50 protein-coding genes (2 of these 50 cut by a window edge) are annotated in these 57,671 nt (G+C 71.8%); 31 read left to right on the top strand and 19 right to left on the bottom strand.

The features are described 5' to 3' along the window. The 12 genes from FED44_RS29830 to FED44_RS29775 all read left to right on the top strand — a co-directional run. Positions 1 to 633 carry the 3' portion of an oxidoreductase gene (locus tag FED44_RS29830; protein WP_138462774.1) on the top strand. Its footprint begins 321 nt before the window's first position, so the window shows 633 of its 954 coding nt (coding positions 322-954); its start codon lies beyond the left edge, outside the window; it ends in the stop codon at positions 631 to 633. A gap of 85 nt (positions 634 to 718) precedes the next feature. Next, positions 719 to 1,462, top strand: a complete 744-nt coding sequence (locus FED44_RS29825; RefSeq protein ID WP_138462773.1) for a group II truncated hemoglobin — start codon at positions 719 to 721, stop codon at positions 1,460 to 1,462. A gap of 363 nt (positions 1,463 to 1,825) precedes the next feature. Continuing rightward, a complete protein-coding gene (locus FED44_RS36120; RefSeq protein WP_167521631.1) occupies positions 1,826 to 2,566 on the top strand; it encodes a hypothetical protein in 741 nt (246 codons plus the stop codon). 372 nt (positions 2,567 to 2,938) lie between these two features. Next, on the top strand, positions 2,939 to 3,946 hold the full coding sequence (locus FED44_RS29815) for a conjugal transfer protein (RefSeq protein WP_117410299.1): 1,008 nt from the start codon (positions 2,939 to 2,941) through the stop codon (positions 3,944 to 3,946). A gap of 65 nt (positions 3,947 to 4,011) precedes the next feature. After that, positions 4,012 to 4,284, top strand: a complete 273-nt coding sequence (locus tag FED44_RS29810) for a hypothetical protein (RefSeq protein ID WP_244302382.1) — start codon at positions 4,012 to 4,014, stop codon at positions 4,282 to 4,284. Between the two features lie 22 nt (positions 4,285 to 4,306). Next, complete coding sequence (locus tag FED44_RS29805; protein ID WP_138462772.1) at positions 4,307 to 7,396, top strand: conjugal transfer protein; 3,090 nt, start codon at positions 4,307 to 4,309, stop codon at positions 7,394 to 7,396. 85 nt (positions 7,397 to 7,481) lie between these two features. Beyond that, positions 7,482 to 9,959 (top strand): ATP-binding protein, encoded by a 2,478-nt coding sequence (locus FED44_RS29800; protein ID WP_117410229.1) that lies wholly within the window; start codon positions 7,482 to 7,484, stop codon positions 9,957 to 9,959. Next, the gene (locus FED44_RS29795) at positions 9,956 to 12,478 is read left to right on the top strand and encodes a type IV secretion system protein (RefSeq protein ID WP_244302376.1); all 2,523 of its coding nucleotides are present in this window, start codon (positions 9,956 to 9,958) and stop codon (positions 12,476 to 12,478) included. The genes FED44_RS29800 and FED44_RS29795 overlap by 4 nt, the downstream gene beginning before the upstream one ends. A 19-nt stretch (positions 12,479 to 12,497) precedes the next feature. Beyond that, the gene (locus FED44_RS29790) at positions 12,498 to 13,148 is read left to right on the top strand and encodes a hypothetical protein (RefSeq protein ID WP_138462771.1); all 651 of its coding nucleotides are present in this window, start codon (positions 12,498 to 12,500) and stop codon (positions 13,146 to 13,148) included. Then, positions 13,145 to 14,299: a C40 family peptidase gene (locus FED44_RS29785; protein ID WP_244302375.1), complete on the top strand. Its 1,155-nt coding sequence runs from the start codon at positions 13,145 to 13,147 to the stop codon at positions 14,297 to 14,299. The genes FED44_RS29790 and FED44_RS29785 overlap by 4 nt, the downstream gene beginning before the upstream one ends. After that, the gene (locus tag FED44_RS29780; RefSeq protein ID WP_111701324.1) at positions 14,296 to 14,685 is read left to right on the top strand and encodes a (deoxy)nucleoside triphosphate pyrophosphohydrolase; all 390 of its coding nucleotides are present in this window, start codon (positions 14,296 to 14,298) and stop codon (positions 14,683 to 14,685) included. Before FED44_RS29785 ends, FED44_RS29780 begins: the two co-directional genes overlap by 4 nt. Positions 14,686 to 14,777: 92 nt before the next feature. After that, positions 14,778 to 15,776: a hypothetical protein gene (locus FED44_RS29775; RefSeq protein ID WP_138462770.1), complete on the top strand. Its 999-nt coding sequence runs from the start codon at positions 14,778 to 14,780 to the stop codon at positions 15,774 to 15,776. A gap of 81 nt (positions 15,777 to 15,857) precedes the next feature. Here the strand turns inward: FED44_RS29775 and FED44_RS29770 are convergent, their stop codons facing one another. The 7 genes from FED44_RS29770 to FED44_RS29740 form a co-directional block, all read right to left on the bottom strand. Next, entirely contained in the window at positions 15,858 to 16,610 is a 753-nt protein-coding gene (locus FED44_RS29770; RefSeq protein WP_111701326.1) for a succinate dehydrogenase/fumarate reductase iron-sulfur subunit, read from the bottom strand. Further along, positions 16,610 to 18,502, bottom strand: coding sequence for a fumarate reductase/succinate dehydrogenase flavoprotein subunit (locus FED44_RS29765; RefSeq protein WP_111701327.1), 1,893 nt, complete (start codon positions 18,500 to 18,502; stop codon positions 16,610 to 16,612). Before FED44_RS29765 ends, FED44_RS29770 begins: the two co-directional genes overlap by 1 nt. A 27-nt stretch (positions 18,503 to 18,529) precedes the next feature. Further along, positions 18,530 to 19,333: a hypothetical protein gene (locus FED44_RS29760; RefSeq protein ID WP_111701328.1), complete on the bottom strand. Its 804-nt coding sequence runs from the start codon at positions 19,331 to 19,333 to the stop codon at positions 18,530 to 18,532. A gap of 180 nt (positions 19,334 to 19,513) precedes the next feature. Continuing rightward, entirely contained in the window at positions 19,514 to 19,951 is a 438-nt protein-coding gene (locus FED44_RS29755; protein ID WP_111701329.1) for a response regulator, read from the bottom strand. Beyond that, positions 19,944 to 21,605 (bottom strand): sensor histidine kinase, encoded by a 1,662-nt coding sequence (locus FED44_RS29750; protein WP_138462769.1) that lies wholly within the window; start codon positions 21,603 to 21,605, stop codon positions 19,944 to 19,946. The genes FED44_RS29755 and FED44_RS29750 overlap by 8 nt, the downstream gene beginning before the upstream one ends. Beyond that, positions 21,602 to 22,798: a PP2C family protein-serine/threonine phosphatase gene (locus tag FED44_RS29745; protein ID WP_111701331.1), complete on the bottom strand. Its 1,197-nt coding sequence runs from the start codon at positions 22,796 to 22,798 to the stop codon at positions 21,602 to 21,604. The genes FED44_RS29750 and FED44_RS29745 overlap by 4 nt, the downstream gene beginning before the upstream one ends. Positions 22,799 to 22,892: 94 nt before the next feature. Next, the gene (locus FED44_RS29740; RefSeq protein WP_111701332.1) at positions 22,893 to 23,819 is read right to left on the bottom strand and encodes a LysR family transcriptional regulator; all 927 of its coding nucleotides are present in this window, start codon (positions 23,817 to 23,819) and stop codon (positions 22,893 to 22,895) included. 268 nt (positions 23,820 to 24,087) lie between these two features. Between FED44_RS29740 and FED44_RS29735 the strand changes: the two genes are divergently transcribed. From FED44_RS29735 to FED44_RS29720, 4 genes are all read left to right on the top strand, one after another. Further along, entirely contained in the window at positions 24,088 to 24,852 is a 765-nt protein-coding gene (locus tag FED44_RS29735) for a succinate dehydrogenase cytochrome b subunit (RefSeq protein WP_244302374.1), read from the top strand. A 77-nt stretch (positions 24,853 to 24,929) separates the two neighbouring features. Further along, positions 24,930 to 26,873, top strand: coding sequence for a fumarate reductase/succinate dehydrogenase flavoprotein subunit (locus FED44_RS29730; protein WP_111701379.1), 1,944 nt, complete (start codon positions 24,930 to 24,932; stop codon positions 26,871 to 26,873). Next, positions 26,870 to 27,610: a succinate dehydrogenase/fumarate reductase iron-sulfur subunit gene (locus tag FED44_RS29725; RefSeq protein WP_111701333.1), complete on the top strand. Its 741-nt coding sequence runs from the start codon at positions 26,870 to 26,872 to the stop codon at positions 27,608 to 27,610. Before FED44_RS29730 ends, FED44_RS29725 begins: the two co-directional genes overlap by 4 nt. A gap of 123 nt (positions 27,611 to 27,733) precedes the next feature. After that, positions 27,734 to 28,165 (top strand): STAS domain-containing protein, encoded by a 432-nt coding sequence (locus FED44_RS29720; RefSeq protein WP_111701334.1) that lies wholly within the window; start codon positions 27,734 to 27,736, stop codon positions 28,163 to 28,165. A 20-nt stretch (positions 28,166 to 28,185) separates the two neighbouring features. Here the strand turns inward: FED44_RS29720 and FED44_RS29715 are convergent, their stop codons facing one another. After that, positions 28,186 to 29,004, bottom strand: a complete 819-nt coding sequence (locus FED44_RS29715; RefSeq protein ID WP_167521630.1) for a sensor histidine kinase — start codon at positions 29,002 to 29,004, stop codon at positions 28,186 to 28,188. Between the two features lie 169 nt (positions 29,005 to 29,173). On the opposite strand from FED44_RS29715, the gene FED44_RS29710 reads away from it, so the two are divergent. Together FED44_RS29710 and FED44_RS29705 are read left to right on the top strand one after the other, a co-directional pair. Continuing rightward, the gene (locus tag FED44_RS29710) at positions 29,174 to 30,082 is read left to right on the top strand and encodes a helix-turn-helix transcriptional regulator (protein WP_138462767.1); all 909 of its coding nucleotides are present in this window, start codon (positions 29,174 to 29,176) and stop codon (positions 30,080 to 30,082) included. A 95-nt stretch (positions 30,083 to 30,177) separates the two neighbouring features. Further along, positions 30,178 to 30,528 (top strand): STAS domain-containing protein, encoded by a 351-nt coding sequence (locus FED44_RS29705; protein ID WP_111701337.1) that lies wholly within the window; start codon positions 30,178 to 30,180, stop codon positions 30,526 to 30,528. A 27-nt stretch (positions 30,529 to 30,555) separates the two neighbouring features. Here the strand turns inward: FED44_RS29705 and FED44_RS29700 are convergent, their stop codons facing one another. Together FED44_RS29700 and FED44_RS29695 are read right to left on the bottom strand one after the other, a co-directional pair. Further along, on the bottom strand, positions 30,556 to 31,134 hold the full coding sequence (locus tag FED44_RS29700; RefSeq protein ID WP_138462766.1) for a Clp protease N-terminal domain-containing protein: 579 nt from the start codon (positions 31,132 to 31,134) through the stop codon (positions 30,556 to 30,558). Beyond that, positions 31,135 to 31,368 carry an RNA polymerase subunit sigma-70 gene (locus tag FED44_RS29695; protein ID WP_111701339.1) on the bottom strand — a complete coding sequence of 78 codons (234 nt, stop codon included), beginning with the start codon at positions 31,366 to 31,368 and terminating at the stop codon, positions 31,135 to 31,137. A gap of 101 nt (positions 31,369 to 31,469) precedes the next feature. Between FED44_RS29695 and FED44_RS29690 the strand changes: the two genes are divergently transcribed. Together FED44_RS29690 and FED44_RS29685 are read left to right on the top strand one after the other, a co-directional pair. Continuing rightward, positions 31,470 to 33,164, top strand: coding sequence for an ABC transporter transmembrane domain-containing protein (locus FED44_RS29690; RefSeq protein WP_111701340.1), 1,695 nt, complete (start codon positions 31,470 to 31,472; stop codon positions 33,162 to 33,164). Positions 33,165 to 33,175: 11 nt separating this feature from the next. Beyond that, on the top strand, positions 33,176 to 34,924 hold the full coding sequence (locus FED44_RS29685; RefSeq protein ID WP_138462765.1) for an ABC transporter ATP-binding protein: 1,749 nt from the start codon (positions 33,176 to 33,178) through the stop codon (positions 34,922 to 34,924). Positions 34,925 to 34,939: 15 nt separating this feature from the next. Here FED44_RS29685 and FED44_RS29680 read toward each other — a convergent pair whose 3' ends face one another. Next, on the bottom strand, positions 34,940 to 37,039 hold the full coding sequence (locus tag FED44_RS29680; RefSeq protein ID WP_138462764.1) for a DPP IV N-terminal domain-containing protein: 2,100 nt from the start codon (positions 37,037 to 37,039) through the stop codon (positions 34,940 to 34,942). Between the two features lie 42 nt (positions 37,040 to 37,081). Here FED44_RS29680 and mshB point away from each other — a divergent pair, with 42 nt between their 5' ends. From mshB to rraA, 5 genes are read left to right on the top strand one after another with little or no spacing between them, the layout of a single operon-like run. After that, entirely contained in the window at positions 37,082 to 37,987 is a 906-nt protein-coding gene (mshB, locus tag FED44_RS29675) for an N-acetyl-1-D-myo-inositol-2-amino-2-deoxy-alpha-D-glucopyranoside deacetylase (RefSeq protein WP_111701343.1), read from the top strand. Positions 37,988 to 37,996: 9 nt separating this feature from the next. Further along, entirely contained in the window at positions 37,997 to 38,443 is a 447-nt protein-coding gene (locus FED44_RS29670) for a DUF6113 family protein (protein WP_111701344.1), read from the top strand. 38 nt (positions 38,444 to 38,481) lie between these two features. Next, positions 38,482 to 38,928 (top strand): hypothetical protein, encoded by a 447-nt coding sequence (locus FED44_RS29665; RefSeq protein WP_111701345.1) that lies wholly within the window; start codon positions 38,482 to 38,484, stop codon positions 38,926 to 38,928. Positions 38,929 to 38,979: 51 nt separating this feature from the next. Beyond that, positions 38,980 to 39,987 carry an MBL fold metallo-hydrolase gene (locus FED44_RS29660; protein ID WP_111701346.1) on the top strand — a complete coding sequence of 336 codons (1,008 nt, stop codon included), beginning with the start codon at positions 38,980 to 38,982 and terminating at the stop codon, positions 39,985 to 39,987. Positions 39,988 to 40,012: 25 nt separating this feature from the next. After that, positions 40,013 to 40,495, top strand: coding sequence for a ribonuclease E activity regulator RraA (rraA, locus tag FED44_RS29655; protein ID WP_138462763.1), 483 nt, complete (start codon positions 40,013 to 40,015; stop codon positions 40,493 to 40,495). 46 nt (positions 40,496 to 40,541) lie between these two features. On the opposite strand, the gene FED44_RS29650 is transcribed toward rraA, so the two are convergent. The 8 genes from FED44_RS29650 to FED44_RS29615 all read right to left on the bottom strand — a co-directional run bounded on the left by FED44_RS29650 (position 40,542) and on the right by FED44_RS29615 (position 52,731). Beyond that, entirely contained in the window at positions 40,542 to 42,293 is a 1,752-nt protein-coding gene (locus FED44_RS29650) for an HNH endonuclease signature motif containing protein (protein WP_167521629.1), read from the bottom strand. Positions 42,294 to 43,462: 1,169 nt separating this feature from the next. Next, positions 43,463 to 44,659 carry a cysteine--tRNA ligase gene (locus FED44_RS29645; RefSeq protein WP_138462761.1) on the bottom strand — a complete coding sequence of 399 codons (1,197 nt, stop codon included), beginning with the start codon at positions 44,657 to 44,659 and terminating at the stop codon, positions 43,463 to 43,465. A gap of 85 nt (positions 44,660 to 44,744) precedes the next feature. After that, complete coding sequence (locus tag FED44_RS29640; RefSeq protein ID WP_138462760.1) at positions 44,745 to 46,622, bottom strand: sigma factor-like helix-turn-helix DNA-binding protein; 1,878 nt, start codon at positions 46,620 to 46,622, stop codon at positions 44,745 to 44,747. Positions 46,623 to 46,684: 62 nt separating this feature from the next. Further along, positions 46,685 to 48,769 carry a UvrD-helicase domain-containing protein gene (locus FED44_RS29635; RefSeq protein WP_111701352.1) on the bottom strand — a complete coding sequence of 695 codons (2,085 nt, stop codon included), beginning with the start codon at positions 48,767 to 48,769 and terminating at the stop codon, positions 46,685 to 46,687. A 4-nt stretch (positions 48,770 to 48,773) separates the two neighbouring features. Further along, on the bottom strand, positions 48,774 to 50,333 hold the full coding sequence (locus FED44_RS36115; protein ID WP_167521628.1) for a hypothetical protein: 1,560 nt from the start codon (positions 50,331 to 50,333) through the stop codon (positions 48,774 to 48,776). 65 nt (positions 50,334 to 50,398) lie between these two features. Next, positions 50,399 to 51,175 (bottom strand): class I SAM-dependent methyltransferase, encoded by a 777-nt coding sequence (locus FED44_RS29625; protein ID WP_138462759.1) that lies wholly within the window; start codon positions 51,173 to 51,175, stop codon positions 50,399 to 50,401. Between the two features lie 168 nt (positions 51,176 to 51,343). Continuing rightward, a complete protein-coding gene (locus FED44_RS29620; protein WP_138462758.1) occupies positions 51,344 to 52,435 on the bottom strand; it encodes an ABC transporter substrate-binding protein in 1,092 nt (363 codons plus the stop codon). Positions 52,436 to 52,500: 65 nt separating this feature from the next. Next, positions 52,501 to 52,731: a putative acetyltransferase gene (locus tag FED44_RS29615; RefSeq protein ID WP_111701356.1), complete on the bottom strand. Its 231-nt coding sequence runs from the start codon at positions 52,729 to 52,731 to the stop codon at positions 52,501 to 52,503. A 97-nt stretch (positions 52,732 to 52,828) separates the two neighbouring features. Between FED44_RS29615 and fdxA the strand changes: the two genes are divergently transcribed. The 6 genes from fdxA to FED44_RS29585 all read left to right on the top strand — a co-directional run. Continuing rightward, positions 52,829 to 53,155, top strand: a complete 327-nt coding sequence (fdxA, locus tag FED44_RS29610; RefSeq protein WP_111701357.1) for a ferredoxin — start codon at positions 52,829 to 52,831, stop codon at positions 53,153 to 53,155. 50 nt (positions 53,156 to 53,205) lie between these two features. Beyond that, positions 53,206 to 54,285, top strand: coding sequence for a succinyldiaminopimelate transaminase (dapC, locus tag FED44_RS29605; protein WP_111701358.1), 1,080 nt, complete (start codon positions 53,206 to 53,208; stop codon positions 54,283 to 54,285). A gap of 11 nt (positions 54,286 to 54,296) precedes the next feature. After that, positions 54,297 to 54,935 carry a DUF4178 domain-containing protein gene (locus tag FED44_RS29600; RefSeq protein ID WP_111701359.1) on the top strand — a complete coding sequence of 213 codons (639 nt, stop codon included), beginning with the start codon at positions 54,297 to 54,299 and terminating at the stop codon, positions 54,933 to 54,935. Between the two features lie 22 nt (positions 54,936 to 54,957). Continuing rightward, entirely contained in the window at positions 54,958 to 55,758 is an 801-nt protein-coding gene (locus FED44_RS29595; protein ID WP_244302373.1) for a hypothetical protein, read from the top strand. An 11-nt stretch (positions 55,759 to 55,769) separates the two neighbouring features. Beyond that, a complete protein-coding gene (gene dapE, locus FED44_RS29590) occupies positions 55,770 to 56,840 on the top strand; it encodes a succinyl-diaminopimelate desuccinylase (RefSeq protein WP_138462757.1) in 1,071 nt (356 codons plus the stop codon). Positions 56,841 to 57,006: 166 nt separating this feature from the next. Next, a protein-coding gene (locus tag FED44_RS29585; protein WP_138462756.1) for an LOG family protein crosses the window boundary here: on the top strand, positions 57,007 to 57,671 show its 5' portion. 82 nt of this gene lie beyond the right edge of the window; 665 of the gene's 747 nt are visible here — the first part of the coding sequence; it begins with the start codon at positions 57,007 to 57,009; its stop codon lies off the right edge, out of view.

Here is a 57,671-nt window from a genome sequence, read left to right as displayed (position 1 = left end):
CGCCGGAGGGCCACCCTCGACATCCTGATCGCCGCCGCCGGGATCATGGCCTGCCCCGAGACCCGGGTGGGGCCCGGCTGGGAGGCGCAGTTCGCCGTCAACCACCTGGGCCACTACGCGCTGACGCATCTGGTGTGGCCCGCCCTCACGGCCGCCGGTGCGGCCCGGGTCGTCTCGGTCTCCTCCGGGTACGGCGCGGACTGGCGCATCCGGTGGGACGACCCGCAGTTCACCCGCGGCTACGACAAGTGGGCCGCCTACGCCCAGTCGAAGCTCGCGAACATCCTGTTCGCCCGCCACCTGGATCGGCTGGGCGGGCCGTACGGAGTCCACGCGTTCTCGGTCAACCCCGGCTGGATCCGCACTCCGCTCCAGCGGCACCTGACGGACGGCGAGATGGTCGCCGCCGGCTGGATCGACGCCGAGGGCAACGCGGCGCCCGGTCTGTTCAGGACGCCCGAGCAGGGTGCGGCGACACCGGTCTGGGCCGCCACGGCCCGCGAGCTCGACGGACACGGCGGTGCCTACTGCGCCGACTGCCGCGTCACCGGGGAAGGCCCCGCGGATGACGGAGAGGCGGCCCGTCTCTGGGCGCTCTCGGCCGGCCTGACCGGCCTCGACCACATCCGCTGAGCCCTTCGCCCGAGGATCTCATTGATCGTTTCCCTGCGGACGGGTAGCTTGGCTCTGATTACATAATTACAAAGGGTGGGTGCTGGTGATCGTCGAATACATCCGTTACCGGGTCGCCGACGGGGAGGAGTTCGAGGCCGCCTACCGGCGCGCCGTCGTGCCGCTCGGGCGGGCGCCGCAGTGCCTCGACTACGAACTGTCCCGTTGCGTGGACGAGCCCGCGTGCTACATCCTGCGGATCATCTGGACCTCGGCCCGTGACCACCTCGAAGGCTTCCGCGGCAGTGAGCACTTCCGGGAGTTCTTCGCCGAGATCAAACCGTATGTGTCGGACATCGAGGAGATGCGGCACTACGAGAAGGTGATCGAGAAGACCGAGCCCACGCTGTTCGAGTGGGCCGGGGGCGCGCAGGCGCTGGACCGGCTGACCGAGGCGTTCTACGGGCGGGTCAAGGACGACGACCTGGTCGGGCCGCTCTTCGCGCACATGGACGCCCGTCACCCCGCGTACGTGGCGATGTGGCTCGGCGAGGTCTTCGGCGGCCCGGCCCGCTACAGCGAGGAGCGCGGCGGCCACTCGCACATGGTCTCCCACCACCTCGGCAAGGGCATCACGGAGCAGCAGCGCCGCAGGTGGGTGAGCCTGCTCATGGACGCGGCCGACGAGGTCGGGCTGCCCGCGGACCCGGAGTTCAGGGCGGCGTTCGCGGGTTACGTCGAGTGGGGGACCCGCCTGGCCGTCCACTTCTCACAGCCGGGCGTCACACCGCCGGGCGAGGAGCCGGTGCCGCGCTGGGGCTGGGGCGTCATGCCGCCCTACCAGGCCTGAACCCCGGGCCGGGCGTGCCTGGCCATCCGTCTCCTCACCTCAGCGTCCCCTTCCGTACAAGGAGGTCCCAAGACGCGTGGCGGTAACATCCGCCGCGGTTCTCCCATCGGTCAGATCCTCCATGGCCTGCGGAAACGCTTGTATCAAGTGCCCTGGACGCCCTCGGGACGTTCCATTGAGCATCGAATTGAGGCCGTTGGGCGGCAACTCGTCAGGTGAATCCTCCCTTTCAGCAATCGATCCCATTTCGGGCGGTATGCCGGTTTGATCCGGGAGAGGGAGGCGCCCGCGGCGCAATTCGGGAGTCAGGGAAAGCCCAGGTGGCTCGACCTGCGCGACCCGATACGGGCCCAAGGAGGGACCATGCATCGCAAGTCCGGACAGCTCGCTCTCTCGGCGATCATCGCCGCGACGTTCACGGCCGGAGGGGTCGCTCTGGCGAGCGGCGCAGCCTCCGCCGCCACGATCTCGCCGCAGGAAAGGGTGCCGGGCGGCTCGGCGCGCTCGCTGGCCTACACCACCGTCCTGGAGCCCTCGCTGAGCACGGTCGCCGAGGTGCCGGCCATCTCCACGATCGCCGTGCCGGAGCTGCCCGCCACCCTGGCGGCGATGCCGCAGGCGATCTCCACGTCCGCCCTGCCGGCGGGCATTCCGATGTCCGAGATCCCGATGTCCGAGATCCCGATGGCCGCTCCGATCGTGGCCGCCCGGCCCTCAAGCCTCTCGATCACCGTACGCGAGCAGTTCCCGAGCTCGTCGTTCTCACGCGAGTGGCGCGGCTCAAGCCTGAGCGGCCTGAGCAGCATGGGCGGCCTGAGCGGCACGATGGAGCAGGCGCGGGCCGACATCAACGCAGAGGCCGGCAGCGCCATGCAGCGCATCAGGGACGAGGCCGCCAGCGCCCAGAAGCGCATCGAGCAGCTGGCGAGCGACGCCATGGCGCAGCTGCCGAGCGAGTCGTCCTCGCTTCCGTCCTCGCCCGAGTCGTCACTGGAGTCGTCCCAGGAGTCGTCCGTCGAGTCGTCGGTGGAGTCGTCCACCTCCGGTGAGTCGAGCCTCGGAACGGAGAGTGAGGCGTCCTCCTCGTCCTCGTCCTGCCAGTGACGAGCGCGCACGACCGATCGGAGAGGGTCCCGCACGTGCCGCGTGCGGGACCCTCGCGTGCGGGGGCCGGCTCCGGGCGGTACGTCCGCATCGCCATCTCTCCAGGCTGTGAAGACACCAATAGGTGGCGGTTAGGTAATCGCCGACCCTGCTGGCCAGGCATAACGCGCTTTTCCACAGAGTGGATAGACGTGGCGCCTCACAACGCGATGTAGACCTAGTTTGCTCGCTCGCGGCGATGCTTGCACCATGGGCGTGGCTTACCTGGAAGAATTGGCTAGACCGCTAGGGTGAATACTTCAATGCGGCTAACCGGAACGAGAGCAAGAGGAAACCGCGCCAGCCGGATGGATCGGCGCGAGCGGAGGCGTGATGGCTCGCAGGTCAGACGTCCAGCAGGATCCTCGGATCGCTGGCGACCCTGAGCCGTACCCTCCGGAGGGCCTCGACCGGTCGATCGCCGCGCACGGCACGGCCCCCCGGCGCAGAGGATGGAGCGGCGGCGGAGGCCGCTGGCTCGTCTGGGCCGGACGCGCGATCCTCTGGGCCCTGATCATCGTGATCGTGGTCAACGGGGTCCGGGCGCTGTTCGAGCGCTCCATGCAGGACACCGGCACCGGCAGCGCCCCGGCCGAAACGGCCACGTCCACCTTCCCGACGACGCGGGCGGCGGCCTTCGCGGACCAGTTCGCGGCGGTCTACCTCAACTACGACGCGGCCAACCCGCAGCAGCGTGCGGAACGGCTGAAGGCGTTCCTGCCGGAGGGCGCCGACGCGCAGTTCGGCTGGAACGGCTACGGGCGCATGTCCGCCGGCGCCTTCCAGTACGCGGGAATCGACGTGATCGACGACCACAACGCCCGGGTGAGCGTGTCGTACCAGTCCGGGGACGCCCGTGGCCTGCTGTCCGTGCCGGTCTACTACGACGGCGGCAGGTTCGTGGTGTCGGCGCAGCCCGCCCTGCTGCCCGACCCCGGCCCGGCCGGTCTGCCGCAGCTTGCCGAACCCGACAGCGACTCCGCCACCGAGGCCGAACTGCGTCCCCAGCTCGAAGGCTTCTTCAAGGCGTACGCCGCGGGCAACCAGGTGGATCTGCAGCGGTACGTCGCGAACGGCGTGACGATCGAAGGCTTCAACGGCAGGTTCGCCTTCGCCGAGCTGAAGAAGGTGTCCGTGCCACCGGGTGGCGCCGACAGCAGGAAGGTGACCGCGGTGGTGGTGTGGGCAGTGGCCTCCGGGGACGCGGCGGCGCCGAGTCCGTCCCAGGACCCGGCGGGCGAGCCGGGGGGCCTCGAACAGGCCTACGAGCTGACGATCGAGAAGCAGGGCGGCAAGTGGTTCGTCAAGGGCATCCAGGGTGCGAACCGGTCCGTGGGGTAGCGCATGCCCGGCACAGACATCGCTGATCCATACCCCCGGGAGGGCGAGAGTTGATTGTGAAGACCATCGCGGATCATTTCCTTGATCTCGCCGCACCGTCGCCGGCGCCGGCGACGGGCATCAACACCGAAGGTCTCGCCGATTTCCTCAGGAAGTTCTTCGCCCCGCTGTTCCTCGCGGTCGTCTCCGTCGTGGCGATCTTCTTCCTCTTCACCCGTGAGATCACCAGGTTCGTGCAGTTCATCATCCTGGCGATCGCGATCGGTGTGATCTTCTACGTTCCCAACATCATCGAGGTGACAGCGAAGGCCATCGCGGGCGCGCTCGGGATCAAGTGATCGGGCGGAGAGGAGGTTCGGGGTGGATCTGCCCACATATACCAATATCTGGCGTATTGAGAAGCGGCTGTACAAGCTGTACGACCTACGGCTGCCGATGCCGCTTCCGGTCGTCTGGATCGGTGTGTTCGTGGGTGTCTCCGTACCCTGGTGGCTCTTCCTCCTTCTGGTGAGACTGCCGCTGGAGGCGCCGTGGCACGTCGTCTACCTGGTTCCTCCCGGCGTGCTCACATGGCTGTCCACCCGTCCGGTCATCGAGAACAAGCGTCTCACCGAGCTTCTGCAGTCGCAGGTTCGCTACATGGCCGAGCCCAAGACCTGGTGCCGGATGGCTCCGTTCGACGAGCCGGACGAGATCGCCCTCACCGGTCGCGTCTGGCGGACCACTCCGCCGGTCGTCACCGGCAACGGCAGAGCCGCCCTCCGGGGGGCCGGAGCCAGGGCGCGCCGCCCGATCTCGGTGAAGGCCGCCGCCGCCCCGGAGACCGCGCACGCCTCAGGCGCCTCCGCACGGGCCGCCGCGGTGCACGCGGGCGGGCCGCCGCTCGACCCGTCCCGCGTCGTGCGGCCCGCGGTGGCCGCCGCTGCCGCCGCGGCCGTGCCGGTCACCACCGGCAGCCCCGCCCCGCTCCCCTGGAGCGGCGCCGTGGCCGCGGCCACGGGCGACGTCACGGGTGAACGGGTCTTCTCCCTGCCGCAGCCGTCCGCGCCGCCGGCGGATCCCGCCCGTTCGGACGATCCCGAGCGGGACCGTCACCCGGACGGACCTCCCGCCGGACGGGAGGACAGCGCGGTCCACGACAGCAGCGTCCACGACCGGGCGGTCCACGACACAGAGTCGCAGGGCCAGGACCAGGGCAAGGGTCAGAGCCAGGGCTGGGGCTGGGACCGGCGGGCGCCCGGCGCGGGCCCCGCCGCCTCGGAGTCCCACTCGGAACCTCACTCGGAGTCCCACTCGGGGACCCATCCGGTGCCGCCCCTCGGCACCGAGACGCTGCGCCGCCTGCGCAGGCTCGCCGCCTCGGCCGAGCCCCGCTCTGTACGGCCCGCCGACCCGGCGTTCTTCACCCCGGACCGGCACGACTCAGACCGGCAGGACTCGGACCGGCACGACCCGGACGGCGAGCGGGCCGGTGACCCGCCGGCTGCGTCGGCCGTTCGAGAAATCTCCGCAGGAACCGCCGCAGAGACCACCACAGGATCGGCCGCAGAGACCGCCTCGGAGGACGCTCTGAGGGCGGCTTCCGAGCGCGACGAGGCCGCACGGCAGCATGGAACAGCGCTAGGCGAGAATGCGGAGGCCCGGCCCCCGGCCGCTCCTGCCGCCTCCGAGTCAGCCGACGATGAGTCGGCGGACGCCGGGCCGGTCGCCCCGCAACCCGTCGCCTCCGGTCCCGCCGAGGCCGACTCCGACGCTTCCCAGGCTGCCTCCGAGGCCGGGATGGTGCGGGCACAGCGCTCCCAGCAGGTGTCCGGGCGAGTGGAGGACCACGAGCGGGACCACGACGAGCAGGCGCGGAGCGAGCGGGACCCGGGCACGGGGAGGAGCGAGGCACCCGCGCGGCGGGACGACGCCGACGTTCTCGCGCAGCACCGCAGGGGGCGGCCGCCTCGGCTGGTGCGGCCCCGTGAGCAGAGCGGAGCGTCCGGAGAGGCCTTCCCCGCGACGGCACAGGCCCAGACCCCGCCCGACCGGCCCGCGGACATCGCGGCGGACGTCGCGGACGTCCCGGAGAGCGCCGAGCCGGCCGACGGGACGACCACCGGGCCGGTCCGGACGGGCGCGACGGCCGCTGCCGGGCCTGCCAACGCCGACACCGGCACCAACGCCGGCACCGACGCGGACGCGGACCCGGCCGGTGAGGTCTCCGCGCCGGTCGCGCAGCCGATCAGGATCCGGCCGCCCTACTCGCAGCCCCCCGCCGCGCACCGTTCCGAGCCGCAGCCGCCCGGCGGCCAGCCCGGTGACGCGCGGCCCGGTGACGTCCAGCCTGGTGCCGGTCATCGGGAGGGGCCGTACGGCCTCGGTCCGGGGTCGCCAGGACCGACGGGCAAGGGGAGCGTGACGCCTCCGGCGGGTCCGGCCGGGGTGCCGATCCGGACGGTCCCGGCCGGGCCCCGCCACGCGGCCCCGTCCGGTGCGCGGCCCGCGCTGCCCGCCGCCGGCTCTCCGACCGGCCGTCAAGGGCACGAGGAGCCGCCGCGGCTGCGCCGGGTCGAGGCGGTGGTGGGCCGCGACCCGTCCGGCGGCTGGCGGCGCCTGGCGCAGGTGGTCGTGGGCGGCAGCCGTACGGACGGCATGGAGGTCGACGAGGCGCGCGCCCGCGTCCCGCTGACCACGAGCAGGCGGATCATGGTGCTCGGCTGCACGGGCGGCGCCGGGCAGACGACCACGGCCTTAATGCTGGGCCACACGCTGGCCCGATACCGAGACGACCGGGTGCTCGCGCTCGACGCGAACACCGGCGAGGGCACGCTGACCACGAGGATCGCCGCCGAGTCGCCGGAGACGCTGAGCTCGCTGCTGGAGGGCTCCGAGGAGGTGACCGGCTACCTGGGCATGCGGTCCTACACCACGCGCTGCGAGTCGGGGCTGGAGGTCGTCGGAGCGGACACCGACGACCGGGTCACGCAGCGCCTGGCGGAACGCGCGTTCCTGGCCGACTGGCGCCGGACGCTCGCCGCGCTCGACCGGCACTACCGGCTGACCGTCATCGACCCCGCGGCCGCGCTGGCCGCCCGCCTCCTGCCGTACGCCGACCAGCTCGTGCTGGTCGCCCCCGCGAGCGAGGACGCCTCCGAGGCGGTCGCGATGACGTACGAGTGGCTCGACGGCCACGGCTGCTCCGACCTGCGGCGGCGGGCGGTCATGGTGATCAACGGAGTGAGCCGCCGCAGCCTCCCCGACGTGGAGCAGGCGGAGGCGGTCGCGAGCGGCAGGTGCCGCGCGATCGTCCGCATCCCCTGGGAGGACGAGCTGGCGCCCGGACGGCCGGGACCGGTCGACATCACCCATCTCCGGACAGGCGGCCGCAGGGCGTACGTCGCGCTCGCGGGAGTGATCGTGAACGGCCTGGCGGCTGCCCAGGCCAAGCAGGAGGTGGCGAGATGAACGCCGGACGCGGGCCGCGGCGAGGGCGGTCGCGCGGGTCCGACGGGTCCCGGGACGTGCGATCAGGAGAGCTGGTGAAAGGTCGATGAGCAGGGCGCGCAGTCGCCTGGCGGTGCGGTACTTCGATGATCGGGTTCTGCTCACCGACTCGGCGGCCTGGGCCTACTTCCGCCTGCCGACGGTGAGCTACGAGTTCCTCACCCCCGAGGAGCGCGAGGCGCTGGCCACGAACGTCACGATCGCGCTGGCCGCGATCAGGATGCCCGACGCCGAGGTGCACCTGCGGGTCGCGCACCGGGCGTACCCGGCGGCGGAGTGGGCGATGGCCCTCAACGCGACCTCCGACGAGGGCCCGGGCTGGCGGGAGTACCTGGAGGAGATGTACCGCCACGTCTGGGCCAAGGACTTCTGGAGCAAGGAGGTCTACCTCGGCGTCAGGCTCGGCCCGCGCGGCGCCCAGCTCGGCACCGGCGTGCTGGCCCAGCTGTTCGGCTTCTACCAGCGCAGCGAGAAGAAGCTGGGCATCGAGGACGACCACGTGCCGGACCGGGAGATCGCCCGGTGGACAGAGGCCGCCGAGCGGCTCGGCCGGGCGCTGGCCTCCAGCGCGCTCTACGCCCGCCACGCCACCTCGACCGAGATCGCCTGGTTGTTCCAGCACGCCGCGGCGGCCGGTCTCGGCGAGCCGTGGCCCTCGGCCTCCCCCCGCCGCAGGTGGGGCAAGGGCGAGATCGAGGCGCTGGTCGAGGGCCAGATCCACAACGGCAGGTCGCTGCTGCGCATCCAGCAGCCCGCCGGCGAGGCCTACGTCGCGCACCTGTCGTTCGCCCGGTTCCCCGATCTCATGCCGTTCCCCGACGGCGAGCCGTGGCTGCACTTCGCCGACCAGCTTCCCTTCCCCGTCGAGATCTCCAGCCGGATGCGGCTGATTCCCCCCGTACGGGCCAGCAAGGACGTGGCGCGCAAGCTGGCCCACGCCCGTGACATGGACATCCACATCCGCGAGGCGGGGGCCGAGGCCCCGCTCGCGCTGGCCGAGCAGATCGACGCCGCCCGCATGCTGGAGCACGGCATCACCAAGGAGCGGCTGCCCTTCGTGTACGGCTGGCACCGGCTGAGCGTCAGCGCGCCGACCGAGGAGATGTGCGTTCAGCGGGTCGAGGCCATCGTCGAGCACTTCCGCGACATCGGCATCGACGTCGTCAACTCCACCGGCGACCAGTTCTCGCTGTTCTGCGAGGCGTTGCCGGGGGAGCGGCTGCGGGTCAACGCGTACGCCCAGCGGCAGCCGCTGCGGACGATCGCGGGCGGCATGGCCACCGCGACCGTCGAGATCGGCGACCGGGTGGACGAGTCGAACGCCGGGTGGATCGGGCCCTACGTCGGGGAGACCCTGGGCCGGGCGCGCAGCATCGTCCACTTCGACCCGCTCGTCGCGGCGGCGCGCAACCGCCCGACGGCCATCGCGATCACGGGTGAGCCGGGCGGCGGGAAGACCACGCTGGCGCTGCTGCTGATCTACCAGATGGCGCTGCGCGGCGTCACGATCGCGGTGATCGACCCCAAGGGCGACGCCGAGTCGCTCGTACGGCTGCTGCGGGCGCGGGGCCGGAAGGCGAGGGTCATCCCGCTGGGGTCGGCCGCGCCGGGCCTGCTCGACCCGTTCGCGTTCGGCGACGACATCGCGGCGAAGAAGACGATGGCGAGCGAGACCCTGCGGCTGCTGCTGCCGAGGATGTCGGAGGAGCGCGAGTCCGCCATGATCCAGGCGGTCGCGGCCGTGTCGAACGAGCCCGACCCCTCGCTGGGGAAGGTGGTCGACCACCTGGAGCAGTCGTCCGACCCCGCGTCGAAGAACCTCGGGGCCGTGCTGCGCTCCATGTCGGAGATGCACCTGGCCCGGCTGTGCTTCGACGCCTACGGTGGCGAGCAGATCGACACCGAGGGCTGGACGACGGTGTTCACGCTCGGCGGCCTCACGCTGCCCGACGTGGCGACGGTCAGGGACGACTACTCCTACGAGCAGCGGCTGTCGGTGGCGCTGCTCTACCTGGTGTCGCAGTTCGCCCGCCGCCTGATGAACGGGCTCGACCGGCGCACGCCGAAGGCCATCTTCCTCGACGAGGCGTGGGCGATCACGTCCACCCCCGAGGGCGCCAAGCTCGTGCCCGAGGTCTCCAGGATGGGCCGTTCGCGCAACACGGCGCTCGTCCTGGTCTCGCAGAACGCCGGTGACCTGCTCAGCGAACAGGTCACGAACTGCCTGTCGTCGGTGTTCGCGTTCCGGTCCACCGAGCGGGTGGAGGTCGAGCACGTGATGGAGCTTCTCGGCGTGGATCCCTCGGAGGACCACAAGGGGGTGCTGCGCTCCCTGGGCAACGGGGAGTGCGTCTTCCGGGATCTGGACGGCCGGGCCGGCCGTATCGGGGTGGACCTTATCTCGGAGGAGCTGCTGCGCTGGCTTGACACCAATCCGACACACGACAAACCCGGCGAGAACATGCATGATCTCTTTGACGGGGGCTCCGGTCGGTCGGGGGTCGCGCAGGAGGTGCGATCGTGAGCGTGCGCAGGAACGGTCCCAGAGGCCGCACCGGAGAGGGCGGCAGACGCGGCAGGAGGCTCCGGCGGAGCCTCGCCCTGCTGTTCGTCGCCTTCGCGGCGTTCGTGACGCTGCCGCTGGTCTTCCCGTCCGGTACGGCGAGCGCCGACGGGATCTGCGAGCTGTCGCCCAAACTCGCCCCCGAGATCGTGGGCGGCGGCGTCGACGGCCTGGTGCAGCCCCCGGCGCCGGACGACGCGACGGCCGCCGGCACCGCCGGTAAGCCGCCCGCCGGCTCGGCGAGTGGCTCGGCGGACGGCTCGGCGCCGAAGGAGCCGCTCACCAACTACGAGCGGTACGGCATGGCCGGGCAGTTCTGGCACACCTACGACCTCGGGTGCTCCGACGTCACCGCCGTCCTCGGCAACGCGTGGGCCAACACGGTCTTCTCCTGGGCCAAGGCCGTCGACCGGCTGACGATCAGCACGTACCAGGCGGCGGCCACCGAGGGCCCGCTGCAGCCCATCAAGGAAGTCGCCGACGACATCGTCAAGAACCTCGCCGACGCGATGTACTGGCCGTACCTGCGGCCGGTCGTCATCCTCGGCGCGATCTGGCTGGCCTGGTACGGCCTCATCCGCAAACGCGCGACGACGACCACCGAGGGCGTCGTCTGGATGGTCCTCGCGGTCACGGTCGCGATCTGGTTCTTCAGCCGCCCGGGAGACTTCACCGGCCTCGGCAAGACGGTGACCGACAAGACCGGCGAGATCGTCAACTCGGCGTTCTCCGGCCTGCCGGGAGCGGGCGGCGCGTCCTGCCTGCCCATGAAGGCGACCGAGCCGGGCGAGGTGCCGAGCGAGCCCACGGCGGGCGGCTACGGTCGGCAGGGCACCCCCGGCGTGGCCCAGAACGCCGACGCGCTGTGGTCGATCCTCGTCTGCAAGCCGTGGCTGATGGGTGAGTTCGCCACGGCCGACCCCAACGCCGGTCTCGTGAAGGGCCTCGGCCAGAAGACCCTCGACCTCCAGGCGATCGACGCCCAGGAACTGGCCGCCAAGCAGACTCCGGCCTCCGACTCGCATCAGCAGCGGTTCGAGGAGGAGGTCGCCAAGCCGCTGCAGAGCACTCCGGTGTTCTTCCTCTTCCAGGGCAAGGACTGGACCAGCCGCCTCGGCATCGCCATCGGGGCGTTCATCGCGGCGATGGTCGCCGGTCTGCTCATCTTCCTCGTCGCGGTGTCGCTGCTCGTGCTGAAGGTCGGCTTCCTGCTGCTGCTGATGCTCGCGCCGGTCTTCCTGCTGATCGGCGTGCATCCCGGCTCGGGACGGATCATCGCGATGCGCTGGCTGGAGATGCTGGTCGGCACGCTGCTCCGCCAGGCCGTGCTCGCACTGGTGCTGGGCATCCTCGTGTACGGCTACGCGTTGATCATCTCGACCAACCTGCCGTGGGGCATGCAGATCCTCTTCATGGCGCTGCTGACGATCGCGGTCTTCTTCTACCGGCGGCCGTTCCAGCATCTGTTCGCCTCGATGGACGGGCACACGCTGGCCACGCGGATGCTCGGCGAGGCCGCGACCGCGCCGACCCTCTCTCGGGCGGCCGCCGTGCTGCCGCCGGTCGCGGCGGCCCGGGCGGGCCGGTGGGGTCTGCGCAAGGCCGAGCCGATCATCGGCGCCGCCGCGATGGCGAGCGGCGCGGGCGCCGCCGCCGCTGCGGCCTCCTCCGTGGCCCAGGGCCGGGTGCGCGGCGAGGAAGGCGCGGGCAACGTTCCCGCCCAGGCCGGTGCGCGCGCGGGGGCGCAGCCCGCGCCGCTCGACGCCGACGGGCAGGCGGGCCGGCGCAAGGCCGGGGTCGCCGCCGCCCGTCCCGGCACCGCCCCGCCGCTGAACCTGTCCGGCGTACGGCCGGCCGGTGCGCGGGGCCCGGCGAACGGCCAGGCGCCCGGACGTGCCCCGGGAGGCGGGGCAGCGCCGTCCGGGCCGTCGGCGCCGTCCGCTCCGTCCGTGCCCCGGCGGGTGACGGGAGCGGCGGTCACCGGTGTCTCCGCCGCCTCCGCCGCTCCTGCCGCTCCCGCGAGCGGATCCGGCGGGTCCGGTGGCGGGTCGAACGGTGGGTCCGGCGGGTCCGGTGGGTCCGGTGGTGGCTGGTTCAGCGGCCGGTCCGGCGGCTGGGCCTCCCGGCCGTCGACCACGCGTGGCTCCGGCGGCGGGCCGGGCAGCCTGTTCGGCGGCGGCTCAGGTCGCTCGTCCCGAGGCTCCTCAGGCGGCTCAGGCGGCTCAAGCGGCTCCGGCGGTTCGAGTGGCGGCTCCGGCGGCCTGTTCGGCGGTTCGTCCCGCCGGGGCGACGCGGGCCGCTCCCGTCCGGCGCCGCCGCCGCGTGACTCCTCGCGTGACTCGGGGTCGTCCGCCGGGCGTTCGCGTCCGGCCGAGCCGCCCCCGCTCTGGCTGCCGAGCCGGGGGGAGAGCACGCGGCGCGAGGGCGACGCGCCGGCCCCGTTCTGGGCCAAGCCGGCCGACCGCGACTCCGGCGAGTGACGGGACCACCGACGAGGCCATGAGAAGCCGGAACAGCGACCGGGGCAAGGGGCTCGCCTTCGGGGCGGCCGTGGTGGTGCTCGCCGCCGTCGGCGTCTACCTCAGCATGAGCCCGCCGACGGACGGCGACGAGCAGGCGAGACAGCAGTCGGTGGGGCGGTCGGTGGCCGCCACCGGGCGGGCGACCACGGGGGCTCGGGAGCCCGGCCCGGTCGCCACCACGCCCGGCGCCTTCGACGTGTACGCGTACCTGCCGCTGTCGAGGGAGGAGATCGGCGCGGCGGCCGACCTGGCCCGCCGCTTCGCCGAGGCGTACGGCACCTTCTCCCACGACGAGGAGCCGGCGGCCCGCGCCGAGCGGCTCACGGCGTTCGCGACCACCGAGTTCGCGGACCAGCTCACCAGGACCGTCACCGATCCCGCCGTGGCGGACCAGAACGAGACCGACCAGGTGATCTCGAAGGGGTCGGCGAAGGTGGCGTCGATCCGCGACATGACGGGCAGTCAGGTGGTGTTCGTCGTCGACTCCACCCGGCACGTGACGGACCGGAGCGGCCAGAAGGACGTGCCCGAGCGGTTCGCCGTGACCGTCGTCAAGTCGGGCACCGACTGGCGGGTGTACGACCTGCAACTGGCCGACTCCGGCCAGGACGGGGACACCTCGCCGTGACCGTCCCGCCGCGCGGCACCTCGGTACGCACCTCGGGGAGCGTCGTCCGCAGGCTCGCCTCGGGAGGGCGGTCCTGGCGGTTGATCGCCGTGGCCCTCGTCGTGATCGTGCCGGTCACGCTGTTCGCCTCGATCATCCTCATGACCCCCAGCCCGTCGATGCTGCTCGGCGGCGGCTCGTCCGGGAACTGCGCCGAGGCCGCCACGGGACCCGGTGCCGGGGCGGACCTGTCCGCGACGGCGCGAAGCGACATCCCCGAGGACTACCTGGAGCTCTACAAGAAGTTCGGCAAGCAGATCGGCGTGCAGTGGAACGTGCTCGCCGCCATCGGCAAGCGGGAGACGAACCACGGCCGGTCCTCGCTGCCGGGCGTGCGCAGCGGAACCAACTACGCGGGCGCGGCGGGGCCGATGCAGTTCCTCATCAGCACCTGGGGCGGCCAGGCCAAGATGAAGATCGAGCCGGGCATCAACGGCTACGCCTCCGACGGCGACGGGGACGGCTTCGGCGACGTCTACGACCCGGCGGACGCCATCCTCGGCGCGGCCAAGATGCTCAAGCGCAACGGCGCCCCCGACGACCTCAGAAGGGCGATCTTCGTCTACAACCGCGCCACCTGGTACGTCGACCAGGTCCTGGAGATCGCCAAGCGCTACGCCGCGACGGGGGACATCGGCCTGCCCGCCGAGGCCGACCCGGCCTGTGACTCCGGGTTCGTAGAGAACGCCCCCGACGACGTCGTCCGCCAGATCCTCGAATACGCTCTGGCGCAGCGGGGCAAGCCGTACCGGTGGGGCGGCACCGGCCCGGACGCCTTCGACTGTTCGGGGATCATCTACATGGCCTACCGGAACGCCGGTCTGAGCATCCCGCGGACGACCTTCGGCCAGTGGCCCTTCGGCGTACCGATCGAGCAGGGCGAGGAGCAGCCCGGCGACCTCGTCTTCTTCAACGCCGGCCCCGGCACGTCGAAGGACAACCCCGGGCACGTCGGGATGGTCGTCTCGCCCGGCACGATGATCGAGGCGAGGTGCACCCTCTGCGGGCCGATCAAGGTGACGACCTACCGCGACCGGCCGAACATCGTGGGCTTCACCCGGCCGCTCCGCAACGAGACCGTGCTGGCGCAGCTCAAGCGGGCCCAGACGTGACCGGCAGGCTGGTCGTGGGCGCCGCGATCGTGGAGGACGGCCGGCTCCTGGCCGCCCAGCGGTCCGCGCCGCCGGAACTGCGCGGCGGCTGGGAGTTCCCCGGCGGGAAGGTCGACCCGGGGGAGGACGAGCGCGCCGCGCTGGTGCGCGAGTGCGTCGAGGAACTCGGCGTCGACATCGTGGTGTCACACCGCGTCGGCGGGGACTGGCCGCTGCCGAACGGCGGCGTGATGCGCGTCTGGCTCGCCGGGCTCGCCGCGGGCGTCCCCCGGCCGATCGAGCACCTCGCGCTGCGCTGGCTGGAGCCGCACGAACTGTACGACGTCGCCTGGTTACCCGCGGATCTGCCGGTCGTCGCCGAGATAGAGACGCTGTTGCCCGGATAGGACGCAGAATCGTGCCCTGAGACCGGCTTTGCCGTGCCGTGGACCGAACTACAATCGGTGTTGACCTCGCACGCGCTGACAGGAGGCGATCGGTGATCGGACGCGCATACATCAGGGCCGCGTCCTCGGCTGCCGCGTCGCTGGCACTCGCCACGCTGGCGGTCGTGGTCGTGAGCCCCATGCTCGGCGCGACCGCCGACCCGGTGAACCCGTGCGACACCACCCAGGGCGACAACTGCGACGTCGTCACGGTCACCGTCACGCAGACGCCGTCGGCCTCGCCCAGTCCGACCGCCGAGCCGGTGGTGACGAAGACCGTCACCGTCACGCCGACGCCCAAGCGCACCACCCGCAAGCCCACGGCGACCCACTCCACCACCCCGCCCGCGTCGACCAGCGGCCAGCAGGGGCAACAGGGCCAGCAGGGGCAGCAGCCTCCGTCCACCACCGAGCACTTCCCCTCGACGACCGAGGTGCCCGCCGGGACGGGCGGCACGTCCGCCACCCCCACCCCGGAGAGCGAGGGGCAGGTGAGCCTGCCGCCGGCCTCGACGCCGGATACCGGCCAGACTCCCACCCCGGCCGCCTCGTTCGAGGAGCCCGCGCCCGACACCGTGCCGTACGAGATCCGCAACGCCTCGCCCGAGTACGACAAGGCGTCGCTGGCCCACCGGCTCGCGATCCCCGCCGGTGTGCTCCTCGGCATCGCGCTGATCGCCTGGCTGATCTTCGAGGGCCGGCTCCGGCGGATGGCCCACGCCGCCGCCGTACGGCGGGGCGGCCCGGGCGCCGCCATGTCCACCACGGGGGCCGCAGCACCGGAGACGTCGGCCTATCCGGCGGGCTCCGGCTACGCCCCGATGGTCGGTTTCGTGCCGGTCCAGCCGTACCCCCAGCAGCCGTACCCACAGCAGCCGTACCCCCAGCAGTACGCGGTGCCCTACCCGCAGCAGCCCTACGGCTACCCCGTGCCGTACGGGTACGCCCAGCCGTACGGGTACCCGGCCGGGGACCCCGCGCAGACACAGGGGCAGGCACCGGCACAGGGGCAGGCGCCGACGGCCGGAGAGCCCCAGCAGCGAGAGCAGTAGACAAACAGTAGACACTCGGAGCAGCACACGAGAGGCGCCGCCCGGACGAGCCCGGGCGGCGCCTCTCGTGTCACGCGCGGGTCAGTGCTGGCGCTTGAAGATCTTCGAGCCCAGCCAGACCAGCGGGTCGTACTTCCGGTCGACCACGCGCTCCTTCATCGGGATCAGCGCGTTGTCAGTGATCTTGATGTGCTCGGGGCAGACCTCGGTGCAGCACTTGGTGATGTTGCAGTAGGAGAGGCCGTGGTCCTCCTGCGCCGACTCCTTGCGGTCCAGCACGTCGTACGGATGCATGTCGAGTTCGGCGATCCGCATGAGGTAGCGCGGGCCGGAGAAGTTCGGCTTGTTCTCCTCGTGGTCCCGGATCACGTGACAGACGTTCTGGCACATGTAGCACTCGATGCACTTGCGGAACTCCTGCGACCGCTCGACGTCGATCTGCTGCATGCGGTACTCGCCCGGCTTCACGTCCGCCGGCGGCGTGAACGACGGGACCTCGCGGGCCTTCTGGTAGTTGAACGACACGTCCGTCACCAGGTCCTTGATGACCGGGAACGTCCGCAGCGGCGTGACCGTGATGGTCTCGTCCTCCTCGAAGGTGGACATCCGGGTCATGCAGCCCAGGCGCGGCTTGCCGTTGATCTCCATGGAGCACGAGCCGCACTTGCCGGCCTTGCAGTTCCAGCGGACCGCGAGGTCGGGCGTCTGGGTGGCCTGGAGCCGGTGGATGACGTCGAGGACGACCTCGCCCTCGTTCACCTCGACGGTGAAGTCCTCAAGCCTGCCCTCGCCGCCCTCACCGCGCCAGACGCGGAACTTCGCCTTGTATCCCATCACGACTCCTTGACGGCGGCGTCGTACTCCGCCAGCTCTTCTTCGGTGAGGTACTTCTCCAGCTCGCCACGCTCGAACAGGCTGATCAGGTCGGAGCGCATCGACGGCTGGACCCTCTCCTCGACGCTCACGCCCGACTCGTCCGGCGTCACCGCCACGCGCAGCAGCTTCCTGCGCCACTCCGGCGACATGCCGGGGTAGTCGTCCCGGGTGTGCCCGCCACGGCTCTCCTCACGCAGCAGCGCGGCCTTCGCCACGGCCTCGCTCACCAGCAGCATGTTGCGCAGGTCGATCGCGAGGTGCCAGCCGGGGTTGTAGATCCGGCTGCCCGAGGAGGCGGTGTGCCTGGCCCGCTCCTTGAGCTTCTCGACGACCTGGAGGGCCTCGCTGATCTCCTCCGCCTTGCGGATGATGCCGACCAGGTCGTTCATCGTGCGCTGGAGCTCGTGGTGGACCTCGTACGGGTTCTCCCCGCCGGTGCGCTCCAGCGGCGCCAGCGCCTCCGCCCTGGCCTCCTCGACCAGCCCGGCGGCCGCCGCCGGCCGCCTCGCCAGGCCGTCGACGTACGCCGCGGCGCCCGCACCGGCCCGGCGGCCGAACACCAGCAGGTCCGAGAGGGAGTTGCCGCCGAGGCGGTTGGAGCCGTGCATGCCGCCGGAGACCTCGCCGGCCGCGAACAGGCCGGGCACCGAGGCCGCGCCGGTGTCGGCGTCCACCTCCACGCCGCCCATGACGTAGTGGCAGGTCGGGCCGACCTGCATGGGCTCCTTGGTGATGTCGACGTCCGCCAGCTCCTTGAACTGGTGGTGCATCGACGGCAGCCGCCGGATGATCTCGGCGGCGGGCAGCCGGGTGGACACGTCCAGGAACACGCCGCCCTGCGGTGAGCCGCGCCCCGCCTTGACCTCCGAGTTGATCGCCCGGGCCACCTCGTCACGGGGCAGCAGCTCGGGCGGGCGGCGGTTGCCCGCCTGGTCGTCGTACCAGCGGTCCGCCTCCTCCTCGGTCGTGGCGTACTTGTCCTTGAACACGTCCGGGATGTAGTCGAACATGAACCGGCGGCCCTCGGAGTTGCGCAGGACGCCCCCGTCGCCGCGAACCGACTCCGTCACCAGGATGCCGCGCACCGACGGAGGCCAGACCATGCCCGTCGGGTGGAACTGGATGAACTCCATGTTGATGAGGTTCGCGCCGGCGAGCATGGCCAGCGCGTGCCCGTCGCCCGTGTACTCCCAGGAGTTCGACGTGACGACGAACGACTTGCCGATGCCGCCGGTGGCCAGCACTACGGCGGGAGCGTCGAAGACGATGAAGTCGCCGGTCTCCCGCCAGTAGCCGAAGGCCCCCGCGATGGCGTCGCCATCTTTGAGCAGCCGGGTGATCGTGCACTCGGCGAAGACCTTGATGTACGCCTCGGGGTCGCCGTGCAGCTTCTCGTCCTCCTGCTGCAGGGCGACGACGCGCTGCTGCAGGGTGCGGATCATCTCCAGGCCCGTACGGTCGCCGACGTGGGCGAGGCGCGGGTACTCGTGACCGCCGAAGTTGCGCTGGCTGATCTTGCCGTCCTTGGTGCGGTCGAACAGCGCGCCCCAGGCCTCCAGCTCCCAGACCCGGTCCGGAGCCTCCTTGGCGTGCAGTTCGGCCATGCGCCAGTTGTTGAGGAACTTGCCTCCGCGCATGGTGTCGCGGAAGTGCACCATCCAGTTGTCGTTCGGGTTGACGTTGCCCATCGCGGCGGCGGCGCCGCCCTCGGCCATGACCGTGTGGGCCTTGCCGAAGAGCGACTTGCAGACGATGGCCGTCCGCTTGCCCTGCTGCCGCGCCTCGATCGCCGCGCGGAGTCCCGCTCCGCCGGCTCCGATGACGACGACGTCGTATTCGTGACGCTCCACCTTGAGATCCTTACAACGACGTGCTGCTTAAGCGAACGGGAAGTTGATGACGCCCTTGGCGACGAGGCGGACGTACAGGTCCGCGACCACGATCGAGACCATGGACGCCCAGGCGAACTGCTGGTGCCGCGCGTTGAGCTTCGAGACCAGCGTCCACGCCTTGTAGCGCAGCGGGTGCCTGGAGAAGTGGTTCAGGCGTCCGGCGGTGATGTGGCGGCAGGAGTGGCAGCCGAACGTGTAGCAGAGGACCAGGACCGCGTTCACCACGAGGATGACCGTGCCGAGACCGACGTGTCCCCAGTTGCCGTCCGCGTCGCGGAAGGACAGCACCGCGTCGTACGTCAGGATCAGTCCGATGATCGCGGCGACGTAGAAGAAGTAGCGGTGCACGTTCTGCAGGATCAGCGGCAGGCGCGACTCGCCGGTGTACTTGCTGTGCGGCTCGGCCACCGAGCAGGCCGGCGGCGACATCCACCACGAGCGGTAGTACGACTTGCGGTAGTAGTAGCAGGTGAACCGGAACCCGCCCGGGAACGCGAGGATCAGCAGTCCCGGCGGCAGGGTGTACCAGTCGCCGAACGGGGCGAATCCGAACAGCCGGGCCCCTTCTGGGCAGGTCGCCGCCGCGAGGCAGGGCGACGAGAAGGGGGCGATGTACGACCCGGCGAGAATGCTCAAGTCGAACATCGCCCAGAAGCCGTAAATCAGGAACAAGAAGAGCCCGGCGAACGTGAGCACCGGAGCAAGCCACCATCGGTCGGTGCGCAGAGTGCGCACCCTGATCTGCGCGCGTTGTTTCCGTACCGCGCTCTCGGCCGTTGTCTGGGTCATCGGAGACCTTCCACCCTCACTGACTCCGCGCACGCCGGAGCGGTCGCGCGTGCTCAGGCCGTGCTGCTCGGGCCGTGCTGACCCTGCTGCTCAGGCCGTGCGCGTTATTGGTGGGGCACACATTACGACGAGCACATCACGAACTGTGAGGAGGGTCACTCCTACCCGCTGTGATCTCGGTCACTTCCCCGGGAGTTTGACCACGGTGACGAAGAATTCGTCGATCTGCCGCACCACTCGGGTGAACTGGTCGAAGTCGACGGGCTTCGTGATGTACGCGTTGGCGTGCAGGTTGTATCCCCGAAGGATATCCTGCTCAGCCTCCGAAGTGGTCAGGATCACCACCGGGATGCTCCGCAGCGAGGGGTCGGCCTTGACCTCCTGCAGCACCTCGAAGCCGTTCAACCGGGGAAGGTTCAGGTCGAGCAGCACGAGGTCGGGCCGCGGCGCCGAGCCGTGCGGACCCTCGCCGCGCAGGAAGGCCAGCGCCTGCTCCCCGTCCTGCACCACGTGGAGGTTGTTGCCGACCTTGTTGTGCGAGAACGCCTCCTGGCAGAGCAACACGTCGCCGGGGTCGTCCTCCACCAGGAGGACCTCGATCGGGCGGAACTCACTCATCGGGGTCTCCCAGGGCCGGCAGCGTCCAGCGGAACGTGGCCCCGGCATCCCCGCCGGTGTCGAGCCAGATCCGGCCGCCATGATATTCGACAATCTTGCGGCAGAGCGCCAGCCCGATTCCCGTACCGGGATAGACGTCCCTTGAATGCAGCCGCTGGAAGATCAGGAAGATCCGGTCGGCGTACTTCGGCTCGACGCCGATCCCGTTGTCCGCGCAGCTGAACTCCCACATGTCGCCGTCCCGCCGTACGCCGATGTGGACCCGGGGCGGCTCCTCGGAGCGGAACTTGAGCGCGTTGCCGACGAGGTTCTGGAAGAGCTGCGTGAGCATGGTCCGGTTGCCGAGGACCCTCGGCAGGTCGTCGTGCGTGACCGTCGCCCCGGTGTCGGTGAGCCGGGCGTCGAGGTTGCGCAGCGCGGCGGCCAGGGCGTCGCCGCTGTCCATCTCCTCCTGCTCGCCGCCCACCCGGCCGACCCGGGAGAAGTCGAGAAGGTCGTTGATGAGCAGCTGCATGCGCCGGGCGCCGTCCACCGCGAAGCCGATGTACTGCCGGGCCCGGTCATCGAGCCGGTCGGCGTAGCGCTGCTCCAGCATCTGGGTGAAGCTCGCCACCTTGCGCAGCGGCTCCTGCAGGTCGTGGCTCGCCACGTACGCGAACTGCTCCAGCTCCCGGTTGGAACGCCGGAGCTCCTCGGCCTGGTCCGCGAGCTGCTGGCGCGCCTCCACGGACGACTGCCACTCGGCCATGATCCGGCGGCGCATGCCGTCGATGTGGCCGGACAGCTCCCACAGCTCGGCCGGCCGGGTGACGCCGAGCTCGTGGTCGAAGTCGCCCGCCGCGACCTCCCGGACCTGCCGGGTCAGCCGCGCGATCGGGCCGACGACGGCGCGGCGCACGATCAGCGCGCAGACGACGAGCGCCAGCACCATCGCGCCGCCCAGCACCGCGATCGCCGCGTAGATGGTCGTCCAGGCGGAGTAGAGCCGTTCCCGCGCGGTGTCGTGGAGCCGGCCCAGGGCCGCCTGCTGCCGGTCGAGCGCGGTCTTGACGGCCGCGAAGCGCTGGAGGTTGGGCCTGGCCAGGTCGGCGAGCGAGCCGGGGCCCCGGTCGAGCGTCCGGGCGACGACCGGCTCGGCGTAGTCGCGCCGCCAGGCGTCCGTGGCCTCGGTGAGGGCGAGGATCTGGCCGCGGACGCCGTAGCCGTGGGGCAACCGGGGGACGAGCCGGCCGATGTCGTCCTTCGCCGCCCGCTCGTCGGAGACGCCCTTGCGGTAGGCGTCGAGGTACTGCTGTTCCCCGGTGAGCCCGAACCCGCGGATCGCCCCCTCCTGCGCCTGCACGGCGGTGGCGACCCGCAGCGTGTGGAGGGCGGCCGGGTCGACCGCGTCGACGAGGGTCTGCCGGGCGTCCTGCGCCTGCACGAGCGCCAGCAGGGTCGCGCCGAGGGCGATCAGGAAGACGGCCAGCACGCCCGCGCCCGTGAGCAGGAACCAGCGGCTGACCGTCAGGCGGGAGTCCAGCGCGGGCGGGCCGAGCGGCGGAGGAGCGAGCGGAGGAGGGCCGGTGAGGGCCGGCGGCGCGCCCGTCTCGGTCGTCTCGGGCACGGTCTCAGGCACGGTCGTCTCAGGCGTGGTCTCAGGCATGGTCGTCATGCCCTGCCCTCCCCGGCGCCCGTGATGCCGGTGATGCCCGTCAGGGCCGTTCTGCCGCGGGAGACGAGGACGGCCGCGACGTCGTCGTGCATGGCGCCGTCGAGGCTGGCGATGATGCGGTCGAGGTCGATCCCCTCCTGGGCGCGGATCAGGTTCGCCAGCCCTTCGGTGCCGAGCAGGTCCCGGTTCTCGCCGACCGTGGCCTCGATCAGCCCGTCGGTGTAGAGCAGCAGCGACCACCGCTCGCCCAGCGTGACGTCGATGGGCGTCCACTCGATGTCCGGGAAGATCCCGAGCGGCGGGCCGGACGGCGTCTCGGTGACCACCCCGAGCACGCCGTCACGCAGCAGCAGCGGCGGCGGATGGCCGATGACGTGCAGGCGGGCGGTGGTCAGGTCCGGGCTGATCGCCGCGCTGCACATCGTGGTGAAGATCTCCGGAGACTTCCGCTCGTGCCGCAGCAGCGTGTCCAGCGTCCGCAGCACGTCGTTGCCGGTCTGCCCGGCGAGGACCAGCGTGCGCCAGGCGATGCGCAGCGCCGTGCCGAGCGCCGCCTCGTCGGGCCCGTGCCCGCACACGTCGCCGATCAGCACGTGCACCGCGCCGTCGGGCGTCTGCACCGTGTCCCAGAAGTCGCCCGCCAGCAGCCCGCCCGTACGGCCAGGAAGGTAGCGGGCCTGGTGCTGCAGCAGCGTGGGATCGAGCAGCGGGACGGGCAGCAGGCCGCGTTCGAGCCGGGAGTTCTCCTTGCTGACGATGCGTTCCTGGAGCAGTTCGCGCATGGCGAGATCGGCGCGCTTGCGCTCGATCGCGTACCGGATCGCGCGGATCAGCAGGCGGGCGTCGACGTCCTGCTTGACCAGGAAGTCCTGGGCTCCGGCGGCGACCGCCTCGATGCCGGCGTGCGTGTCGCCGAGGCCGGTGAGCACCAGCACGGCCGTGTCGGGGGCCATGGCGATGACCTGCTCCAGCGCCTCCAGCCCGGTGGCGTCCGGCAGGGACAGGTCGACGACCACGCACTGCACGTCGTCGGTCAGCCGCTCGCGCCCCTCGGACAGCGTCCGCGCCCAGGTGATCTTCGGTGGCCTGTCGGCGTCCGCCAGCAGCTCCTCGACGAGGAACGCGTCGCCGGCGTCGTCCTCGATCAGCAGGAGCGTCAGCGGATCGGGCAGGTCAGGTGGGACGGGGGTCACGAACGCCTCTCGGTCAGCGTCGGCAGCATCGTGGGGACAAACTTATCGTCAGGGGAGGGCGGGGTGCGGCTCCCATGGCTACTCACATGGCTACTCACATCGCGACGAGTGCCTCGATTCCGGGGGCGAGGGTCCCGGCGTGCGCGGCCTCGCTCAGGAACGACAGCAGTGTCGAGCGGAAGGCCTGCGCCGCCCGCGTCGGCTCCACATCCTTGCGGTGGGCGAGGGCGACCGTACGGCGGAGCCCCGGCACCAGCGGTGTGCCGACCAGCCCCGGCCGGTTCTCCAGCACCATCGAGGGCACCACGGCGATGCCGAGCCCCGCCTCGACGAAGCGCAGCACCGCGTCCATCTCCCCGCCCTCCACCGCGAAGCGGGGCTCGAAGCCCGCCTGACGGCAGGCGGCGAGCGTCGCCTCCCGCACGTCGTAGCCCCGGCGGAACATCACCAGGGGCCGTCCGCGCAGGTCCTCGATCCGCATGAACGGCTTGCGCCCCCGGTCGCCCCCGGAGACCACGACGAGGTTCTCGCTCAGGATCTCCTGGGTGACCAGGGCCGGATCGCTGCTCTGCAGCGGCAGGATGATCAGCGCCAGGTCGAGCTGGCCGCGGGCGAGGTCCCGCACCAGGTCGCGCGACCCGCCCTCCTCGACCCGCAACTCCACACCAGGGTAGTCGCGGTGGAAGCGGGCCAGCGCGTCGGCCAGCAACCCGGCGCACAGGGAGGGGGTCGCCCCGAGGCGGACCCGCCCCCGCCGCAGCCCCGCGAGCTCGGCGACCTCCCGCCGGGCCGTGTCGGCGTCGGCCAGGATGCGGCGGGCGAGCGGCAGCAGCGCCTCACCCGCCGGTGTGAGCGTGACGTTCCCCCGCGCCCGGCTGAACAGCGGGGCTCCCAGCTCCGTCTCAAGGCTCTTGATCTGCTTGCTCAGCGACGGCTGGGCGACCCGCATCCGCTCGGCGGCCTGGGTGAAGTGCCGCGTCTCTGCCACGGCCGTGAAGTAGGCCAGTTGCTGGAGCTGCACAGCTCGATAGCCTACGGCTATGGTCGACGGCGGCCCGATGCGGCCCCCGGACTGTGAGTTTGGTCGCACCCGCCCGGCGCGTCCCGGCCCCGCATGCGTACGGCGCAGAGGGCATAGCCCCCGGCTATCGAAACCAGAACCGCGATGACTTGGACGCCTGGAAAGACCGAACCTAGCGTTTCCATACGTGACTGCCACCATTGACCACTCTGTCGATCATGTTTCGGGGCACGGCCCTGCTGATCACGGCTCTGTTGATCACGGCTCGGTGGGGCGTGGCTCGGCGACCGCGCCGGTTCCCCGGCGGGACGTGTCCCGCGCGTCGGCCCGTCCCGGCCCGCGTACGCCCGCCCGGCGCGGCCTGTTCGGCACCTCCGCCGGCAGGAAGGCCGTCATGGCCGTCACGGGCGCCGTGCTCGTGCTCTTCCTGCTCGGCCACATGCTCGGCAACCTCAAGATCTTCCTGGGCGCCGGCTCCTTCAACCACTACGCCGACTGGCTGCGTACCGTGGGCTCACCCGCGCTGCCCGACCGGACCCTGCTGACGATCACCGAGATCGTGCTCGTGCTCGCCGTCGCGCTGCACATGTGGGCGGCCGTGTCGCTCGCCCGCCGCGCGGCCAAGGCGCGGCCCGTCAAGTACGCGGCCAAGCGCAGGTCGCAGGCCGGCGGGTACGCCACGCGCACCATGCGCTACGGCGGCGTGATCATCGTGCTGTTCGTGATCTGGCACCTGCTCGACATGACCTTCGGCACGGTGAACCCCGAGGGCGGCGACGCCACGCCGTACGACCGGATGATCGCCGGCTTCCAGCCCGGCCGCTGGTGGGTGGGGCTGTTCTACCTGGTCGCCATGGTCATGATCGGCCTTCACCTGCGGCACGGCCTGTGGAGCGCGTTCCAGTCGCTCGGCCTCACCCGCCGCCCCCGCGTCCGGAACGCGCTCAGGGCGGGCGCCGCCGTGGTCTCCGCGGTGCTCGTGGTCGGATTCGTCGCGGCGCCCGTCTGCATCATGATCGGAGTGGTCAAGTGAAGTTCCGCCGCCGCCAGCAGCAGGAGCCGGTGGCCCCGTCGCCGTCCCCGTCTCCGTCTTCGTCCGTGTCCCTGCCCGTGTCCCCGCCTCGGCCCGGCACGTACCGGACCGGGGAGCCCATCCGGGACACCAAGGCACCGTCGGGTCCCGTCGAGGACCGCTGGGACACCCGGCGCTTCCAGGCCAAGCTGGTCAACCCGGCCAACAAGCGCAAGCTGACCGTCATCGTGGTCGGCACCGGTCTGGCCGGCGGCTCGGCCGCCGCGACGCTCGGCGAGCTGGGCTACAAGGTCAAGTCGTTCTGCTACCAGGACTCGCCCCGGCGGGCCCACTCGATCGCCGCGCAGGGCGGCATCAACGCCGCCAAGAACTACCGCGGCGACGGCGACAGCGTCTACCGGCTCTTCTACGACACCGTCAAGGGCGGCGACTTCCGCGCCCGCGAGTCGAACGTCTACCGCCTCGCCCAGGTCAGCGTGAACATCATCGACCAGGCAGTGGCGCAGGGCGTGCCCTTCGCCCGCGAGTACGGCGGCCTGCTCGACACCCGCTCCTTCGGCGGCGCCCAGGTGTCGCGCACCTTCTACGCCCGCGGCCAGACGGGCCAGCAGCTGCTGCTCGGCGCGTACCAGGCGCTGGAGCGCCAGATCGCGGCCGGCACGGTCGAGATGCACACCCGCCACGAGATGCTGGAGATCGTCGTCAGCGGCGGGCGGGCCAGGGGCGTCGTGGTCCGCGACATGGTCACCGGCGAGATCGAGACCCACCTCGCCGACGCGGTCGTGCTGGCCACCGGCGGCTACGGCAACGTGTTCTTCCTGTCCACCAACGCCAAGGGCTGCAACACCACGGCGATCTGGCGGGCGCACAAGAAGGGCGCGTACTTCGGCAACCCCTGCTTCACCCAGATCCACCCGACCTGCATCCCCGTCAGCGGCGACTACCAGTCGAAGCTGACCCTGATGTCGGAGTCGCTGCGCAACGACGGCCGCGTCTGGGTGCCGCTGCGCAAGGGCGACGGCCGGGCCCCCGCCGACATCCCCGAGGACGAGCGCGACTACTACCTGGAGCGCATCTACCCGGCGTTCGGCAACCTGGTGCCGCGTGACATCGCCAGCCGGGCCGCCAAGAACGTCTGCGACGAGGGACGCGGCGTCGGCCCGGGCGGGCTCGGCGTCTACCTCGACTTCGCCGACGCCATCGCCCGGCTCGGCCGCGACGCCGTCGAGAAGAAGTACGGCAACCTCTTCGAGATGTACGAGCGCATCACCGGCGAGAACCCGTACGAGGTCCCGATGCGCATCTACCCGGCCGTCCACTACACGATGGGCGGGCTGTGGGTGGACTACGACCTCCAGTCGACCATCCCCGGCCTGTTCGTTATCGGCGAGGCCAACTTCTCCGACCACGGCGCGAACCGCCTGGGCGCCTCGGCCCTCATGCAGGGCCTGGCGGACGGCTACTTCGTGCTGCCGACGACGATCGGCGACTACCTCGCCGGGGCCGGCGCGTTCGGACCGGTCGAGGAGGACGACGTCGCCGAGGCCAGGAAGGCCGTCCAGGACAGAATCGACAGGCTCCTCTCCGTCAACGGCACCCGTACGGCCGACTCCTACCACCGCGAGCTCGGCCGGATCATGTGGGACTACTGCGGCATGGAGCGCACCGAGGAGTCGCTGCGTAAGGCGCTGGAGCGCATTCCCGAGCTGCGCGAGGAGTTCTGGAACAACGTCAAGGTGCCGGGCGACGCCGAAGGGCTCAACCAGGCGCTGGAGCGGGCCGGTCGGGTGGCCGACTTCTTCGAGCTGGCCGAGCTGATGTGCGTGGACGCCCTGCACCGCACCGAGTCGTGCGGCGGCCACTTCCGGGCCGAGTCGCAGGATGCCGACGGCGAGGCGCTGCGCGACGACGAGAACTTCGCGTACGTCGCCGCGTGGGAGTGGACCCCCGACGGCCCGGTCCTGCACAAGGAAGAGCTGGACTACGAGTACGTGAAGATGACCCAGCGGAGCTACAAGTGAACCTGACCCTGAAGATCTGGCGCCAGTCCGGCTCCTCCGACAAGGGGCGGATGGTGACCTACCGGGTCGAGGACGTCTCCCCGGACATGTCGTTCCTGGAGATGCTCGACGTGCTGAACGAGCGGCTGATCCTGGAGGGCGACGACCCGGTCGCCTTCGACCACGACTGCCGCGAGGGCATCTGCGGCATGTGCGGCATGGTCATCAACGGGGTGGCGCACGGCGAGCAGCGCGCCACCACCACCTGCCAGCTGCACATGCGGCACTTCGAGGACGGCGCGGTCATCACCATCGAGCCGTGGCGGGCCGCGCCCTTCCCGGTGATCAAGGACCTGGTGGTGGACCGGTCGTCGTTCGACCGGATCATCCAGGCGGGCGGGTTCGTCTCCGTCCCCGCCGGGTCCGCGCCCGACGCCCACGCCGTCCCGGTGCCCAAGGAGGACGCGGACGCCGCCTTCGACGCCGCGACCTGCATCGGCTGCGGCGCCTGCGTCGCGGCCTGCCCCAACGGCTCGGCCTCGCTGTTCACCGCCGCGAAGATCACCCATCTCGGCCTGCTGCCGCAGGGCCAGCCGGAGCGCGACTCCCGGGCCAGGGCGATGGTCGAGCAGATGGACGCCGAGGGCTTCGGCGGCTGCACCAACACCGGCGAGTGCACGGCCGTGTGCCCCAAGGGCATCCCGTTCGACACGATCGCCCGGATGAACGCCGACTACCTCAGGTCGGCTTCCAAGTAGCGCGACACCGCTCTGGGGCCCCGAGTTCCGGTGTCCGGGCACATAACCTCCCCTGCTCCCGGGTAACGTGTGATTTGTGTTGGCGTAACACGTCTGCCGTGAACCCGCAGGCGAGGAGTGTGCATGTCCGTGTCCGGTCCCCGTTCGACCTTGAAGGTCGCGTCCGTCGCGCGAGGCGACGCTCTCGTCGTGTACGCGGAGGGCGACCTGGACGCGACCACCGCCCGCCTGCTGCGCGAGGAGCTGCGGCAGGTCTGGGAGTCGTCCAGGATCTCTGTCGTCGTCATCGACGTCGCCAAGATCATGTTTTGCGACTCCCGGGGGCTGAGCGAGCTGATCTCCGCACTTCAGCGGGGTCAGGCCGCGAACGTCAGGCTGATCCTGAGCGGCGTGCAGGGCGTGCTGCGCCGGGTGCTGACGATCACGGGTCTGCGCAACGTCTTCGAGCAGCACCCGACGGTCGAGGAGGCGCTCGGCAGCGCGTCCGACGCGGGCCCGCGGCACCCCCCAGGCCCGGAGATGGGCGGACTGTACGAGGTCGCGGGCGACCGCTGACGGCTCTCCGGCCGGCGTGATCAGGCACCCTTCGCGAGCGGGAGCCACAGCAGGAAGAACGCCCCGGGGGCGGACGAATCCCTGACCTGCAGGCCGCCGCCGTGTGCTTCCGCGATCTCCCTGGCGATGGTCAGGCCGAGGCCCGGGCCGCCCTGCGCGCGGCTGCGGGCGGCGTCCAGCCGGTAGAACGGATCGAAGACCCGCTCCCACTGGCCATGGGGGATCCCGTCCCCGTCGTCGGTGATCAGCAGCTCACCGGTGTCCTTCCCATGCCGGACCTCCACCCGGACACGCGTCCTGGCATGCCGCACCGCGTTGTCGAGCAGGTTGGCCAGGGCGCGTCGGACGAGGTCCTCCGCCACCTCGACCACGACCCCCGGCCGGAGACTCAGGTGGACGCTGCACCCCCAGGACTGGAGGGAGGTCTCGTCCCGTACAAGGCGGCCCAGGTCCAGCCGCATCGTCGACCCGGGTTCGGCGGCGCGCAGCCTGGTGAGCAGCAGCAGGTCGGTGACGATCGACTCCAGCCGGTCGACGTCGCCGAGCGTCTGCTCAAGCAGAGCCGGCAGGCTGGCGTCATCGGGATGCGACCGCGCGTCCTCTAACCGCGTGCGCAGCGCGGTGAGCGGGGTACGCAGCTCATGCGAGAGGTCGGCGGCGCACCGCCGCTGCCGGTCGCGCAGCTCCCTGAGGCGCCGGTTCGCGTCGTCGAGGCGCGCGAGGGTGCCGTTGACGCTGCGGCCGAGCCGGGAGACCGGCCCGTACCCGTACGGCTCGGGGACCCGGCCCACGGTTCCGCCACGGTTGACGGCGTCCAGCCTCCTGGTGATCTCGTTCACCCGTCGCAGCGTGCGGTGTGGTCGTTCCGGAGACATGGTCGGTCACTCCTCGAAGGCCAGGTGGCGCCACGTCTCCAGAATCCGCGCTCCGCCGCTCACCAGCCAGGACGCACCCAACCTTGGTGTAGTACTCCCCCTCAGACGGGAAAACGCCGCCTACTGTGGAGGTATGGAACGGAACCGGTTCCTCGGAGAGTTCCTTCGGGCGCGCAGGGAGGCCACGCCGGTCGAGCAGGTCGGCCTGGCGCGGGTCGGCCACCGCCGTACCCCGGGGCTCCGCCGGGAGGAGGTGGCCGTCCTGGCGGGCATCAGCACCGATTACTACTCGCGTTTGGAACAGGGGCGCGAACGCAATCCCTCCGACCAGGTCCTCGTCGCCCTCGCCAGGGTCATGTGCCCCGACCCCGAGGCCGTCGAGTATCTGTACGCGCTCGCCCACCCGTTGCCGAAGCGGTGCCGGGTCGTCGAACACCGTGAGGAGGCCGCGCCCTCCCTCCTCCGGGTGCTGCGCGGATGGACGCGGACACCCGGGTTCATCATCGACCGCTGGATGAACATGCTCGCGACCAACCGCCTGGCCGACGCGCTCTACGCGGGAATGGAGTGCAACGACAACCTCATCCGGCTGGTCTTCCTCAACCCCGAGGCCGTCCATTTCTACGCGGACTGGGAGAAGACCGCCAATCTCAAGGTGGCGCATATACAGACCGTCGCGGCGATGGATCCGCATGATCCGCTCCTGCCCCAGCTCGTTCAGGAGCTCGAGGAGCACAGCGAGGAGTTCCGCCGCCTGCGGAGCCAGCGCGACCTGCGGCCGAGGACGACCGACACCAAACGGTTCCGTCATCGGCTGGCCGGCGAGCTGGCGTTCGAGTACGACTTCTACACCGCCAGGAGCGCCTCCGGCCAGCAACTCGTCCTCATGCAGGTCGAGCCGGGCAGCGCGTCGGAAAACGGACTGGCGTCACTGTGGGCTCTCGCGGATCCCGACGTCAACGTCATCCGGCTCGCCCAGGCGCCCGAGCCGATGACGGCGGCGGTGACGGAGGCGGTGTCCGGGCTGAGCGATCGAGGGTGAGGCGCGGTCGCCGTCAACGCCTTGCCTGTCCCTGTCGCCGTGGGATGCTCAGAGGTGTAGCTTCTCTGTAGATCTTTCCGGGCTGAGGACAGGCGATGACGACGAGACTTGCCGTCACGGTGAGCCATGAGGCGACGTACACTCTCGTCACCCTGACCGGTGAGCTCGACGTGATCTCGGGCGAGCGGCTCCGCCCCGCGCTGGACAAGCTGCTCGACGAGGGCCACACCCGGCTCGTCCTGGACACCGCCCGGCTCGGATTCTGCGACTCCATGGGGCTGCGGCTGCTGCTGGAGACGCACGACCGCGCCGTCGAGGCGGGGGGCTTCATGAGGATCGCCGGTGTCGAGGGCGTCTTCCGGAGGATCCTCACGGTGACCGGGCTGTACGCCGCGTTCCCCATCTACGGAAGCGTCACGGACGCGGTCGCGGCCGCGACCGACTGACCGGCCGGTCGACCCCGGTCACCACTGTTACCGCTGCCGCCCCGCGCCGGCCAGGTGACTCTTGACGTCCTCCCGGAGGGCGACCAGGTTCACCCCCGCGTCGGTGAGGACCCGTACGCCCAGGCCCTCGCCCTCCCGGATGATGCCGAGGAGGATGTGCCCGTCGCGGATCTCCTTGCTCTTGAGCGCGACGGCCTCGCGCAACGCGAGCTCGAGCACCTTCTTGCTCCGCGGGGTGACGGTCGCCCAGCGGCTGCCGCCGGGAACCCCCCGCCGGCCCCGGGGCGCCTCGTGGTCGAGCGCACCGGGGCCGAAGGCCTCCTCGACCTTCCGCCGCACGGCCGACAGGTCGATGCCGATCGTCTCCAGGGCCTCCGCGTCGATCTCCCCGCCGGCCGCGTTGCCGCGGATCCGCAGGATCTCCGTGCGCACCCGCTCGTGGTCGACGCCACGGGCCGCGAGGAGCCGGGCGGAGGCCGACTCCGTGACGCTCAGCAGGCCGAGCAGGAGGTGCTCGGTGCCCGCCTGCCCGTGCCGCAGTCGCCGGGCCTCCTCGACGGCCTGCCTCACGGCCTGCCGGGCGTCTTCGGTGAACCGTTCGAACATCTACTTCTCCCGTCTCAGCAGTCCTCGGCCGCCCGCGTACTTCTTGTGCACCGCCTGCCGGGACACCCCGAGCAGGAGCGCGATGTCCTGCCAGGACCATCCCGCCGCGCGCGCGTTCTCCACCTGTAGCGCCTCGAGCCGTTCCACCAGCAGCCGCAGGGCCCGTACGGCCCGCAGGCCGATGGCCGGATCGCGGCTGCCGGCGTCGCTCGCCAGCTGTGCCGTGTCGCTCATGTCGTCAACATAGGTTGACAGCGCGAACCATGTCAACCCTGGTTGACGACAAAGAAAACGATTTGCCCTCCTACCTGCGATCTTGCGAGGCTGGAACAACCATGCGCTCTCTTCCTGTGGCCGATCCCGGCACTCCCGACGCCCGCGGGCCCCTCCGGTACCTGTGGTGGGTGGCACGCGCCCAGAGCGCCCCGCTGCTGGCCGGAGTGGGCCTCTCGGTGCTGTGGTGGCTGGGCCAGGCGCTGGTGCCGTCCGCGATCGGCCGGGCCGTCGACGCCGTCACCGCGGCGGACTCGAAAACGCTCCTCACCTGGTCGGCGGTGCTGCTCGGGCTCGGCGTGGTCCAGGCGGTCACCGGGGTCATGCGCCACCGCTTCGCCGTCTTCACCTGGCTGTCGGCGGCGTACCGCACCGTGCAGGTAACCGTGCGGCAGGCGGCCAGGCTCGGGGCGACGCTGCCCAAGCGGCTGTCGACCGGCGAGGTCGTCAGCGTGGGCAACTCGGACATCGCGCAGATCGGCAACGCGATGGACATCCTGCTGCGCGGCGCCGGGGCGGTCGTCGCGATCGTCGCGGTGACGGTGATCCTCATCGCCACCTCGGTCCCGCTCGGCCTGGTCGTGCTGATCGGCGTGCCGCTGATGGCGGCCGCCGTGGGTCCCCTGCTGAAGCCGCTGCACCGGCGTCAGCACGAGCAGCGCGACCTGCAGGGCGACCTCGCCACCCGCGCCGCCGACATCGTGGCGGGCCTGCGGGTGCTGCGGGGAGTCGGCGGCGAGCAGGTCTTCGCCGCGCGCTACCGCGAGGAGTCGCAGCGCGTACGGCACGCCGGCGTCCGGGTGGCCTCCGTGGAGTCCCTGCTCGAAGGCGCCCAGATCCTGCTGCCCGGCGTGCTGATCGCGTGCGTGACCTGGCTCGGCGCGCACTTCGCGCTCGACGGCCGCATCACCCCCGGCCAGCTCGTGGCGTTCTACGGCTACGCGGTCTTCCTGATCGCGCCGCTGCGCACGCTGACCGAGGCCGCCGACAAGCTCACCAAGGGGCACGTGGCGGCCCGCCGCGTCTGCCGCATCCTGTCGCTGGAGCCCGAGATCACGGGTGGCGACGCCCGCTTCACCGCCGGCGAGGGCACACTCCGCGACGGCGAGTCGGGCGTCGAGGTCCGGCCCGGACGGCTGACCGCGCTCGCCGCCGCCGCGCCCGAGGACGCGATCGCCGTCGCCGACCGCCTGGGCGCCTTCGCCCCCGGCGACGTCACGCTCGGCGGCGCGCCGCTGGCGGACCTGCCGCTCGCCGAGGTCAGGGAGCACATCGTGGTCGCCGACAACGGCGCGCGGCTGTTCTCCGGACGGCTGCGCGACGAGCTGGACGTGCGTGGCACGGCCGGCGACGAGGAGATCGGCCAGGCGCTGTACGCGGCCTGCGCCGAGGACATCGTGGCGGCCCTGCCCGAAGGGCTCGACGCGTACGTGGCCGAGTCGGGCCGGGAGTTCTCCGGCGGCCAGCAGCAGCGGCTGCGGCTCGCCCGGGCGCTGCTCGCCGACCCCGAGATCCTGATCCTGGTCGAGCCCACCAGCGCCGTCGACGCCCACACCGAGGCCCGCGTCGCCGAGCGGCTGGGCAAGGCGCGGGCCGGCCGGACGACCCTCGTCTGCACGACCAGCCCGCTCGTGCTGGACCGGGCCGACCACGTGCTGTACGTCGAGGGCGGCGTGGTGCGGGCCGAGGGCGGTCACCGCATGCTGCTCGGCACGTCGCCCGGTTACCGCTCGGCCGTCACCCGCGGAGAGGACTGAGAGGTTCAGGAATGGCCCGCGAGATCCTGCCGGTCGCCGACCGGGCGCAGGTGCGCGCCTACGCGCGCCGGCTGACGCTGAAGTATCCGCGTGAGCTGGGCCTGGCGCTGGCCCTGCACGCCCTCGCGGCCGTCGCGGGCCTGGTCGCCCCCCGGATGCTCGGCGGCCTGGTGGAGGGCCTCGCCGAGGGCAGGGCCGGTCTGCGCGTGGACGCCGTCGCCCTGGCCATCGCCGCCTTCGTGGCCGCGCAGGCGGTGCTGATCAGGTTCGCGGTGTACGCCTCCTCCCGGCTGGGCGAGAAGGTCCTGGCCGAACTGCGGGAGGACTTCGTCGGCCAGGTGCTCGCGCTGCCGCTGTCGACGGTCGAGCGGGCCGGCGCCGGTGACCTGCTCACCCGCACCTCCCGGGACGTGGACGCGCTGTCGCGCACCGTGCGGCACGCCGTGCCGGAGACGCTGATCGCCGTCGTGACCGGCGCCTTCGTCGTCGGCGCCGTGATCCTCGTCGGGCCGCTCATGGCCGTGCCGTCGCTGATCGCCGTACCGCTGCTGTGGATCTCCACCAGGTGGTACCTCACCCGCGCCAGGGACGGCTACCTGCGCGAGAACGCGGCGTACGCCGACATGACCGAGGGCCTGGCCGAGACGGTCGAGGGCGCGCGCACCATCGAGGCGCTGGGCCTGCGGGACCGCCGCCACGAGCGGACCGACCGGGACATCGCCCGGTCGTTCGCGGCCGAGCGCTACACCCTCGGCCTGCGCATGGTGTGGTTCCCGGCCGTCGAGTTCAGCTATGTCGTCCCGGTCGTGGCGACCCTGCTCGTCGGCGGGCTGTTCCACATCGAGGGCTGGGTGTCGGTGGCCCAGGTGACCACCGCCACGCTGTACGTCCAGCAGCTCATCGACCCGCTCGACCGGCTGCTGTCGTGGACGGACGAGCTGCAGGTCGGCGGGGCCTCGATGGCCCGGCTCCTGGGCGTCGGCGGCGTCCCCGACGACCGCGTGGCCGGAACCGCCCGGCCGGTGGGGGAGGAGCTGAAGGCCGGCGGCGTGCGGTACGCCTACCGCCCCGGCCACGACGTGCTGCACGGCGTCGACCTCGACGTACGCCAGGGGGAGCGGCTGGCCATGGTCGGGCCGTCCGGTGCGGGCAAGTCCACGCTCGGCCGGCTGCTGGCCGGGGTGCACGGGCCGCGGACCGGGTCGGTCACGGTCGGCGGGGTCCCGCTGGTCGAGCTGCCGCTCGACGAGCTGCGCGGGCACGTCGCGCTGGTCACCCAGGAGCACCACGTGTTCCGGGGCACGCTGCGCGACAATCTGCTGATCGCCCGTCCGGACGCCGCCGACCCGGACGTACGCCGCGCCCTCGAGGCCGTGGACGCCTGGGAGTGGGTGGCCGCGCTGCCGCGGAGCCTGGACACGACCGTGGGCTCGGGCGGCGCGGCGATCTCGCCCGCCCAGGCGCAGCAGCTCGCGCTCGCGCGGCTGGTCCTGGCCGACCCGCACACGCTCGTGCTGGACGAGGCCACCTCACTGATCGACCCGCGGGCCGCCCGCCAACTGGAGCGCTCGCTCGCGGCCGTGCTGGAGGGCCGTACGGTGATCGCCATCGCGCACCGGCTGTACACGGCGCACGACGCCGACCGGGTGGCCGTCGTGGAGGACGGCCGGATCAGCGAGCTGGGCTCCCACGACGAACTGGTGGCGGCGGGCGGCGCCTACGCCGCGCTGTGGGACAGCTGGCACGGCACCGCCCGGTAACTCACCCTGTCATGTTCAGCCGGTCATGTTCAGGGACTTCTTGAGGAAGTCGAGCTGCAGGAGCAGCAGGTTCTCGGCGACGACCTCCTGCGGGGTCATGTGCGTGACGCCCGACAGCGGGAGCACGGTGTGCGGGCGCCCCGCCGCGAGCAGGGCCGACGACAGCCGCAGCGTGTGCGCGGCGACCACGTTGTCGTCGGCCAGGCCGTGGATCAGCAGCAGCGGGCGCTCCTGCTTCCCGTTCTCGCTTCCGGCGCCCTTCTCGGCGTCGCCCAGGAGGGACGACCTCTCGTAGTGGCCCTCGTCCGGGTGGCCGAGGTAGCGCTCGGTGTAGCAGGTGTCGTACAGCCGCCAGTCGGTGACCGGCGCCCCCGCGACGGCGGCGTGGAACACGTCCGGGCGGCGCAGCACCGCGAGCGCGGCGAGGTAGCCGCCGAACGACCAGCCCCGGATCGCCACCCGCGACAGGTCGAGATCGCCCGGGTGCAGGGCCGCCACGCCCTGGAGGGCGTCCACCTGGTCCTGCAGGGAGATCGTGAAGTCGTGCAGCATCTCCCGCTCGAAGGCCGGGCCGCGCCCCGGCGTGCCCCGCCCGTCGGCCACGATCACCGCGAAGCCCTGCTCGGCCCACCACTGGGACTCCAGGAACATCCGCCGGGCGGACAGCACCCGCTGCGCGTGCGGCCCGCCGTACGGGTCCATCAGGACGGGCAGCGGGCCCGAGCCGGGCACGTGCCAGGACGGCAGCAGGACCGCCGCGGCCAGTTCGCGCTCGCCCGCGCGGACCAGCGAGACACGCGGCTCCAGGCCGGGCCGCTCCGCCACCGACCTGATCGAGGATCCCCCTGCCGACGCTGGTCTGACTGACACCGTCACGCCCTCGGTGTCGAGGCTCTGCCGGATGACGAGCGTCGTCCCGCCCGCACGGCGGCCGGAGTGGACGCCCGGCTCGGTGGTCACCGGGCTGAGGGTGCCGTCGTGGTACGTCCACAGGTGGATCTCGGTGGAGTCGCCGCTCGCCTGGAAGAGCACCGTGTCACCGTCCACGTCGAGCACCGCGCGGACGTGCAGCGACGGCGGCGTGACCGGCTCGGAGCCGACCACGAGGCGGCGCCCGCCGTCGGCGTCGGCCACCCAGACGAGCGTCCCGCCGGAAAGACGCGCCGGCACGCCGGGGACGATCTCCACCCAGGCCGGATCGGTGTCCTCACGCAGGATCGTCGTCTCGCCCGTGTCCGGGTCCGCCGACAGCAGGCGCATGCTCCTCTGGTCCCGCGAGAGCGTCACGAGCGCGAGGCCGTGGGCGTCCCACACGGCCGTCGCCAGGTACTCCTGCTCGAAGGGCACCTCCGTACGCGTGCCGTCCAGGCCGATGACCCACAGCGTGACCTCGGCGTTGGCCGTGCCGGCGGCGGGGTAGCGCTGGGGGACGGGCTCGCGGGAGGGGTTGGCCGGGTCGGCGATGTGCCAGAGCGCGACCGGAGCCTCGTCCACCCGGGCCACGAGCAGGCGGTCCCCCGAGGGCGACCACCAGTAGCCGCGCATCCGGTCCATCTCCTCGGCCGCGATGAACTCCGCGAGGCCGTAGGTGACCGTGTCGCTCTCCGGCTCGGCGAGCAGGGTGTCGGTCCCGGTAGCGATCTCCAGTACGTGCAGGGCACCGCCCGTCACGTACGCCACCCGGGTGCCGGTGGGGTCGAGGCGGGGATCGATGACCGGCCCCGCCGCCGGGAGCCGCCGCACCTCGCCCGTGGCGAGCTCGGCGAGGTACAGCTCGCCGGACAGCGCGAAGACGGCGAGCCGCGTCTCCCGGTCGGTGGCGTACGCCACCACGCCGCCGGCCGACTCCCGCGACCGCTCACGGCGGGCGCGCTCCTCCGGCGGCAGGTCCTCGTCGGCCGCGCCGAGCGCGAGCGGGTCGACGACCAGCCGCTCGGTGCCGGTCGCGCCGTCGGACAGCACGTCCAGCTCCCACAGGCACGTCACGGGATCGGTGCCCGACCTCGTCCTGAGGAAGACCACACGACCCCCGTCGGGGGAGATCGTGAAGCCGCGCGGCACCCCGAGGGTGAACCGCCGGGTCCTGGCATGCAACCGTGGGAAGCTCTCCGTCATAGCTCCTCATACTGCCAGCAGGAGGGCACTACCCTCGGAGGCATGACTGACCGCCGTCTGCTGCTCGTGCACGCCCACCCCGACGACGAGACCATCGGCACCGGCGCGACCATGGCCAAGTACGCCGCCGAGGGCGCCCACGTGACGCTCGTGACCTGCACCCTCGGCGAGGAGGGTGAGGTCATCCCCCCGGAGCTCGCCCACCACGCGGCCGACCGGGACGACACCCTCGGCACGTACCGCATCGGCGAGCTCACCGCTGCGTGCAAGGCGCTCGGCGTCACCGATCACCGGTTCCTCGGCGGCGCCGGCCGCTGGCGCGACTCGGGGATGATGGGCGGGGCGGCCAACGACCGCCCCGGCTGCTTCTGGCGGGCCGGCCTCGACGAGGCCGCGGGCGAGCTGGTCAAGGTGATCCGGGAGATCAGGCCGCAGGTGCTCGTCACCTACGACGAGAACGGCTTCTACGGCCACCCCGACCACATCCAGGCGTACCGCGTCTCCTGGCGGGCCTTCGAACTGGCCGCCGACCCGGAGCACCCCGGCGGGGAGCCGTGGCGTGTCGCCAAGTTCTACTGCACCGCGATGCCCAGGTCCGTGCTGCGGCGTACGACGGAGACGATGCGCGAGACCCGCGTCGGCTTCTGGGTGCCCGACTCGGTCGAGGACCTGCCGTCGTGCCCCGACGAGGACGTGACGACCGAGATCGACGCCCGGCCGTACGTCGAGGCCAAGATCGACGCGATGCGGGCGCACGCGACCCAGATCGCGGTCGACGCGCCCTGGTTCGCGTTGTCGAACAACGTCGGCCAGCAGATCCTCGGAGTCGAGCACTACATCCTGCGCGCGGGGGTGCCCGGGCCGCCCGGCATCGGCGTGCCCCCGGAGGCGGGAGGCATCGGCGAGCCGTACGACCGCGAGAGCGACCTGTTCTCCGGCATCGGCTAGGTTGGCGCTATGACCCCGGAGACCGAGGAGACGCAGGTCGGGGCCGAGGACGGTCCCGGCCCTGACGCCGGTCCTGTGGCCGGGGCCGTGGCAGGCGCGGCCTACGGCATGCTCTTCCTGCTGGGGCTCGTGCTGGGAGTCGTCGGCGGCTTCCAGCACGCGTGGTACCTGGGCGGGCTGCCGATCGCGGCGATCGCGTGGCTGGTCGTGCTGTTCGCCCTGCCGTACGCGATGGGCAGGATGATGGGCGGCAAGCTGGGGGCCCTCGTCCCGGCCGCCGGCTGGCTCCTCGTGTCGTTCGTGCTGTCCACGCCGCAGCGGGCCGGCGACCTCGCCATCGCCGGGAACCCCGCCGGCTACTGGTACCTCTACGGCGGCGTCCTCGCCGTCGCGGCCGCCGTGGCCGTGACCCGCTCCACCGGCTCCTGGCTGCTGCGGTCGTACGGCCGGGCGTAAGCCTTGCCCGGCTCTGGAGAGTCGCCGATCCTGGGGACATGCGGCGGTCGCACCGGGTCCGGCAGGTCATCAACTACGCCAATCTCTCCACGCCTCTCGGCCTGCTGATCGCGAGGCTTGGCCGGGCACGCACGTGCAGGGGGGAGCGGGGGCTCGTCTACGCGCACGGCTACCGGATCCCGTTCCCGGTCGCCGGGGCCTTCACGGTCGGCAACGTGATCCTCACCAAGTACGGCGAGGGCTATCTCAGCGGCCGGCTGCTCGACCACGAGGCGCGCCACGCCACGCAGTACGCCTTCTGCGTCGGCCTGCCGATGGTCGTGCTGTACCTCGTCGCCTCGGCGGTCTCCTTCGCCCTCTGCGGCCATCCGGGTTCGTGGAACCTCTTCGAACGGATGGCCGGCCTCGACGACGGCGGCTATCCCCGGCTGCGTCCCCTGTGGGCGAGGGCGCGATGGAGGGGGAATCGAATCCGCCGGTCGTAGGAGGAATATTTCCGGTCTCGTGGGGATCATGAGAGCGGAAGGGAGTTCCCCATGTCGCAGACGATCCAGCCGGAGAGCCCTGAGGCCCCAGAAATACGCGTTTCTTCCGATGTCGTCGTACGGCCCGCCACCACTCCCCGCCGGTGGCCGTCGAGCTTCGCCGACCGGCTGACCGCTCCCCTCCCGGACTTCCGAGAGGTGACGAGCGTCATGTGGCACGGGCAGCTCAGGCCCGACATCGGCGACGGCGACCAGATTCCTGTCCAACGTGTGGGCCTGCCCCGCGCCGCCGCGACCGAGACCATGGTGACCTGGGTCGGCCACGCGACGTTCGTGCTGCAGATCGGCGGGCTGACCGTCCTGACCGACCCGGTGTGGTCCCGGAAGATCCCCGGAGTGCGCCAGCGGCTGACCCCTCCCGGCGTCGCCTGGTCGGACCTGCCCAAGGTCGACGCGGTCGTGATCAGTCACAACCACTACGACCACCTCGACGCGCCGACCATCCGCCGCCTGCCGCGAGACACGGCCGTCTTCGTGCCCGCCAAGCTCGCGGCCTGGTTCCGGCGCCGGGGCTTCCACAACGTGACCGAACTGGACTGGTGGGAGTCGGCCCGCCTCGGCGAGGTGTCGTTCGACTTCGTCCCGGCCCACCACTGGAGCCGCCGTACGTTGTGGGACACCTGCCGGACACTGTGGGGCGGCTGGGTGCTCACCTCCTCCGAGCACCGGGTCTACTTCGCGGGTGACACGGCCTACGGGGAACGGTTCGCCCAGATCGGTGAGCGTTATCCGGGCATCGACCTCGCCCTCATGCCCGTCGGGGCCTACGATCCCCGCTGGTTCATGAAGGTCTCCCACGTCGATCCCGGGCAGGCCGTACAGGGATGCATCGACGTGGGCGCCCGGCGGATGGCGACGATGCACTGGGGCACCTTCGTGCTGTCCGGCGAGCCGCTCCTGGAACCGGTGCGCGAGGCCCGCGCCGCCTGGGAGTCGCGCGGCCTCGACCCCGGCGACCTGTGGGACCTGGCGGTCGGCGAGAGCCGTAGGCTGCCCTGACGAGGCGCTTTGGCACAATTCCCGCATGAGCTTCGCCACCGCTGATCTCTACGACGCCCACGGCGACGCGCTGCGCAGTTGCCTCACCCAGTTCCGTTCGTACGGCTCGCGTCCGCGGTTCTCCGGTCGGATCTCCACCATCCGTTGCCTGGAGGACAACGCGCTGGTCAGACAGGCCATCGGGTTGCCGGGCGAGGGCCGGGTGCTGGTGGTCGACGGCGGCGGGTCGTTGCGTACGGCGCTGCTCGGCGACGTGATCGCGACCGCCGCCCTGAAGCACGGCTGGGCGGGCGTGGTCGTCAACGGCGCCGTACGCGACACGGCGGCGCTGGCCGGCCTGGACCTCGGCATCAAGGCACTTGGTTCCAATCCCCGCAAGAGCGCCAAGACCGGCCTGGGGGAGGTCGACGTCCCGGTGACCTTCGGAGAGGTCACCTTCGCCCCCGGCGAATGGCTCTACAGCGACGAGGACGGCATCCTCGTCGCCCCCGACCGCCTCGGCTTCTGACCGGCCTCGGCTTCTGACGGCCCGCCCGGCTCCCACGCACCCACCTCTACACCCGCAGCCGGGTGGTGCGGGGGTTTCGGGGGTTGTGGTAGGTGAAGGCCCAGCGGTCGTCGCCGATCTTGTGGCGGGTGTAGCGGTTCGGGTGGCGGTAGCGGTCGCGGTTGTGGAACTGGCACGCCGGTCCCAGCAGTTTGAGGTCGGTCAGCCCGCCGCTGCACCAGTCCTCGGCGTGGTCGATCTGGCACAGGGTGGCGGGCAGCGGGCAGCCGTCCACCCAGCAGGTCGCATACCGGGCGAAGACCGCCCGCCGCTGCGCCGGGGTGGCCAGGCGGACCTTGCGGCCCATGTCCAGCACCTGCCCACCGGCGTCCATCACGATCCGCACCAAAGTGCTGGTACGGGCCAGCCGATGCACGCCGGCGACAGGCAGCAGATGCCCGGTCGCCAGGATCAGCCCCGGCAACCCCCGCAACCACACCCCCGGCGGGGCACTGCCCTCCACCCCCGCCCAGGCACCGCCCCCTGACCAGGCCTCGCGTCCCCGCCGGGCGCTACCTCCCGGCCAGGCGCGGCCTTCTGGTCGGGCGCTGCCTTCTGACCACGGTGGGGCGGCGGAATTGGCGGCACAGGGCTCGCTGGTGGCGCTGGTCGCACCGGCACAGGTCGCGTCAGCGCGGGTCGCACAGGCCCCGGAGCCGCAGTCCGCAGCGGTGCAGGCGTCAGTGCTGGGAACGGGGTCGTCGCCCGAGCCGGGCTCAGGGCCAGGATCGTCACCCAGGTCTGTGTCCAAGAAGCCCGTGTCTGAGGGGTCGGCGTCCGAAGGGCCGGTCTCTGAGGGCTGGGTGCCCAACGGGCCGGTGCCCGACAGGTCGGGATCGGGACCAGGGCCTGGGTAGGTGCCGGAGGAGTCGGGGCCAGGGCCGTCGCTCGGGTCGGCGTCTGAGGGGTCGCTGGTGGGGTGGTCGGCAGATGGGTCAGCTGTGGGGTCGTCTGAAGGGCTGGCTGTGGGATCACCTGAGGGGGTGGTGCCTGCGGGCTCGCGTGAGGGTTCGCCGGCTGGGGGGTCGTCGGGGAGGGATTCGGCGGTGACGAGCACCAGGAGCTCGGTTGCGATCTTGTTCTCCAGGAACGCGATGAACGCGTCGGCGTTCCGCACGCTCGGGGTGCGGTCGTCTCCCTCGGCTTTGGGCTTGGCGTAGACGTCGAGTAGGTGCTGCAACCGGGCGGCGGCTTCCACCGGGAGGTAGAACTCTCCCTCCAGCCCGCCGTTCCGGCGCCGCCGCACCCGGAAGAACCGGCGGTCGAAGTCGGCCTGCTCGTCCTGCTCGTGGCCGTCGGGGTCCAGCACCGCCCGCAGATACCGCCCCGCCTTGGCCACCTCCGCAGCCCCCGCCGAACCTGCCAACTCCAGCAAAATCCCCTCAGCGGTGATCGCCTGCTCATCGGTCAACCCCGCAGTGGCGGTGCAGATCGCCTCCACGATCCCCTCCGCCAGGCTGCCCTCGGCGAACCGCTCACGCACCCGCGACAGACGACCCAACTCCATGCCCATCGTCACCAACCGACCGGCTCCGGGGGTGGTCATCCCGCCGACGGATCGCAGCCACAATTTGGTCGAGGCATGCCCATGGTTCTTCGCCTCTCCGGCCCGATGCACCCGGCCGACCCGGGCGGCCAACGCCGAAGTGATCCGGTCCCGTGCCGCCAGCAACTCCTCCGCCTCGGCCAGGCACACCTCCGCCGACTCAGGCACCGGCACCAACGCCACCACCCGCGCCGCCTCACCAACAGCCGCCACCGCCACCCACGACGACGACCCACCAGCACCAGAAGCATCCCAGTCTGGGTCTGCATCGTTCCGGCCAGCGCCGGAGGTGCTGCCGGACGCACCACCGGGCGCGCCCTTGGTGTCCCGATTAGGGCCCGTATCCCGACCCCGACCCGCATTCTGGCCTCGGCCCGCATCCCGAACCCGGCCCGCATCACCTTGGCCAGCGCCCGAGGCACCGTCAGACGCGCCACCGGGAACAGCACCAGAAGCGCCGCCGGGAAAACCACCCGGATCGCCCGCCAAAGCGCCGCTGGGAGCGGCAGCGGGATCGTCGCTCCAGGCACGTCCGATGCCGTCAGGAGAGACACCACTCGCGGTCTCATCACCGGTGCATTCAGTATCGGGCGCGTTGCCGCCACGAGTCTCGAATGCGCGGGCGAAGTTGGGCGATTCCGCCGAATCGTCGAACCGGCTCGCATGCTTTCGCGCCGTAGGGTCAACAATCGGCACATATTCACGGGCAAGTGCGCCCTCGGAAGACCAGAGGGGCGAGTTGGCGGTGAGCTGATCCCACCAGTCGCTATCACCATTATCGTTCGAACGACGGAGGTGCTCAGGATCAGTGTCGAACAGATCCATCACACCTCCTCACCACTTGATGATTCGAAAGCCTGTATGAATTCTTCCATGCCGGCGTGCCGTGAACACCCCTGCATGGCGATTTGTTGGAGCCACAAATCGGCGGTCCGCTTGTGTGTTTCAGTCATTTTCCAGGCGATTTGTCGCCAGGGGATGTCGGATAGTGCAGCGGCTTACCGCCCGCAGTTCCGGCTCGCCCGCAGCGGACCTGCAGCGGACCCGCAAGGGACCCGCAAGGGACCCGCGGTGGAGGCGGCTATCCGCTGACCGCACGCGGTGAGGCGAGTGCTCCGGGACGATTGGCGCGCAGGCGTACGCGGCGGCATTCGCCTGCGTGATGCACTGTTGCCGCGAAGACGACGGGCTGGAACGACGACGGGCCGGAACATGGCCGCCGAGAGGCGCGCTCGCCGCCGCATAAGGCGTGCGGGTTGCTCCCGCCGGGACGGCTCCCGGAACTCAAGCCGGCAGTGCTCTCGAAACAGAGTCGGCAGGACGCTCGGAATCGAGCTGACAGGCGCTCGGAACTCGGCCTGCCCGGAGCGCTGCCGTGGAGGTCAGATCCTGCCTATTTCGGCGGGCAGGTCGAGGGCGAGCACGTGGTCGAAGTGGAGGAAGGTCTCGAACTTGGCGCCCGGCGCGACCGACTCGTCGGTCTCCAGGTCGCCGAGCAGGCGCAGGGCCTCCGGGGTGTCGAGATCATTGTCCAGCGCGCTCTGGACGCGTTCGGCGTGCGCGGCGTCAATCGGGCGGCTGGGCGACTCCGCCCACTCGGCCACGCTCCGCCGCAGGCGGCGCAGTTCCGCGTCGGCCGTCTTCAGGGTGTCCCAGGTGAGGTCCACCTGCTGCCGGTAAGGGTGCCGCAGCAGGGCCAGCCGTACGGCCAGGGGGTCGAGCCCCGCCGCGGCCACGCGGGACGGCGTCACGGCGCCGGTATCGGCGCCGCCAGAAGAACCGCCAGAAGAACCGCCAGGAGAACCATCAGGAGAACCATCAGGAGAACCACCGGGAGAGTCACCTTCAGACTCACCAGAAGAGCCGCCGTTGGAGCCCACCGGCCGGCCCTCGAACAGCAGGCGTCCGGCGTGTGCCCAGTGGGCGGCCGCCTCTTCGCCGGTGGCGGCGTTCGACTGGGCCCGCACCCTTTCGTGGTGCGGGGAGCGCAGGTCGTCGCCGCCGACATAGAGGTCGAAGCGCGGCCCGAGGAACCGCAGCGGCGTCGCCGTGCACTCGATGTCGCGGCTCGGCAGCCCGCGTCCCCAGGGCGCGTCCCAGCCCGCGCCCGCGCCGTCCTCGTCGCCGGGCTCCCACAGCGTCCAGTCACCGGAAGCCGCTTCACCACGGATCTCCCCGTAGGCGGGGAAGGACGCCGCGTCGAACATCACCGCCCCCTCCGGGGTGGCGTACGCGTGGCCGCGCTCGATGAGCCGTCCGATGAGCTCGATGATCAGGCCCATGGTCTCGCTGGTGCGGGGGGAGTGCTCGGGCACGCGCAGGTTGAGCGCGAGGGACTCGGCTTCGAGCGAGGCCCCGTCGTCGCTCCCGTGCCCGAGGTCGTAGACGTTCCGGCAGGCGAGCACGCGCAATCCGGCCCGCTCGCTGAGGCGGCGGATCAGGTCGGCGAGCAGATGCGGGCGCGGGTCGCCGAGACCGGCGGGCCCGTGTGCGGCGCAGGTGTGCATCCGCAGGATCCGCGAACCCGCCGGTACGAGGGGCACGATCTGCCGGGTCAGGGTGTCGTGGAGCCGCAACATGCCTTGAGCCTACGTGCTGCGCCCGGCGTCCCCTTCACCCGAGCAAGGAACCTGAGTCAGGAAGCCCTCGGTCAGGAGAGGAAGGTCAGGACAGGAAGCGGAGGATCTCGCGGTCGCCGCGGTCGCGCAGGCGGTCGAGCACCTCTTCCCGGCCGGTTCCCTCGGCCAGGCCGATGCGCGCGCCGATGAGGCGCAGCCCTTCGGCCTCGGACGCCACCGGCGCGGTGTACCCGATCAGGTGCAGGGCCTTGTTGATCGCGGGCAGCCCGGCCGCGGCGGCGGGCAGGAACCGGGTCAGCAGTTCGCCGCCGTCGGAGACGGTGAGGAAGACGTGGTCGCCCTCGGAGGCGTTGTAGTCGGCCAGCACGTTCCTGATCGATCCGATGGTCGGCTGGTTGTGCCAGCTGATCACCACCTCGCCCGACGAGGTCGACACGGTGAGCTGGCCCCCGGGCGCCATGCCGAGATGGGCCGCGAAACCCGTCGGCAGCGGCGAGCCGGAGCCCCGGAGGTGTTCGGCGTTGACGTCGACCCGGTGCCACCACCGGCCGTCGCGGCTGCGGAAGCAGCGCCGGGTCATCGAGACGTCCCGGCGCGGCTGGTACGGCTCGCCCTGCGCCTGCCCCGCGACCCTGATGTAGCCGCGCTGGGTGCGTTCGAACCCGGGCCCTCCGGCGTACGCCCTGATCGAGCTCTCGCTCACGTCGTAGCGCGAGGTGAGGTTGTCCACGATCGTGCTCACGGACGCCTCGCCGCCCGCGCGCTCGATCTCCCGGGTGATCATCTCGCGGATGCCCAGGTACTCCTCGCCGCCCCAGCGGCGCAGGCCGTACTTGCTGCGGTCGAGCCGGATGAAGCGCTCGTCGGCAGCGAGCTGGTTGCGCAGCCCGACGAGGCTGTAGTCCTCGCCGATGCGGGCCTGGATCTCCTCCGGCGTCAACGGTCCGCCGGAGACCGCCAGCACGGCCTCGGCCTTGTCGCCCATGCTGCGCGGCCAGGGGACGACGTGCCCTTCGAGCACGCGCAGGTGCGGCACCGACGCCAGCCAGCGCTCGGCCACGTCCTCGCGTACGCCGAGCTGGGCCACCTGCGCGACCGCCTCGTCCATCGGGCGGGGGCCGTCGGCGAACAACTGGCGCGTCTTCTCCCTGAGCTCGTCCGCGCCGCCCGCGACCAGCCAGCCGTCCACCTGGTCGTACCCCGTCAGCAGCGTGCGGACGAACCGCCACGCGGGGATCGCGAGGGTGATCAGCTCGGTGCGGTGCCACGGCACGGCCGCGGCGAGGTCGTCGGCGGGCACCGCGGAGCCGAGCCGGGTACGCAGCCAGGCCAGGTGGGCGTTGAGCGGCGCGGCGGCCGGGCTCTGCAGCCACTCCAGCACGTGGTCGCGCAGGTCGCGTTCGATCTGCCGGATCCGCTCGCGGGTGACGGAGAAGCGCTGGGCGAGCTCGTCGAGCGTGGCGCGCTGGGCCTGGCCGGGGTGCTGGCCGGACTGCTGGGAGGTGTCGTAGTAGAGCCGGTCCCTGGCGATGGCCCGCTGGCGGTCGTCCAGCCGGGCGAAGATCTCGTCGATGATCTCGGCCATCGGCCGTTCGGGGAGGGCCGGCGGGACCGGGGCCCCGGCGGGCTCCCCGGCCGGCTCGGTGGCCAGCAGCCTGTCGATGACGTCGATGAACAGCTTGTGGACGACATCGCGGGGCCCGGGCGTCTGCAGGCTCTCCTCGGGGTGGGTGAACCTCAGCAGCGGCAGGATGTCGCCGAGGACCAGATGCGCCCAGCAGGCGCTGGTGAGGTCGGCGAGCCGGGAGGCGATCTGGACGGTCCCCACCGCCGCGCAGGCCCGGTCGAGGGGGAGTGCCTGCCACCACGCGTCGGGAAGACCGGGGTCGCTCGCGATCGGCTCTACCTGGCTGGGCGCGGTCCAGCGCAGCGGAGGCACGATGTCGCTAAGGCTCAGGTTCATGCAGGTCCAACCGGCGAGGGGAATATATCCGCAGTTCACACTAGGGGATCAGGCCAAGGTGGTCACACAGGCAGGAAGGGACTGGCGCGTCCCGAATAGGACACGTAGAGCAACTCTCCCGCTCGTGTGCACGCCACGTAGAGCAGCCCCCGTTCGCGTTGCAGATCGTGCGCCCGTGCCGTCGGATCCTCGGCGGCCGGGGTCAGCGCGTCGGGCGCCGGCACGATTCCGTCAGCCACGCCTATCACGGCGACCCGGCGGAATTCCAGCCCTTTCATCCCGTGAAGCAAGGCGACTTTGACCGTGATGCCCGCTTCGCGAAGTGCGGTACGGGCGGTGCGCACGAGGTCAGCGGTACGCGCGGCTACCGCGATCTCGGCCGTGGGCACGCCTTCCCGCAGCCATTCGGCCACCGTCGAGACGAGGCCGGCGATCTCCGCCGCCGGGGTCACGTACTCGCGCACCATCGGGCGCGGACCGTGGCCCAGCCCGCGGTAGCCGTACAGCCCGGCGTTGCCCGCCACCAGGCCGTCGGCGGGTCCGCCGCCGCGCAGCCGCACGCCCCACGAAAGGATCTCCGGGGGCAGCCGGTAGGAGAGCTTCAGATGGAACCGGCGGACGGGGATGCCGACGTCGGCGAGCGCGACCCGCGTGTCGAACATGCGCTGGTGCGGGTCGCCCAGGATGAACAGGTCGTTCGGCGCGGCGGGGACCGCCGCCCGCAGCAGCCGCCACTGCGCGGGGTGCAGGTCCTGCGCCTCGTCCACCACGATGTGCCGGTACGGCTCCCGCCCCGGCTCCCGGTCGCCCAGCAGGTCGCCCACGGCCCGCCCCAGCAGCCCCGCCGCCTCGGAGGCGAGCTGGAGAAGGGTCCGCCGGCCCGTCTCGCGCAGCCGCCCGATGACGTGCTGGACGGCGTCCCACACCAGGGTCCTCGCCCCGGCGTCCAGCGGCACGCTGCGGCCCGGCCGGGCCGCCGCCTGGTACTCCTCCAGCGTCCGCAGGTCCTGCGCGAGGATCACCTGTTCCCACTCCCGCAGCAGGAACGCGCTGCCGAAGCGCCTGCCCGAGTGCTTCCCGAAGCGCCCGGCCGCCGCCTCCTGCCACAGCCCGGCCAGGTCGTCGGAGGAGACCAGCGCCGGGGCCCTGCCCTCCGCCTCGGCGACGATGCGGTGGGCGATCCGGTCCACGTTCCCCACCTCGACGCGCTTGCGCACCAGCTCGTCGCCGACCATCGTGTCGAGCCGCGCGGACAGCTCGGTCGCGAGGCCCTGCGAGAACGTGACCAGCAGGACAGGGCCGGTGGCCGCGCGGGCCAGCAGGGCCGCGCGGTGCAGCGCGATGACCGTCTTGCCGGTGCCGGCGCCCCCGGTGATCAACACCGGCTCGTCGTACGCCGGCCAGTTGGCGTACGTGTGCTGCGGCGGGTAGAGGAACGTGCACCAGTGGGGCTGGGCGACGAGCCGCTCCAGCTCGGCGGCGTCGGCCGCGAACGCCGCCCGGTCGGGGCTGCGCCGCAGCGCGGTGAGCAGGTCCTCGGGGTCGACCTCGTCGGCCGCCCGGCAACGGCAGGCGTCCAGCTCGCGCCAGGCCGCCGCGAGCGAGCCGCCCCGGGCCAGCGCCGACAGCGGCGCGAACTGGCTGCGCGGGAGCAGCGGCTCCACCGCGGCGAGGTGGGCCTCCGACGTCATCATCCGCAGCAGCGGCAGCAGGCGGGCGTCCACGCCGATGTTCAGCAGGTCGGTGTCGCAGAAGTCCTCGAACACCGGACGGCCGCCGCTCCGCGACGCCCGGCGCAGGGCCGGTTCGATCCGCTCCAGCGCCTCGGCGTCCCAGACCTCCACGATCCCGACGGCCGTGTTCACCCCGAACCGGTGCCGCTGGGCGTACGACCACGCCTCGGCGTCCGGCAGCACGGTCAGCAGCCAGTAGACGTCGTCCTGCCGTACGACCACCCCCCGGTGGCGGTCGGCGAGCCGCAGCGTGGCGACCCGGGGATCGCGGCAGTTGCGCACCCTCTCGGGGTGCGGCGCGGTGGAGGCGTTCAGCAGGAAGCGGCGCACGGCGAGGAGCGCCTCCCGGCGGACGGGCCGGGGGAGCGCGTCGAGCCCGTGCAGGAACTCCGGGGAGAGCGCGAGCCGGGGCATCCCGCTATCCCAGCAGGGACAGCAGGTCGCGGTCCCCGCGTTCGCGCAGCCGCGCGAGGATCTCCGGCCGCCCGGCGGGCCCGGTGAGCCCGACCCGCGTCGCGATCACCCGTGCCGCCTGCTCGGGCGTGCCGCCCGGAGCGGTGTAACCGACGAGGCGCAGCGCCCGTCTCGTCTCGTCGCCACCGGCCGCCGGCAGGTGCCGTACGCGCAGCAGGCCCTCCTCGGACAGGGTCAGGAAGATGTGACTGCCCTCCTCGGCCGCGACCTCGGTGAGGATCCGCCGCAGCGAGCCCAGCGACGGCCGGGTGTGCCAGGAGAGGCCGATGTCCCCTGCGGCGCTCTGCACGGTCCGGGTGTCGCCTGGGGCGAGCCCGACGTAGGCCGCGAACCCGGTCGGCAACATCACCTCGGCGCCGCCGAGATGCTCGCCGGAGACGTCGACCCGCAGCCACCACCTGCCGTCCGGCTGCCGGAAGCACCGCCGGGTCAGCGACACGTCCTTGAGCCCGCTCCCGCGGGGCACCCGCTGCGCGCGTAACTGGGGGACGCTGTCCAGCCACTCCCTGGCCGCGTCGGGACGGACGCCGAGTGAGCGGACCAGTTCGAGCGCCTGCGAGACGGTCGGCGGCCGCTCGGCCGCGGTGATCAGGCCGCGGGTCCGCTCCCGCAGGTCCTCGATGTCCCCGGCCACCAGCCAGTCGCCGGAGAGACGGTGGTCGGGCAGCGTGGCGAGCACGAACCGCCAGGCGGGCACCTCGAGCGAGCGCAGTTCGCGCCCGTGCCAGTCGGCCGCCGCGACCAGCCGCGCCTTCGGGACCGCGACCCCGAGCGCGGCGGTGAGCCGGGCCAGGTGCTCGTTGTACGGCGCCGCCTCCGGTGACGCGAGCCAGTGGGCGATCCGGCCGCGCAGGGCCGCCTCGGCGCCGGCGAGGACCTCGGGGGGTACGGCGAGCAGCTTGGCCAGCTGCTCGGGCGCCGACGGGTCGTCGGTGAAGACCCGGTTCTGCGCCACCATCCAGGTCTGGTCGTCGAGGTCGGCGAAGGCCGCGTCGATCAGCTCGGGCAGGCCGGCCGGCTCCGGTTCCGGCTCGGGCTCGTCCGGCGGGCTCTCGGGCTTCCTGTCCGGAGAAGACTCCGGAGAAGACTCCGCCAGCCGGGCGAAGACGGCGGAGAACAGGGCGGTGAGCACCGGCCTCGCCTTGACGAAGGGCTGGTCGGCCAGCTCCCGGCCGGACAGCGCGAGCAGACCGTGCCATGATCCCGCCCGGTCGAGCGCGATCGCGACCTGGGGGTCGTCGGCCTCGTCGGGATCCAGCACGTGCAGCGCGGGCAGCACGTCGCCCACGGCGGCGGCGGGCCAGTGCTCCAGCGCGAGGACGGTGAGCAGCTCGGCGAGCGCCTCGGCGTCCGCGACGGCCAGCACCCGGTGCAGGGGGAGCGTGCGCCACCAGGCGTCGGGCAGGCCCGGCCGGTCGAGCGTCCCGATGCGGGCGGCATCACTCCAGCGCAGTGGTGGCACGAGGTCACTCAGGCAGAAGTTCATGCTGTCCCCATCGCTCACAAAGACCAGACCATAGTCTGGCAAATCGCCTCGCCGTGCTGGAGATTCCCGACTCAGTTGCCGGCTTAGTGGCGTTCGGCGGCGAAACGGAGGCGTACGTAGTCGGCCATCCAGCCCGACTCGCGCCGCAGCGCCGGGGCGGCCAGCTCGTTGACCCGCCGGAGCAGCGGCTCGACGGTCGCCGGAGGGACCCGGTCGAGCAGCGGGCCGGCGAACAGCCGCACCCAGTCGGCCGCGCCGTTGGGGCATTCGTCGAGCGGCGTGGGACGGTCGAAGTGTTCGAGCAGCCGCACCGTGAACCCGCCCTTCTCCAGCCGCAGGGCGTACTCGGCCGGGCCGGGGAAGTACCACGGCAGCTCGGGCTCGCGCAGGCCGTGCTCGCGCCAGGCGGTGAGCATGGCCGAGGTCAGGGCCGCGCAGTTGCCCGCGCCGCCCATCTCGGCGACGAACCGGCCGCCCGGCCGCAGCGCCTCGCGTACGCATTCGATCACGGCGTCCGGGTCGCGGCTCATCCAGTGCAGGGCGGCGTTCGAGAAGACCGCGTCGTACGACTGGGCCACGGTGAAGTCGTGGCCGTCGCCGACGGTGAAGTCGAGGCCGGGGTGATGGGCGATGGCCTGCTCGATCATCGCGTGGGAGCCGTCGATGCCCAGCACGTGGGCGCCGCGCGCCGCGATCTCGGCGGTCATCGCCCCGGTGCCGCAGCCGAGGTCGAGCACCCGCTCACCGGGGCGGGGGTCGAGCAGGTCCACCAGCGGCGCGCCGACAGGCGAGACGTAGCCGAAGGAGCTGTCGTAGGCGCGAGCGTTCCATCGAGTGGGACTGGGAGTTTCGTACCTCAAGATCGGCTCGCATTCTTACTGGCCGGTGCCGGGATCACCACGCTTCGATCCGCGGCTTGGCCACCACGCCTTGATCACCACGGTCTCGTGCCGATTGAGACTCCTGGGATCTGGTGGGATTCCGGTGGGATGCGACACACTTTACGGCTTCCGCCGCCTCTGCGAGTGTCAGCCCACATCCTTCGCCCAGTGTGTGGCCAGGTACGCCTTGGCCTTGTCCTGCTCGGGGATGGTGAGGATCACCGGGTCGCCGGACGCCTCGGGCAGCCGGGCGGCGGCGTCCCCGTCGAGGGCCCCGCGCGTCTGCATCGCCTCCATCCGCGACGGCCGGGCGTAGGCCTTGAGGAAGAGGTTCTGTCCCTCGTCGGACAGCAGGAACTCCTCCCACAGCCGGGCGGCGGCCGGATGCGGCGCCGCGGCGTCGATCGCCTGCATGTAGTAGGAGGCGAGCACCGCGTTCTTCGGGATCGTGACCCGCCAGGCCGCCGCCCCGCGCCCGCCCGCGGCCCGCGCCGCGTTCATGAAGTCCCAGTCCACCACCGTCGTGGCCTGGTCGGGACGGCCGAGCATGCCGCCCTTCCGCAGCCGCGCGAACAGGTTCACCCCGCGGGCGGCGTCGGGCAGCCCCTGGCCGAGCGAGGCGGCCATGACGCCGCTGAACGCCGACGCCACCTGCCGGGGGTCGCCGGGCAGCGCGACCGTCGTCCCCGGCCGGGCCAGCGCGGCGTACGACGCCGGGGCGGGCACCTTCCTCGGGTCGTAGCCGATCGACATGTATCCGCCGTAGGCGGCGTACCAGCGGCCGTCCTGGTCCTTGGCCTCGTCGGGGATGTCCGCCCAGCCCGTCACCCGGTACGGCGCGAAGAGCCGGGAGTTGGCGACCGCGACCTCCAGCGTGACGTCGAAGACGTCCGGCGCCTGGGCCGTCCCGCGCAGGCGGGCTGCGGCGTCGATCTCCTGCCGGCTGCTCGCCTCCGGCATGACCGACGTCACCTTGATCCCGTACTTGTCGGAGAAGCGGGCGATGATCTCCTTGTAGCCGACCCAGCCGCCCGGCAGGCCCACGACGGTGAGCGCGCCCTCCTTGCGGGCGGCGTCGACGAGCCTGTCCATCGTGCCGAACCCGTCGGCCAGACTGGCCGCGCGGGGATTCAGCGGAGGCGGCGGCCTGTCCGGCGTCCGCTGCCGGGAGCACGCGGAGGCCGCGGCCAGGAGGACCGCCGCCGAGGAGATCGTCACGACACAGGCGCGTAGGGTCACGTCGCGTATGCTCCGCCCCGCCGGCGCGGCCGGTCGAGGCGGCGCGCTGCGGGATTGCCGCCTGATTACCTCGGCTGTCCGGGCGGCACGACCTTGGCGGCGGCGAGGGTCTCCTCGTCGATCTCGACGAGGCTTCCGTCCCGTTTCCGCACGGTGAGCACCCCGTCGCGCCAGGATTCCAACACGCCGACGGCGTCCCGGTACCCACCTGGCGCCCTGCGCCGGGTGGTCACGCGTTGGCCCACGTCGGCGGGCGTGATCGCGACGACGAGACGGGCTCCGGACTTAGGGGCCACGACGATTGCCCCCCTCCTGTTCCGGCTGGTAAGCAGGCACCGCAATACTAGGGCTAGCAACCCGCGGTCGAGCCGTGCAACCCAGAAGGAGCCCGAGGTGACGTACGTCATCGCGCAGCCTTGCGTGGACGTCCTGGACAAGGCGTGCATCGAGGAGTGCCCCGTCGATTGCATCTACGAGGGCGAACGCATGCTCTACATCCACCCCGACGAGTGCGTGGACTGCGGGGCGTGTGAGCCGGTCTGCCCCGTGGAGGCGATCTTCTACGAAGACGACCTTCCCGAGCAGTGGAAGGACTTTTACAAGGCCAACGTCGACTTCTTCGAGGAGCTGGGCTCGCCCGGCGGCGCCTCGAAGGTCGGAAAGATCAACAAGGACCACCCGGTGGTCGCGGCGCTTCCGCCGCAGAGCGAGGAACACTAAAGAGTCACCGACCCTCGCGGGCCCGCTCCGTCACGACTGGGGGATTTCCTTTGATCGCGTTGCCCGACTTTCCATGGGACCGGCTGGTGCCGTACCAGGAGGTGGCGCGGGCGCATCCCGGCGGGATCGTCGACCTGTCGGTCGGCACGCCGGTCGATCCGGTTCCCCCCGTCGCCCGCCAGGCGCTCTCCGCCGCCGCCGACAGCCCCGGTTATCCCCTGACGTACGGCACGCCGCGGTTGCGTGAGGCGGCCGCGGGCTGGCTACGGCGGCGGCACGGGGTCGTCGTCGACCCCGCGGACGTGCTGCCGACGATCGGCACGAAGGAACTGGTGGCCTGGCTGCCGACGCTGCTCGGCGTGCGGCCGGGGGAGCGGGTGGTCTTTCCCGCGCTCGCCTATCCCACCTACGACGTGGGGGCCAGGCTCGCCGGAGCCGAGCCCTACGCGACCGACGGGCTGCTCTCGCTGGGGCCCGAGCGGGTGCCGCTCGTCTGGGTGAACTCGCCGTCCAACCCCACGGGACGGGTCCTGCCCGCCGAGCACCTGCGCAAGGTGGTCGCGTGGGCGCGGGAGCACGGCGCGATCGTCGCCTCCGACGAGTGCTACATCGAGCTCGGCTGGGAGGACGAGCCGCTGTCGGTCCTCCATCCGGACGTGTGCGAGGGCTCGCACGAGGGGCTGCTCGCGGTCCACTCGCTGTCGAAGCGGTCGAACCTCGCCGGATACCGCGCGGGGTTCGTCGCCGGCGACCCCCGGCTCGTACGGCGGCTGCTGGAGGTGCGTAAGCATGCGGGCATGATCATGCCCGCTCCGGTGCAGGCCGCGATGGCGGCCGTGCTGGACGACGACGCGCACGCCGACGAGCAGCGGGAGCGGTACGCCCGCCGCAGGGCGGCGCTGCGTCCCGCGCTGGAACGGGCGGGCTGGCGGGTGGAGCACTCCGAGGCCGGGCTCTACCTCTGGGCCGCCAACGGCGAGGACTGCTGGGACCAGGTGCGCGCGCTGGCGGACCGGGGCATCCTCGTCGCGCCGGGCGAGTTCTACGGCGACGCCGGGCGTGGTCACGTCCGTGTCGCGATCACCGCCACCGACGAGCGCGTCGATGCGGCGGTGAGCCGCCTCCAGTAGGATCGCGCGCCATGACGACAACGATCGTGATCGTGCTGGGCCTCGCCACGGTCGTCGTCCTGCTTGGCGCCGTGATGGCGAGCCGGCGCAGCCGTACGCGTCAGCCGGTGCGCACCCCGCCCGCCGCCCCGGGAGAATCGCCGGCGCGGGACCTCGCGTCCGATCCCGACTACTTCGACCCCCGCACGATCAAGGTGGGGGACACGGTCTACGTGGAGGCCGCCCGCTACCGGGCCGTCGGCGCGGTGCACTGCGCGGTGCAGGGCGAGCAGTGGACCGACTACCTCCTCGACGAGGGCGCCCGCCGGTACGACAACTGGTTGTCGGTCGCGGAACGGCCGGGCCCGGGGGGCGAGCCGTCCCACCTGGAGGTCCTGCTGTGGACCGACGTGCCGACCCAGGGGATGGTGCCGGCCAAGCACATGCTGATCGTCGACGGCGTCGAGTTCTCCCCGATCGAGCGGGGCACCGCCGCCTTCCGGTCCGAGGGGAGGACGGGCCTGCCCGAGCGCGGGCTGCTCGACTTCGCCGACTACCGCGCGGGTGACGGCCGCCTGCTGTCGTTCCAGCGTGTGCAGGGCGGCCAGTGGGAGGCGGCGTACGCCCGCCCCCTCACTCCCGGCTCCGTCCGCGCGGAACGACTGCCCTGATCACCGGGGTAGGTTCTGGATCGTGGAACGGCGCCTTACCAAACCTGTCGTGACCGTCGTGGTCATCGTCGTCCTGCTGGGCGGGGCGATCTTCTACGGCGCCTATCACCTGCTGAAGCGGACCGAGCCCTTCGCGCTCGGGGAGCACTGCCTCGTCACGACCCCTGAGGGAACGCTCGACATCGACATAGAGCAGGCCCAGGTGGCGGCCACCGTCGCCGCCGTCGCGGCCCGGCGCAAGCTGCCCGAGCGGGCCCTCCAGATCGCCTATGTCACCGCGATCCAGGAGTCCAAGCTGGCCAATCTCCCGTACGGCGACCGCGACTCGGTGGGGGTCTTCCAGCAGCGGCCCTCACAGGGCTGGGGGACGGTCGAGCAGTTGCAGGACCCGGTCTACGCGACCCGCAAGTTCTTCGCCGCCCTGGAGAAGGTGAAGCACTACCGGACCCTGCCGCTGCACGACGCCGCCCAGGCCGTGCAGCGCTCCGCCGACGGCTCGGCCTACGCCGAGCACGAGCAGTCCGCCCGGATCCTGTCCGCCGCGTTCACCGGGCGGGTCCCGCGGGCCGTCCACTGCTGGTACCCCCCGCCCGCCAAGCCGGTCAAGCCGCAGGCGGAGACGGCCCGCAAACAGCTCGTGCGGGCGCTCGGCACCGAGGCGGCCGGCAAGCGCGGCTGGCTGGTCGCCGCCTGGTACGTCGCCCACGCCCAGAAGTACGGCCTGCGCGAGGTGCGGTACGAGGGGGTCGCCTGGACGGCGGCCGCCGGGCACGACGGCTGGCGCAAGGACGCCAAGCCCACCGACTCCGTCCAGGTGGCGTAAGGTCGGGAGGCATGCGACTTGACCTTGCCGAGGACGTGGGCGCGCTGACCGCGCGGCTGGTGGACATCGAGTCGGTGAGCGGCGCGGAGAAGGCGCTGGCCGACGCCGTCGAGGAGGCCCTCCGCGCCCTGCCCCACCTCACCGTGCTGCGGGACGGCGACGCGGTGGTGGCGCGGACCGATCTCGGCCGGGCCGAGCGCGTGGTGATCGCCGGGCACATCGACACGGTCCCGGTGGCCGGAAACCTGCCGAGCAGGACCGAGGACGGCGTGCTGTACGGCTGCGGCACCTCCGACATGAAGAGCGGGGTGGCGGTGCAGCTCAAGCTCTGCCTGCTGACCGCGCCGAACCGCGACCTGACCTTCGTCTTCTACGACTGCGAGGAGATCGAGGCCGAGCGCAGCGGGCTGCTGCGGCTCACCCGCACCCACCCCGAGTGGCTCGCCGGCGACTTCGCGGTCGTGATGGAGCCGACCGACGGGCTCATCGAGGGCGGCTGCCAGGGCACGCTGCGCGCCGAGATCACGGTGAAGGGCGTCCGGGCGCACAGCGCCCGCTCCTGGGAGGGCGTCAACGCCGTCCACGGGATCGCGCCGGTGCTGGACCGGCTGGTCCGGTACGAGCCGCGCAGCCCGCTGGTGGACGGCCTCCGGTTCCGGGAGGGGCTCAACGCGGTCGGCGTACGCGGCGGGGTGGCCGGCAACGTCATCCCCGACGAGTGCGTGGTGACCGTCAACTACCGCTTCGCCCCCGACCGGACGATCGAGGAGGCGTTCGCGCACGTGTGCGAGGTGTTCGACGGCTTCGACGTACGGCTCACCGACGGCTCTCCCGGGGCGCGGCCGGGACTGAACGACCCGGTCGCCGCGGCGTTCGCCGCCGCGATCGGCGGCACGCCCCGGGCCAAGCTCGGCTGGACCGACGTCGCGCGTTTCTCCGCCCTGGGCATGCCCGCCGTCAACTGCGGTCCGGGCAACCCCGACGTCGCGCACACGGCGGGAGAGAGCGTGAGCCTGGCCAAGATCGTCGAGAGCGAGCGCCGCATGACGGAGTGGCTCACCGAGGGGACCAGCGGTAGATAGAAGAAAGTGGCTCTCCTCGCCGGCCATTTGGCGGGGAGAGCCACTTTCGTCCCGAGCAGCACCCTCGTTTCTTAGACGGAGCCTCGGCGAGGAGCGGTTCCCTCCCGCCAAGATTTCATCCAAGATTTTTTCGCCGGTCCCGACGGCGGCCGTTAGCGTGACGGGCATGAACTACACCCGACCCGAACGCCGGCAGGGCCCATCGCTGGTTCGCGGCGGCCTCGTCCCCGAATCCACCCACGACCAGCGCCTGCTCGACCGCCGGGGCCCCACCGGCTGGCTGCACGAGGACCCCTGGCGGGTCCTGCGCATCCAGTCGGAGTTCGTGGAGGGCTTCGGCGCCCTCGCCGACCTTCCCCCGGCCGTGACGGTCTTCGGGTCGGCCCGCACCGGTCCCGACACCGCCGAGTACGAACTCGGGGTGAAGGTGGGCGCGGCGCTCGCCAAGGCGGGCTACGCGGTGATCACGGGTGGCGGCCCCGGGGTGATGGAGGCGGCCAACCGCGGCGCGCTGGAGGCGGGCGGCGTCTCGGTGGGCCTCGGCATCGAACTGCCGCACGAGCAGCGGCTCAACGACTACGTCGACCTCGGCATCGAGTTCCGGTACTTCTTCGTCCGCAAGACCATGTTCGTCAAGTACGCCAGCGGGTTCGTGGCCCTGCCCGGTGGGTTCGGCACGCTCGACGAGCTGTTCGAGGCGCTGACGCTGGTCCAGACGCGCAAGGTGACCTCGTTCCCGGTGATCATGATGGGCGTGGCCTTCTGGACCCCCCTGATCGACTGGATCCGCGACACCCTGATGGCGTCCGGCAAGATCTCCCCGCAGGACGT

Source organism: Microbispora triticiradicis (assembly GCF_005864065.1).
In the GTDB taxonomy this organism is placed as follows: Bacteria; Actinomycetota; Actinomycetes; order Streptosporangiales; family Streptosporangiaceae; genus Microbispora; species Microbispora triticiradicis.
The sequence above is the reverse complement of the archived record's forward strand: the minus strand, read 5'-3'. Positions and strand labels throughout refer to the sequence as shown.

Bases quoted from the DNA above. Each gene is read 5' to 3' on its own strand.
- FED44_RS36120 (WP_167521631.1), top strand. From the start codon at position 1,826: ATGCATCGCAAGTCCGGACAGCTCGCTCTCTCGGCGATCATCGCCGCG.
- FED44_RS29815 (WP_117410299.1), top strand. From the start codon at position 2,939: ATGGCTCGCAGGTCAGACGTCCAGCAGGATCCTCGGATCGCTGGCGAC.
- FED44_RS29800 (WP_117410229.1), top strand. From the start codon at position 7,482: ATGAGCAGGGCGCGCAGTCGCCTGGCGGTGCGGTACTTCGATGATCGG.
- FED44_RS29790 (WP_138462771.1), top strand. From the start codon at position 12,498: ATGAGAAGCCGGAACAGCGACCGGGGCAAGGGGCTCGCCTTCGGGGCG.
- FED44_RS29770 (WP_111701326.1), bottom strand. From the start codon at position 16,610: ATGGGATACAAGGCGAAGTTCCGCGTCTGGCGCGGTGAGGGCGGCGAG.
- FED44_RS29760 (WP_111701328.1), bottom strand. From the start codon at position 19,333: ATGACCCAGACAACGGCCGAGAGCGCGGTACGGAAACAACGCGCGCAG.
- FED44_RS29755 (WP_111701329.1), bottom strand. From the start codon at position 19,951: ATGAGTGAGTTCCGCCCGATCGAGGTCCTCCTGGTGGAGGACGACCCC.
- FED44_RS29750 (WP_138462769.1), bottom strand. From the start codon at position 21,605: ATGACGACCATGCCTGAGACCACGCCTGAGACGACCGTGCCTGAGACC.
- FED44_RS29720 (WP_111701334.1), top strand. From the start codon at position 27,734: ATGTCCGTGTCCGGTCCCCGTTCGACCTTGAAGGTCGCGTCCGTCGCG.
- FED44_RS29710 (WP_138462767.1), top strand. From the start codon at position 29,174: ATGGAACGGAACCGGTTCCTCGGAGAGTTCCTTCGGGCGCGCAGGGAG.
- FED44_RS29705 (WP_111701337.1), top strand. From the start codon at position 30,178: ATGACGACGAGACTTGCCGTCACGGTGAGCCATGAGGCGACGTACACT.
- FED44_RS29700 (WP_138462766.1), bottom strand. From the start codon at position 31,134: ATGTTCGAACGGTTCACCGAAGACGCCCGGCAGGCCGTGAGGCAGGCC.
- FED44_RS29695 (WP_111701339.1), bottom strand. From the start codon at position 31,368: ATGAGCGACACGGCACAGCTGGCGAGCGACGCCGGCAGCCGCGATCCG.
- FED44_RS29690 (WP_111701340.1), top strand. From the start codon at position 31,470: ATGCGCTCTCTTCCTGTGGCCGATCCCGGCACTCCCGACGCCCGCGGG.
- FED44_RS29685 (WP_138462765.1), top strand. From the start codon at position 33,176: ATGGCCCGCGAGATCCTGCCGGTCGCCGACCGGGCGCAGGTGCGCGCC.
- FED44_RS29680 (WP_138462764.1), bottom strand. From the start codon at position 37,039: ATGACGGAGAGCTTCCCACGGTTGCATGCCAGGACCCGGCGGTTCACC.
- mshB (WP_111701343.1), top strand. From the start codon at position 37,082: ATGACTGACCGCCGTCTGCTGCTCGTGCACGCCCACCCCGACGACGAG.
- FED44_RS29670 (WP_111701344.1), top strand. From the start codon at position 37,997: ATGACCCCGGAGACCGAGGAGACGCAGGTCGGGGCCGAGGACGGTCCC.
- FED44_RS29665 (WP_111701345.1), top strand. From the start codon at position 38,482: ATGCGGCGGTCGCACCGGGTCCGGCAGGTCATCAACTACGCCAATCTC.
- FED44_RS29660 (WP_111701346.1), top strand. From the start codon at position 38,980: ATGTCGCAGACGATCCAGCCGGAGAGCCCTGAGGCCCCAGAAATACGC.
- rraA (WP_138462763.1), top strand. From the start codon at position 40,013: ATGAGCTTCGCCACCGCTGATCTCTACGACGCCCACGGCGACGCGCTG.
- FED44_RS29645 (WP_138462761.1), bottom strand. From the start codon at position 44,659: ATGTTGCGGCTCCACGACACCCTGACCCGGCAGATCGTGCCCCTCGTA.
- FED44_RS29640 (WP_138462760.1), bottom strand. From the start codon at position 46,622: ATGAACCTGAGCCTTAGCGACATCGTGCCTCCGCTGCGCTGGACCGCG.
- FED44_RS29635 (WP_111701352.1), bottom strand. From the start codon at position 48,769: ATGCCCCGGCTCGCGCTCTCCCCGGAGTTCCTGCACGGGCTCGACGCG.
- FED44_RS29600 (WP_111701359.1), top strand. From the start codon at position 54,297: ATGACGACAACGATCGTGATCGTGCTGGGCCTCGCCACGGTCGTCGTC.
- dapE (WP_138462757.1), top strand. From the start codon at position 55,770: ATGCGACTTGACCTTGCCGAGGACGTGGGCGCGCTGACCGCGCGGCTG.